Raw genomic sequence first — 56428 nt, 5'->3', positions numbered from 1 at the left:
GTCGGCCGACAGGGCGTCGACCACCGCACGCTCGTTCTCGTTGTCGAGCGCACTCGTGGCCTCGTCGATCAGCAGGACGGGGGCGGGCTTGAGCAGCGCGCGGGCGATGCCCACTCGCTGCCGTTCGCCGCCGGACAGGGCCGAGCCACCCTCTCCCGCTTCGGTCTTCAGACCATTCGGCAGGCGCGCGGTGATCTCGTCTACACGGGCCAGCCGCGTGGCCGCGGCGACGCTCCGCGCATCCGCCTCCGGGCACCCCGCGAGGACGTTCTCCTGCACCGAACCCGCCATGAGATACGGCTCCTGGAACACGACGCTCACGAGAGCCCGCCGGGCCTCGAGATCCATTGTGGCGACATCGGTCCCGTCTACCAGAATCCTGCCCGCGGTCGGCTCGTAGAGCCCTGCGATAAGCCCGAGCACGGTGCTCTTACCGGAACCCGACGCCCCGATGATCGCCGTCGCCGTTCCCGGCTCGAGGACGAGGTCGAGATCGGCGAGCACGGGATGGTCGGGGTCTCCGTAGTCGAACCCGACCCGTTGGAACTCGATCCGCGGAGCCTGAGACACCTCCGTACCCACGTCACCCGACGACAGGGTGGGGGCGTCCAGAACCGCGCCGATCCGGCGCAGAGTCAGCCGCGTGGTCTCGAGGCCGGGAGCGAGTTCGCCCAGCGCCGTGAAGGGTTCGAGGTAGCGCACCGCTACGACGATGAGCGCCACGGCCTCCGGGGCGGACAGGCCACCGTCGACGGTGAGCCACGCTGCCGTCCCCGCCAACGCGAACAACGCGATCTGGCTGGCGATGCTGAACAGAAGCTGACCCGGGATCTGCATCAGCAACAGGCGCACCGTCGCGCCGTGCTGGCGAGACAGCGCGTCCCCGACGAGGCTGCGCTCCGGTTCGACGCGCCGCGACACCCGCAGTGCGTGTTGAGTACGCGCGAACTCGACGATGCGCTCGGTGAGACGGGCATTCGCCTCGTCCGCCACATGATCGGCGCGGCGCGTCATCGCACCGGTCGCCCATAGCGCACCCAGCAACAGCGGGACACCGAGTAGCGCAACAACAGCCAGCTGCCACGCGACGAAGAACAGCGCTACGCCGATCACGATGGGCAGTAGCACCGTGCTGACCAATGGCACCACCAGATACACGACGACGCCCACGAGGTCCGGGCCGGTCGCGGCGACGGCCTGCCTCGCGGTCGCGGTGTTCTCGGCGCCGAACCAGGTCAGCCGGATCCGAGACAACCGTTCGGCGACACTGTGCTGGGCATGATCGAGCACGCCGAAACCGAGCTCGAATGCGTAACGTGAGCCGAGATAGTCCACCAGCCACCCGATCACGGTGGCGACGGTCAGCGCGACAAGCCATATCCCGGCACGCCCGTGTTCTCGCTGCACGAGCGCGGCGACGAGGGGGACGAGCGTCACGACCCCGACGGCCCGGACGACCACCGATACGACGGCGAGTGCGAAGAAGCGGCGGACGTCGGCCGAGCGCTCAGGCGGAAGCAGGGCGAATAGAGTGCGGATCATCGGTCGGCTCCTGCAGTCTCGTCGCTGACACTACGGACATCGGCCGAGCGCCACAGTTCGGCGTACCGACCACCGGCATCCAGCAGTCTGGAGTGCGTACCGGATTCGACGATCCGGCCTTCCTCGAGCACCACGATGGAATCGACGTCGACGATGGTGTGCAGCCGGTGCGCGATCACCAACACCGTGCGGTCACGCGCGAGCCGACTGAGTGACTGCTGAACCAGGTATTCGGACTCCGGGTCGGCGAAGGCGGTGGCCTCGTCGAGCACCAGGATGGGAGCGTCGGCCAGCAGGGCCCGCGCGATCGTGAGGCGTTGACGCTCACCGCCGGACAGTGCCGCATCAGGCCCGAGAACGGTGTCGTAGCCGTGCGGCATCCGCTCGATGCGTTCGTGGATGTTCGCCGCCCGCGCCGCCGCCTCGATACGCTCGCGCCCGGCGTCGGGCACCGCGAGCGCGATGTTCTCGGCGACCGTGGCGTGCACGAGTTGGGTCTGCTGCAGCACGAATCCCAGCCGCGTGTACAGCTCCTCGGCGCTCATCTCGCGCACGTCGCACCCGCCGATCCGGATAGCCCCGGAGTCGACGTCGTGGAATCGGGCGAGCAGCGCCGCCAGCGTCGACTTGCCCGAGCCCGACGGCCCGACGAGCGCAGTGACCGTCCCCGGTTCGAGGGTCAGCGACACTTCGTGCAGGACCGGCACATCGGGTCGATAGCCGAACGTCACGCGCTCGAAATCGACCCGATCGGCCGGCACGTCCCGGACCGCCGGCGACGGTGCTGTCGTCGCGAGTTCCGGCTCGTCCAGCGCGTTCTGGATGTCGCGCGCGGCGACCATCCCGCCTCGCAGACCGCTCAGCCCGTAGCCGATCCCCAGCAGTCGAGCACCGAAGGTGGTGCCCAGCAAGAGGAACGGCAACAGGTCGACAGGGTCGGTCCAGTCGAGAACCACGAACAGCGTACCGACTGCCGCGATGAGCCACAGGAACGTGGTCGGCCGGGTCGTGAGGTCCATGATCGTCTTGGCGCGTATGAAAGGGCGCTGCCAGTCGTTGAGAAACCCTATGTAGCCGTCCAGGTCGCGCCGGAACCGCGACGCCATGACGCCACCGAATACGCGGATGACCGGTTGCGCTTCGAGATATGCACCGGCTTCGCCGTTCATCCGGTCCGCCCACACCTGCGCCTGCGGAATACGCGGACCGGAGATCACCATCATGCGGGCCATCGTGAACACGTAGCCCAGCACGGGCACGAGCAGGAACAGCGCGATGCCCCAGTCGACGGTGAAGAGGTAGACCAGCACCGCGACGGGCGCTACCACGGCGGCCACCGCGTCTACGACGGCGTGGGTGACCAGATAGTGCAGCGCGAGCGGCCCGTCCTGCACCAGCCCCTTCACAGAACCCGCTGTGCGGGTGGTGAACCAGCCGAGTGGCAGCCGCGCGAGTTTTGCGAGGAGCCGCTGTCGCAGGCCGCGCGAGAAGGCTCCGTCGACCCCGTGCAGCCAGAGCTGCAGCAGCGCCTCGGCCACCGCGCTCACGCCGAGCAGAACGATAGCCAGAACGCCGACGGACCACAGCCGCGTACCGGCGGCGCCGCCCAGGAGGCGGCGACCCAGTTCCACGAGGAGGACGAACGGCGCAAGCCCCAGCAGCGTCACCAGCACCTGCAGGATCCCGGCGACGATCAGCTTCCCCTTGAGCGGCGCCAACAGTCGCCCTGCCGCGGCAGCACGCCAACGCCCCTGCACCGGTTCCGGTTCCGACGATGCAGCTGAGGGCGCGGGTGCCATGGGCGCGGCTGCCGGCTCGATGGTCTCGACGAGTGGGGCACCGTCGGCGGCCGGGTCCCGCTCTGTGCCCATGGACTTCCCCTGCGACCAGTAGGCCCGCGCGTGGATCTCCCCCTTGGGGAAGCCGAACTCCTTGAGCCGCTTACGGAGCGCCTTCAGGGTGCCCGTCTCCGGCCCGCCCCACACGGACCAGTTGGACCAGTCGCGGTTCTCCAGCGCCGAGGCCAGTGAGGACGCATCAGTACGGGCCACCCAGTGCAGCCGCATCCGCGGGTGGGGGGTCAGGGGGATGTCGCGGTCGGCAGGATCGTGCTGCTCGAGATAGACCTCCACGTCTACGTCGTCGGGAACGACCTCGAGGATCGTGCGGATCGCCGGTATCGACGCGGAGTCCCCGAGCAGGAGGTAGCCGGCCGGCCTGTCGGTGTCCGGCACCTCGAACGGAATCGAGCTCATGGACATCATCGACAGGGTGTCGCCCGGCGCCGCAGCGCGGGCCCATGTCGAGGCCGGGCCGGACGGCTCGTGCAAGACGAAATCAAGCGCGAAATCGCCGGTAGCGGGGTCGGACTCCGAGAACGTGTAACCGCGTTGGAACTCCTTCCCCTTCCCGTCTGGGAACCACCCGCGAATCCATGCGGTGGGACCTGCGACGGCGTCCTCGAAAAGGGTGTCCGAGTGGAATCGCACGCGTATGCAGTGTTCCGTCAGTGTGACGACCTCCAGGACGGTCCCGATGTGATCGCGCGCCCCGTAGGCGCGCATCACGGTTCCGCCGAATCCACGTGCGGCCATCCCGCCCCCGATCCTCGACTCGCTGTAGGCGCCACCCCTCAGGCCCGGCGCGACTTAGAGGATAGGGTAGCCTCTCTTCTCTATCCACCCCGTATGAGAGTTCGGCCACACACACGAGTCGGCCGCAGTCCCACACGGCGTTCGGTTCTGCGTAGAACCCTCGGCCGCCGGATATCGGTGGAGGACATCGCCGTCACACGTGAGCGGCACGGCCCAGCAACTCGACGCCGGTGCGGATCTGCGACTCGGTGACGTCGGCGTAGCCGAGGATCATGCCGGGTCGCGCCGCCGCACGATCGGCGAAGCAGCGTGCCAGCGGGTCGACCCGCACGCGCAGCTCCGACGCCCGGCGGATCAGGGTGTCGACGGGGTAGCCGTCGGGAAACTCCAGGCTGAGCTGTACGCCGGCGGCGGCGCCGAGCACTGTCGCCTCGGGGAGGTGGCGCGAGAGCGCCTCGAGCATCGCGCGGCGCCGCTCCGCGTAACGCTTGCGCATCTGCCGCAGGTGCCGATCGTAGGATCCGGATTCGAGGAACTCCGCGAAAGCGATCTGGTCGAGCACCGAACTCCCATTGTCGGCAACGATCTTCGCAGTCCGCACAGGCTCGACGAGATCCGTGGGCAGCACCATCCACCCGATCCGCACACCCGGCGCGAGGGTCTTGCTGACCGAACCGAGGTACGCGACCCGGTCGGGAGAGATGCCCTGTAGCGCACCGACGGGAGCCCGATCGTAGCGATAGTCGGCGTCGTAGTCGTCTTCGATCACCAACCGACCCTCGCGGGCCCATCCACTCAATTCCGCTCGGCGCGAAGCGGAGAGCACCACGCCGGTAGGCGACTGATGCGACGGCGTCACCAGCACCGCCCGCGCGCCGCTCTCGGCCAACGCGCCGACGTCCAGGCCGGAACCGTCGACCGGGACCGGCAATGGGCGGGCGCCACTGTGCTCCAGCATCAGCCGGTGCGCCCAGAATCCGGGCTCCTCCATCGCGATCGGCCCCTCGACGCAGCGCGCGAGCAGCATCAACCCCTGTGTGACACCGGAACACAGCACGATCCGCTCGGGGTCCGTGTCCAACGCCCTTGTACGAGCGAGGTATTCGGCCAACGCGATCCGCGTACGCAGCAGGCCGTGCTGCTCCACATAGCCGAGCGCGCTCGACTCCGTCACGGAGAGTCCCTGCCGCAGGGCCTTCAGCCACGCCTGGCGCGGGAAGCCCGCGAGGTCCGGAACGCCCGGCGAGAAGTCGATGTCGACGCGGCCCCGCGTGGCCCGCGGACGAGGCGCCACCGAAGCCTCGACGGAGGTCACCCGGGTCCCGGATCCCTGAGTGCTTCGTAGGAAACCTTCCGCGACCAGCTGCCCGTAGGCGTCCACGACGAGGCGGCGGGAGACGCCGAGGTCGTGGGCGAGCACGCGTGTGGACGGCATCCTGCTGCCGGCGGCGAGACGGCCGTCCCGGATCGCCTCGCGCACACCGTCGGTCAGCTGCCGGTGCAGAGGGACCCGGCTGTTGCGGTCCAACTCGACGAGCAGCTCCGGCCCCGAAGTGGTACCCGATCGCGTCATAGAATCGGAGCTTATCCTGGATCCACCGACGGCTTGCGTGGAAGCGGACCTCGTCGAGCGCGTGCGCCCGCGAAGCCCTCGCGTCCGCACCCGACGGTGCGCGATCACCGTCGTCGGCGGCGACCTCGCCAAGGATCGCATCTCGAGGTACGTGAGATTCGATGCGCCGACGGCACATACGCGTGGCTTCCGGCTGGCCGATGAGACCATGACCGATAAGTCGATGGCGCCCGGGCACCCTCGGATGCAAGAGTCTTGGTGTGCTGACCGACGAGCAGGTGGAGACGTTCGTCCGCGATGGTTTCATCGCGGTGCGCCGGGCCTTCGCGCCCGAGATCGCGAGTGCAGCAAGGAACGTCCTGTGGGACGAGCTCGAACAGATGGGCGTCGAGCGCGATGCCCCCTCGACGTGGGACCGGCCGGTGATCCGCCTTGGCGAGCACGGCGAGGCCCCCTTCCGTGCCGCGGCGACCGCCCCTGCGCTAGCGCAGGCGGCCGACCGCCTCGTCGGGCCCGAGCGATGGGTGCCGCGGGTCTCGTTGGGCACCTTCCCCGTTCGCTTCCCATCGGAGGCGGAGCCGGGCGACGACGGCTGGCACGTCGATGCGAGTTTCCCCGGAGACGAGCCGGACGACTTTCTGCGCTGGAGGGTGAATGCGCACAGCAGGGGGCGTGCTCTGCTGATGCTGTTCTTGTTCTCCGACGTCGACATCGGCGACGCACCGACCCGGATCCGGGTGGGCTCGCATCGCCGCCTCGCCGGAATGCTGCAACGATACGGAGAGGAGGGTGCTGAGATCGGCGCGCTCGGCGCGGAGTACGCCGCAACATCGGACCTCCCGGAGGCTGCCGCAACCGGCCGCGCCGGCGACGTGTACCTGTGTCACCCGTTCCTGGTTCACGCCGCACAGCCGCTGCGCCCCGGCCCCGACCGCAGGCCGCGCTTCCTCGCCCAGCCGCCCCTGCTCGGCGCTCCCGCGGATCTCGCGCCCGACGGCGACCTCACTCCCGTCGCTCGCGCCATCGTCGCGGGGTGCCTCTGATCGCAGCCCGGCCTGGTCTCCGCGATGGGTGAAACTGCTGGGAGGTAAAGGATCCCGTACGCCGCAACAGCGCGGAACCATGACCACGACCCGCCATCACTCGTAGTGTCGGATGAGCTGGCGGCGATGGCGCCAGGCAGCCGGCGTCTCAAGGGACGTCGATCACTCTTCGAGGAGATCGTTCGATGGCACCTGACAACACGGCGGACCCCGACAACGCGGCGGTCCTGAAGGACGTCGCACGGGCGTGGAACTCGCAGGATATCGATTTGCTGACTTCGCTGTTCACGAAAGACTGCCGGTACCAGGATCTCGCACTGGGCGAGACCCACCGCGGGAGGTCCGGTGTGCGGACGTTCGCGGAGGGCGTCTACGAGACCATGCCCGATTTCTCCTTGGACTTCTCGGAGATCGATGCGTCGGAGCACTTCGGCGCAACCGCCTGGACGATCACCGCTACATGGCTCGGCGACTACGAAGGAGTCGACCGCACCGGGACGGTGGTGAAGTTCGCCGGGATCTCGCGGTACCGCTTCGCCGACGGACTGGTCTCGCTCAACGTCGACTGCTGGGATTCGGTACAGATGATCCGCCAGATGCGCGTCCTGCCTTCCGCCCTCACGACCATCGGGGGAGACCGATGACGGCTGAGGCGAAGCAGATCGGCGTCGGGTACGGCGGCAGCCTCCAGCCGTCGGCGTACGGTCCTCTGGCGGCGGCGCTCGACGCACACGGCTTCGACGTGATCACCGTGTTCGGTGATCTCATGATGCAACCGCCCGCGATGGTGATGCAGACGATGTGCGCAGCGACCGACCGCATCAGGCTCGGTTCGGGCTGTTACACGCCGTGGACCCGCCACCCCGTCGAGATCGCCGGCGAGATCGCATATCTCGACAACCTGTCCAACGGACGGATCTTCATGGGAATCGCCCGAGGCGCGTGGATGGATCAGCTTCACATCGATTCCACGAGGTCGATCGCCGCGATCCGGGACACACTCGGGGTGGTGAGCGCGGTTCTCGAAGCCGAGGGCGGTGGTTACCAGGGATCGGTCTACAGCATCGACGCCGGGACCGCGCCGCACTATCCGGTCCTCCGCAGAGCCGTACCGGTGATGGTCGGGACCTGGAGCCCACGACTCGCCCACCTCGCAGGTGAGGTCGCCGACCAGGTACAAGTCGGTGGTTCGGCCAATCCGCGCATGGTCCCCGTGATGGCGGGCCTCGTGGCTCCCGGCGAAGCCGCGGCGGGCCGCGCACCCGGTTCGGTCGACATCGTTCTCACGGCGATCACGGTGGTCGACGACGACCGTGACGCCGCACGCCGGCGGGCGCGGACCGAGGTGGCACTGTCGTTCCAGGTCATCGCCGGGCTCGATCGCACTCATTCGATCGAGCCGGGTCTGCTGGACCGCATGGAGGTGCTACTGCGACAACATCACTACGAAGAGGCGGGGCGGCTGATCCCGGAGGATGTTCTGGACGACTTCGCATTCTGCGGTACACCCGGTGACCTGGTGGATCACACAGCACAGATCTATGACGCCGGCGCGCGGAGAGTCGAGTTCTGTTCACCGCTGGGGCTGACACCGCAACGCGGTGTCGAACTGCTGGGCACGAAGGTCGTGCCGGAACTCAGACGGATGGGCTACCTCGCGTAGCCACCCGCGCACATCGCGCGGCCGATACCCTCTACGCCATGACCGAGCTGACGCCCGACGACGTCCGTGCCGTCCGATTCTCGAAGCCCCCGATCGGAAAGCGAGGCTACAACGAGACGGAGGTCGACGCGTTCCTCGAACTCGTCGAAGCGACCATGCGCGACCTGCACGATCGGCTGGCCCGCTACGAGCGGGGGTAGTCCCCGGTCGCGATCCAGTACCGTCGCGCGGGACCGTGCTCGGTCGCCCGGACCTCTTCGAAGACGCCGCCTGAGCGTTCGATCGTTCTGTGGTCTCGTGCCGCAGAGCGATGCCGCCGAATACTCGCCCGTCCTCCACGATCCACCTGTAAGTGACCCGATCCGACCCGGCCGACATGCGTTGCACCCACGCGGCGAAACCTTCCTCCGACTCGACCTCGTCGCTCGGCGTGAGCCCGAAGCCGTCCTCGTGGAGACCGGGTCCCCACTCCGCATGCGCCTCGAGCCAGGCACCGTGCAGTTCCGTCGTGGGCGCGACCAGCCGAGGCATGGCGCCAACCATAGCCCCCGGCGGCCAACGGGTAGTGTGATCTGCGGCCGTGACTGGCGCTGAGCAGGAGCACCTGCGGGGAGCGGCCTTTCGGAACATCCGTGCCGCGCGCCTGGGCGATCATCGGCCCAGGAGGTTCTATGTCCCACACCCCGACGGTCATGCGAGGATCCGATCTCGCGGCCGCCCTCAACGATGAAACCCGCACGCGTGCAATCGCTCTTCCGTTCACTCCGACGCTCGCGACCGTCCTCGTCGGCGACGACCCCGGCTCTCATAGGTACGTACAGATGAAACAGCGGAGGTGCGCCGACTACGGGCTCGCCTCCCGTCACGTGCACCTACCCGCTACGACGGCCACCGCGGAACTGGTGGACCTGCTCACGGGACTCGGACGAGACCCCGGCATCCACGGGGTCCTGCTGCAACACCCGCTTCCGGCGTCGATCGATGAGCGCGTAGCGTTCGATGCGATCCCCACCGCGAAGGACGTCGACGGGACATCGTCCGCATCGTTCGCCGCCGCGGCGCTCGACGAGCCCGGTCACCGCAGTTGCACGCCGGCCGGGATCATCCGGCTCCTCGACCACGACGGCATCACGCTTGCGGGCGCGGACGTAACGGTGGTCGGACGGTCGTCGATCCTAGGGAGGCCGCTCGCCGCGATGCTCACTACGCGAGACGCCACGGTGACCGTCTGCCACTCCCGCACCCGGGACCTCACCGCGCACGCCCGGCGCGCCGAAGTCCTGATCGTGGCCGCCGGGCGTCCCGGCCTCGTCGGCGCCGACATGGTGCGCCCGGGTGCGGCGGTCGTCGACGCCGGATTCACTCCCGGTGACGTGGCCCCCGATGTAGCCGGGGTGGCGGGTGCCCTCACGCCCGTACCGGGCGGAGTCGGGCCGATGACGATCGCGATGCTGCTCGCGCAGACGGTCGACGCAGCGGAGAAGCAGAGCAGATGAGCAGATCTGTCGGATCAGGACGTCCGCGTTCGTAGTAGGGGTGAGGCTCTCATGAGAGAGCGGAGCGCACGACACGAGGAGAACGCATCATGCAGTACCTGGTTTCAGTCATCGACGACAAGACCGATCCCGGGCGAACCGACCGGCAGCCCGCCATCAGCGAATTCAACGAACGGCTGATCGCCGATGGATACTGGGTCTTCGCGGGTGGTCTCGCGGAGACCGATTCCGCCACGGTGATCGATAACCGCGGCGAGCGGCCGGTCATCACCGACGGCCCGTTCGTGGAGTCGAAGGAGTACCTCGCCGGCGTGTGGATCTGGGAGGCGCCCGACCTGGACGTCGTCCTGCGGCTCGCAGCCGAGGCGTCGGAGGCCTGCGACCGCAAGATCGAGGTGCGCCCGTTCCGATGAACGACGTCGATGGCGCGGTGACCCGGGCCCTCCGCGACGAGTGGGCTCGGGTCGTCGCAAACCTCGCCAGGCGGTTCGGCGATCTGGACATCGCTGAGGAGGCCGCCGCCGAGGCCTACGCGACCGCCGTGGAACGGTGGCGCGACGACGGCGTTCCACCGAATCCCGGTGCCTGGCTCACCACCACTGCTACACGCAAAGCGATCGACCGCATCCGTCGTGAGAGTAAGCGCGACGACAGACACAAGGAGGCGGCACGGCTCGTGTACGACGATTGCCCGCCGGACACCCTCGGCGTCGTCGATGACGATCGGCTCCGGCTGATCTTCACCTGCTGTCACCCGGCGCTGGCAATGCCCGCGCGGCTCGCACTGACGTTGCGCATGGTCGGCGGTCTGACAGTACCCGAGATCGCCAGGGCATTCCTCGTGACCGAAAGCACTATGGGACAGCGGATAACCCGCGCCAAGGCGAAGGTCAGGGCGGCGCGCATCCCCTACCGCGTACCGTCCGCCGAAGATCTCCCGGCCCGCATCGACGGTGTGCTGGTCGTCCTCTTCCTCGTCTTCAACGAGGGCTACCTGGCTACCGGGCGGGACACCACGCCGCTTCGTCGGGACCTCACCGGCGAGGCGATCCGGCTCACTCGCCTGGTTCGCGAGCTCCTGCCCGACGACGGTGAGGCGGCCGGGCTGCTCGCCCTGATGCTTCTCATCGAGGCCCGCCGCGACGCGCGCGTCTCGGCCGGGGGCGAGCTGGTCGCCCTCGATGAACAGGACCGCGGTGCGTGGGATCGTGCGCTCATCGCCGAGGGTCACGCCCTTGTGCGCGAGCGACTCGACAGCGCCGAGCCGCCCGGGCGTTATCAGGTCCTGGCGGCGATCAACGCCGTGCACACGTCCGCGCGCGATGGCCGCGACACCGACTGGTCGCAGATCGTCGCCCTCTATGACCGCCTCATCCGCCTCGACACCTCCCCCGTGGTCGCATTGAACCGGGCCGTCGCCGTGGCCGAGACCGACGGTGCCGATGCGGCTTTGACCATCGTCGACGGGCTGGCCGAGCCCCTCGCGGACTATCACGCGTACCACGCCACGCGCGCCGAGCTGTTGCGCCGTCTGGGTCGCAACGGCGAGGCCCGCGCCGCTTATGACCTCGCCATCAGGACTGCTGGCAACACCGCCGAGACCACCCACCTCACCCGGCGCCGCGACCAGCTCCGCACGGACGGGCGCGCATGACGGCACCGTCGACGAGTCCGTGATGAATACGCGTATCCGCAGTGGGAGGATCGAACGATGTCGCCTTCTTCTTCCGCCTCGACGACTGCCGCAGCCGAGGACCGACTCGCGCGTACCGCGGTCACAGTGTTCCCACTGCTCGTGCTGGCAGCGGGCGTCGCCGGGTATCTGACGCCGTCGACGTTCAAGCCGCTCGCACCTGATGTGCCGTATCTGCTGGGCGTCATCATGTTCTGCATGGGGCTCACCCTGACCCCGCCCGACTTCGCGTCGGTACTCAGGCGCCCCTGGGCCGTCGCGCTCGGCCTCCTCGCGCACTACATCATCATGCCCGGGGCGGGATGGCTCATCGCGCATGGGCTGGGCCTCTCTCCGGAACTCGCGGTCGGTGTGATCCTCGTGGGGTGTGCGCCATCGGGCACCGCCTCGAACGTCATGGCATATCTGGCGAAGGGTGACGTCGCGCTGTCGGTGGCGGTGGCCAGTGTGTCGACATTGATCGCGCCGATCGTCACGCCGCTTCTGGTGCTCCTCCTCGCAGGCTCGTATCTCCCGATCGACGCCGGTTCGATGGTGATAGATATCGTGAAAACGGTGCTGGCGCCGGTGATCCTCGGCGTCCTGGTCCGCGTGTTCTTGAGGCGCCTGGTGGCCCGAACGCTGCCCATCCTGCCGTGGGCGTCGGCCGTGGTGATCGCATTGATCGTCGCGATCGTAGTGGCGGGCAGCGCCGACAAGATAGCGGCGGCGGGCGGCATCGTGTTCCTCGCCGTGGTGCTGCACAACGGGTTCGGTCTGGGTCTCGGCTACCTGGCCGGAAGACTGGGCGGCCTCGACGACAAGGCCCGGCGTGCACTGGCTTTCGAGGTCGGTATGCAGAACTCCGGCCTTGCCGCAACTCTGGCCACGGCACACTTCTCCCCGCTGGCAGCGCTTCCTTCCGCCGTTTTCTCACTGTGGCACAACGTCTCCGGGGCCGTCGTCGCTGCCTGGCTGGCGCGACGGCCTCTCCGCGATCCGGGAAAGCCCGCAAATGCCTCCCGGTAGCTGCATACCGCTCATCGTCGTCGATGCCGCCAACGTCGTGGGGTCGACGCCCAACGGTTGGTGGCGCGACCGTCGCGGCTTCACCGAGCGGCTGCGCGATCGCCTCGCCGGACTCGCCGAGTATGGAATCGAATCCACCGGCACGCCTGTCGAAGTGGTCATGGTGGTGGAGGGACAGGCCTCCGGTGTCGAGCCGAGCGATACCGTCGCGACCGTGAGCGCCCGTGGTTCCGGCGACGATCGCATCGTCCAACTGGTCGCCGAGAACTCGGGGCGACGATGCGTGGTCGTGACCGCCGACCGCGGATTACGCAGCCGCGTGACCGCCCTGGGCGCCGAGGTGATCGGACCATCGGCGCTCCGCTAGGAGCGGCAGCCAGGTCACGGGCCGGACTCTCCGTGCGTCCGATCCGCCTCGGCGCCGAACATGCGGCGCGAGACGTCCTCCTGCGCCAGTCGGCGCAGTGCGGCGAAGAGCGCGTCACCGACGACGGTCGCCACTATCACCCCCTCGGCCAGCTCATCGACGTTGCGCGTCCGACCCACGCGTGCGACCTCCGTCTGCGCGACGGTGGCCGCCGCGTCGGCGTAGACGTCGAGCAGGTCGATCAGGTGCTCATGGCCCAGTCGGTGCAGGGTCGCGACGATGTCCGTCAGCATCGCCTGCGACGGGTTCGTATTCTTCACGGACCAACCGTGCCTATCGACTAGGGCCGCGACCTCCTCGTCGGCCCGGCCCCAGGCCTCGTCGTGCGTGCGGTCACGTTCGCTGTCACGCGCGAGTGCGTACTGGGCTTTCCCCATCGCGGAGTGTGCGGACAACCCCGGAGTGTCGATCTGTTCGAGGAGGCTCTTGGTAGCGGCCACCGACAGATTGCCGACGTCGAGCAGGGCGCGGATGAGCCGCAATCGCCGGACGTGGCTCTCGTCGTAGACCGCCTGATTGGGACTCGTGCGCCGACCTGGGAACAAGAGCCCCTCGCGCAAGTAGTACTTGATCGTCGGCACCGAGGTGTCGGTCCGCGTCGAGAGCTCGGCGATGCGCATATCTTCCTTCCGGCTTCGCATTCGGGGGCTTGCATTCCGACGGAACTGATAGTAACACTATCCGTAACAGATAGTCTCACTATCCGTATTCGACCGACAGAGAGCCCACGATGTTCGAAGCACTCGGCAGATTCACGACACGCAGACGTTGGTGGGTCCTCATCGGCACCCTCGTCTTCATGAGCTTCGCCGCGACATGGGGAACAGGAGTATTCGGATCATTCTCCAGCGGAGCAGGTTTCGATGATCCACACAGCGATTCGGCCCGGGCGGACGCCCTACTGGAAGGACCGTTGCACCGTTACGCCCCCGACGTGGTCGTCCTGTACAGCAGCCCGGACAAGACTATCGACGACCCGTCGTACGCACGCGCTGTACAACAGGCGGTGTCGTCGATCCCGGCGGGCGCGGCCGAATCGATCGCCAGCTTCTGGAGCACCCATGACCCGGCATTCGTATCAGGCGACCGGCACGCCACTTACGTGACCGTACGGATGCCCGCGCACGACGACCAGGGACGGGTCTCCCAGTTCAAGACGATCCGCGATGCCCTACGCGCAGACGGCCTGCAGACGAGGTTCGGCGGCGTCACGCCGATGACCGAGCAGGTCAACCGCCTCACCAACCGGGATATTGCAGTCGCCGAGTCGATTTCGATACCCCTGCTGCTGATCTTCCTGCTGTTCGTCTTCCGGAGCGCCGTCGCGGCGATCGTCCCGCTGGCGATCGGCGGCGTCGTTACACTCGGTTCCTTCGCTGTGCTGCGCGTCATCACATCGTTCGTAGACATCTCCACCTTCGCGATCAACGTCGTCACCATGCTGGGGCTCGGCCTGGCCATCGACTACAGCCTTCTCATGGTCACCCGATTTCGCGAGGAACTCGCCGGCGGTGCGTCGATCGACGACGCCGTTGCACGCACGACCGCCACAGCCGGCCGCACCATCGCCTATGCCGGCGTCACAGTTGCCGCCGTGATCGCATGTCTACTCGTCTACCCATCGAGATTCCTTGTATCGGTGGGATATTCCGGCGTCGTGGTGGTCCTGAGCGCAGTGATCGGATCGTTGACGGCGCTTCCGGCGATCCTGCGATTCGCAGGACACAGGATCAACGCTCTCCGTCTGCCATCACTCGGGATCCACAACCCTTCGCCGGCGACCAGACGGCGTGGCCGCGGCGGCTGGTATCGGGTCGCGACGGCCGTGATGCGCAGACCTGTCCTGGCGACCGTCGGCATCGTGATCGTTCTGCTCATGCTCGGTTCGCCCATCCTCGGCGCGAACTGGGCTCGGCCCGCCGAGTGGGTCCTTCCCGCCGGTTCCGATGCGCGCGTAGTCACCTCGACCCTCGACCATGCATTCGCGCAGAACCCCATCAAGGTCGCCACCGTCGTCGTCGACGGCCGCGGCACGCACCTCGCCCCACAGGATCTGGACGACTACGCCCGAGATGTGGCGGCCGTGCCAGGCGTGAGCGGCACCTCGATCGCGCCGGCCGACGGCGGCCCCGGCGATCTGGCAAGGGTGGTGGTGCGCTACCGGATGGACGCGATGTCGCGCGAAGCGCGAGACATGGTGCACGACGTTCGCGCAGTGCCTCCGCCGCCGGGAGCCGAGACGCTGATGACGAACATGCCCGCATCGCGCGTCGACATGGTGCACATGGTCGAATCCCGCTTGCCGGCCATGGGCGTCGCGGTGCTGGTGGTCTCGTTCGTGCTGATGTTCCTCGCCTTCGGCTCGGTGATACTGCCCCTCAAGTCCGTGCTGTTCAACCTGTTGTCCCTATCGGCCTCGTTCGGCGCGATCAAACTGATCTTCCAGGACGGCTGGCTGTCGGGGCCGCTCCATTTCCTGCCTATCGGGGCGGTCGACGTGAACTTCCCCGTCCTCATCGTTGCGATCGCCTTCGGGCTCGCGATGGACTACGAGGTCTTCCTCCTGTCCCGGATCAGAGAGCAATGGGAGCGCACCGGCAGCGTCGACGAATCCATCGCGCTAGGCGTCGACCGCACGGCGGGTGTCATAACCAGCGCAGCAATGCTTTTCGTGCTCGTGGTGTTCGGGTTCCTGTTCTCCGGCATCGTATTCATGAAGATGATCGGCGTGGGCCTCGTCATAGCGGTTGCTGTGGACGCGACCATCGTTCGGGGCCTATTGGTACCGGCGACCATGAAGCTGCTCGGCCGGCATGCCTGGTGGTCGCCTCCGGTGCTGGCTCGATGGTGGGCACGGCGGAACCGTCGGGACCGTCCGGGTGTGGCGGCATGACCAGCGGTCGGCGCGCCATCGAGGTCGGTACCTTCGCGATCGGCTCTGTCGCGGCAGCGGTCTGGGCTGTCGGAATGGTAGTGACGATGATCATCGACGGGCATTGGGTTCCGGCGATGGTGTGGGGCTGCTACGACGCGACGATCGTGGCGTCACTCGCGGGCTGCGCGCACGCGGTCGCCACGGACCGGACCAATCGTCGCAGGCGGCTACTGATCGCGCTGGCCCTATTGCTCTGCGTCGACGCATTATTGGATGTGGCGACGTCGAGCGCGGCGTACCGAACGACCGCGATCGGTATGGCTCTCGGATTGGAACTGCCTACCGCGACCGCCTGTCTCGCATTGACGAGACTCGCGTCCGCTCGGCCCTTTCGACCACGTCGGTCGGCCTTACCGTAGGCACGCAGGAGATATTCGGTGAACGATTGCGGACGATCCCGCGTAGCCGAGACAGGCTGCGATAAGGGCGAATTTGGTGAGCGCGGCGCGGCGGGCAAGCGGCGCGCAGGATCGGTGACCGTCGAGCGTGCTCAGCAGTGCCACTCCCTCGACGGCATCGCACGCGACCGCGGCCGCCACCAGTGCCTGCACCGAGGTCCCATGGCCCAGCCGACGCCGCGCACGCCCGAGCAGTAGCGCGGTGAGCGCGCCGTAGGACGCCATATACCCGAAGTCCAGCCGCAGGGACAGTCTCGCCAACCGTCTGCCGTCCTCGCCCCACTGCGCCAGGACGGTAGGTGCATCGTCGCCGGCCAGCTCGAATCCGATGATCCCCGGCCCGCCCGTGCGCTGTAGTCGCCGATCGATCTCCAACATGACCATCGAGTAGCCGCCGAAGACCACGGCCACGCTCCGCAACATGCGAATCCTCCTCAGTGTCGATCACTGCCCGAATACCCATTGGCCACTGCTCCGATACCGATCGATCGTGGCAGCCCATCTGCACGGCCAAGACTCAGTGGGGCTTCGTCCGAAGTCCCGACAGGAGAGCGAAGAGAACCGTCTCGACCTCTGCGGCGGCCTGATCGGGATCCGGCCGCGCGGCGATGATGAGAATCGCGCTGCAGTAGACGGAGATCAACAGGTCGGCGGCAGCGTCGACGGGCACGGACGTGGCTTCCCCCGTGGTCACCGCCTCTGCGAGCCCGGCCCGGATCAGTGGCAGCGACATCTCCTCATCGATCCGGTGGACCCGATCCCAGCCGAGCACGCCGATCGCCTGGCCGAGAAGGGCACGCGCCTCGGTGTCCGAGACGTAGCCGCGGAGGAACGCACGCGTCGCGAACTCGACCCGTTCCCACGCGGTGGTATCGGTCGGCATATCCGCCACAGATGCCTGCAGGATAGCTGCCTGGCTGTCGCGGAAGACATCGGCGAAGATCTGCTGCTTGTCCCGGAAGTGGTGGTAGACGGCTCCGTTACTGGATTCCGAGGCCCGCGCGATGTCGTCGATGGACGTGGCATCGAATCCCTTGGTGGCAAACAGTGTTCGCGCTGCGTCCAGCATCGCCGCACGGGTCAGAGCCTTGCTGATGTCGCGACGACGGGGCTTGACCTCATTCATGAGGGGGAGCATACTCGCCGACCATCAATCGTTTACAGAGCAAGACTCTGCAAACGACGCCGACGAGGACTCCAGCGCCCAGACCTGCTCGCCGCGGTGCTGCTACGCACGGGCACGGATTCCACTGCGGAGCAGCGAGTGTCGGCTACCCGATGATGATCGCTTTGGCCTTGCGCCAGAATCCGTCGGTCTCGGCGACCTTCGATCGCCAGCGCCGGTGGTACTCCGTGCGGGCCTCGGCTGACCGAGCCGCCCCGTGCGCCGCAGCGACACCCCCGAGCCCACCACCCGACAGCAGGCCGTACGCCGTCAGGTCCGCTTTGCGGACCTCCCCCGGCTTCGAATCCCGCGGCCGCCCGCCCCGCCGCTCCGCTCCCGACTCGTCCGACATTCTTCGACCTCCTCCGTCGACCGTCTCAGTGTGCCACCGCCCGGCCGGACAGGCTGTCCATCGGCGCCGACACGATGGTGGCTCCATCGACCGCGATAGGCCGACCAGCCGGCGCGGGTCACCCGGAGCCGGCGGCTCGATTCGTCAGCAGGTCGTAGATCGGGCGGGAACGGAGGGCGAGCGCGACCAATAGGGCGACGGCACAGGCCCCGAGCATGGGTGGCAGCTGATTCGTCGTTCCGGTGAGCTCGGTCGCGAGGATGAGGCCGGTAACGGGTGCGTGGACGCTCGCGGTGAAGAACGCGGCCATGCCGATCAGGGCGAGCGCCGCGGGATCGGGCGCGGTATGGGGTGCGACATGTGTCGCGACGAGCCCGACGATCAGGCCGATGTCGGCGCCGAGGACGAGCATCGGTGCGAACAGGCCGCCCGGCGTGGACGCGGCATAGGAGACCACACCGAAGGCGAATCTGAGCGCCAGAGCTCCGATCACAGCCCAGACTGTGCCGTGTCCGAGAAGCGCGCTCTGCGTCAGGTTGTCGCCGCTGCCGGCGAGATCGGGCGCACACCAGACGAGCACCCCTACCCCCGCGCCGATAGCAGCGGCGCGGACCTCCGTCGGCAGGCGGCTCGTGTCGGCTACGTGCAGGCCGAACATGATCCCCTTGTTGTAGAGCACGCCGAGCACGCCTGCCGCGAGGCCGACGGCGAGCACCCAGCCTGCGTTCGTCATGTGCGGATCATGAAGGTGCGGCATGTGGAAATCGGTTTCGGAGCCGGTGAACGGGTAGGCGGCCGCGAAACCGGACGCGGATGCCACCAGGGTCGCGATCGTGGTCCGCGGGTCGAACCGCTTCACGAGCTCCTCCAACACGAACACGCCTCCCGCGATCGGGGCGTTGAACGCGGTCGCCAGCCCGGCTGCGGCGCCACCCGCGGCCAGGATTCGCAGATCGGCGAGGGGACGGCGGGTCGCACCGGCGACGATTACCGCGATCGTTCCACCCATCTGCACCGAGGGGCCTTCGCGGCCGAGAGCCAATCCCGAGCCGATCGAGAGCAGGCCGCCCACGTACTTGATCGGGAGGACCCGGAACCGACCGGGCTCGGCGCGCCCGGCCACTACGGCCTCGACACGCGGGATGCCACTGCCCTCGGCATGTGGCTCCAGCCGACGGACCAGACCTGCCGCGCAGGTGGCACACAGGGTGCAGACGAGCACCATGACGATCAGCCCCCACCAGCTCCCATGCGACCATGCCGCGAGCGCATTGCGCCACGTCGCGGCGTGGTCGAGCAGGATCCGAAAGCTGGCGGCCGCCAGCCCGGTCAGTGCGCCGACAACGGCTGCGGCCAAAACGAATCCGATGAGACTCTCGGCGCCCTCACCCTCGTCGTCGACGGGACGCAGGGTCGGCATCTGCCACCCGGTGAAGACACTGCGCAGTAGCCGCCCCGCTCGATCCGATCGAATGTCCACCCTGTATCTGTACCGCGCGACAAGGTCTCACGCGCACCTGGGGCCGCACACCGTCTATGCAGAGGGCCGACGCACGTCACTGATACCGCACGAGATCAGGGCCGGACATGTACCGATTCGCATCGAACGCGTGGCGACGGCCCCCCACGACCGGCGGTCATCTCGGCCCCGGCAGCCAGGCGTAATTCGCGGTGCGGGAGCCGTACTTGGCGTAGCGGTTGATCGATTCCTTGCTCATGGCGCCGATGCGACCGGAGATGAAGATGCGCCTAGGTGTGTCGTCGCGACGGCACGCCTGTAGCAGCCCCTTACGCCGTCCTAAGCTGAGTGCCTGTCCCGCATATCCCATCGAGAATCCTTTGATACTACGGCCTTTGGTCATTCGTATCAGCGTCTTGGCCGCATGCGCGCCTTGGGGAGTGGCTGTGGCGCAGGCGAATCGTGCGCCGGGGACCGCTGCGCAGTCACCGACGACGAAGATTCGTGGGTCGGTGACGCTGCGGAGGTGTTCGTCGACCACGGCGCGGCCGTGTGTATCGACCTGCAAGCCGCTGCGCGCTGCCAGTTCCGGCACACTGGCCACGATGGCCCACAGAACGAGGTCCGAGGGGACTTCGACCCCCGACTGCAGAACAACCGCGCCACCGAACGATGTTCCGGCTGTGCGTATCTCGCGGACCACATCCTCGACTACCTGTATGTTCATCTGCTCGAGGTCGGCACGAACACGCCGTTGCGCGCCCGGCGACAACGTAGCGGCGAGTGTGGCGGCCACGATCCGGATCTGTAGGTCCGGGCGCGCCTCTGCGATCTCGGTCGCGGTCTCGATTCCCGTAGGGCCGCCACCGATAACGGTGACCACCGCGTCGGCGGGCAGGTCGAGCAACCGGGCCCGAGCCAGCTGCGCACCCTCGAAGGTGCCGACGGCGACGGCACCGGGCAGCGGTGTGACCGTGCTACCGACGGCGACGATCAGGTGGTCGAACCCGAGACTCGTGCCGTCGTCGAGGCTGACTTCGCCATCGCCGATCTTGTCGACGGAGCCCACATGCACATCGATGCCCTCACACAGCATGTCAGCCAATGGCGTTGTCGCGGATCCACTTCCGGCGATCTGCTGGTGCAGCCGTACTCGCTCGACGAATTCGGCGCGCGGGTTGACCACGATGATCTGTGCATCGTCGAGCTTCTTCGCCAGTCGGTTCGCTGCAATGGTCCCGGCATAACCGGCACCCACGACCACTACTCTCATGACCACTCCTAATACGTTGTTGACGCTCGGCTACATCGACGCCAGACACGGGGATATCCGGCGGTGGTGTCTCAGGTTCCACGTAGAACGGTTTCGGCGACGTCCTCCAGTCCTGCGCGGACGATCATCGGGTCCAGGCCGCCGACGGACGCCGAACGCAACAGCCCCAGGTAGCTGTAATAGAGGACCCGAGCCACCGCGGGCGCTCGATCGCCCAGCCCCGCAGCGCGGACGACCTGCTCGAACTCGCCCGTCAGCGCGACCGCCAAATCGCCGAACACCGCGGTGTCGTGGGTTCCGCGCGCGAGGATGGCACCGTATTCGCGGGCGAGCGCCGCGTTGGAGGAGAACAACTCCAGGAAGGGCTGCACCACGTCGCCGATGCCGCGAACCGGATCGTCCGCCGGCTCCAGACCGGCTGCCGCGCGCTTCTCGTGGACGTCGCCGATCCACCGATCGAATGCGATCAGTAGCAGCGAATCCTTATCGCCGACCGCCATCACACTCCCGACGCTCACCCCGGCGGTTTCGGCGATCCTCCGGATCGTCGTCGCTTGGAAGCCGTGCTCCGTGAACAAGCGCTGCGCGGTGTCGATGATCCGTGCCCGGGTCTGCTCGCGCTGCCTGTCGCGACTTGACTGAACCTGTTCATCGAACATGTTCAGTGACGCTAGTGGCACGCGGAGGGCCGTGTCAAGGTCGCAGGGGCGGCGAGGTCGTACCCCCGATCCCGGAAGGTGACAGCAGTCTGCAGAGCGAGGAGTCCGCCGATGCCGTACCCCCCCCCACACAACAGCGACGGGCCTTCCGATCACGTCGGGGCGAGCGGCAAGGTAGTCGAGATACGTTGCCCCGTCGGCTACGCAGCCGGGTACATCAATACCGCCACGCGGACTGTCCCGTCCGGCGGAGCGGCGATGACAGCATCGCAGGTGCCATCGGTCATCGCGATCTGAATGTCTTTGACAGGCATAGCTTCTCCCTGGTCGTTTCGTGGTCTTGGAACGTCCCGGTGGAGGGAGGAGCCCGAGCATCTGCGAGCAGAGACGAGCGCCTCCGCGCTCGTCTGACGATCACCGGCCCGACGGGTCACCGATCCGTGGGTGGCGCAGCACCGACCCGTCAGTCACGCGACGGCAGCGGATTCGCGGTGGTCGATGGGCCCTGCGGGCTCAAGGGACAAGAATGCCACCCGGTACCAGGCGTCTTAGTCGACGAACAGGTCGTCGAGGTGCTGGTCGATCGCTGCGAGTGCGGCGTCGGGGTTGACGACTCCCAGCTCGAGCAGGGGAGTCAGTCCGGTGAGCGCGAGCACCCGGTCCGTTTCGGTCGACGGTGTGCGGTCGGCTGCGATCCGCTCGTCGGCGATCGCCTGCCGGATGAGTTCCTCGATCTGCGCGCGACCTTGCAGCATCCCGTCCCGTGTGCGGGCGCGGATGGCGTCGTCGTGTAGCGCCTCGAGGACGTAGGCAGCGCTCATCCGGCTGGTGGCACGCGAGTCCTCGTGCAGGGGCAGCATCTCGACCAGCGTGAGCCGCAGGACATCGCGCGGGTGTGGATCGGCGCCGAGGCGCGCCAGTCCCCGCGTCACGCGCATCGATGTCTGTTCGGCGGCGAAGTCCATGGCGAAGGTGAGCAGTTCCCGCCGGGAGGCGAAGTAGTGCTGCAGCTGGCCGTGCGACATCCCGGCCTCCCTCGCCACCTCGCGCAGGCTCAGCCGCAGGACGCCGCGCTGATCCACCACGCGCCACAGCGCGCGCGCGATGTCCTCACGTCGCTCCCGGTGATCGACCTGTTTCGGCATCGGCACCCCTCTCCGATCTTTCCAATACAGTTGAAATAATACAACTGGCTGATAACCTCGGCCAGACGACACGCCACAGGGAGGTCACCGCTATGCGCGAACAACCGAGGGTCCGCACCCTTGAGGGGGTCGTGGAGGGTCGGCATGTCCGAGGCAATGCGGTCTTCCGCGGGATCCCCTACGCGCAGCCGCCCGTCGGCGAGCTGCGCTTCGCGGCCCCGCAGCCGGTCCCCCACTGGGACGGCGTGCGGCCCGCGAGTGACTTCGGTCCGCCGCCGCCGCAATCCGGGCCCACACAGGCGGAGGCGTCGGACGACACGAACTGGCTCACAGTCAACGTGTGCACGCCGGATCCCGACCGGCACGAGCTGCCCGTCCTGGTGTGGCTCTGCTGTGGCGGCTACATGGCGGGAACCGCAGCGGACCCGATGTTCGACCCCACCGCACTCGCGACCGAGGGCGTCGTGGTCGTCAGCGTCCAGTGCCGGATGGGCGCCGAGGGATTCGCCCTGCTGGACGGCGCACCCTCGAACCGGGGGCTGCTCGACCAGATCGCCGCGCTCGAGTGGATCCGGCGGAACATCGCCGCGTTCGGCGGCGACCCCGACGCCGTCACCATCGCCGGCACATCGGGCGGCGCAGGATCGGTCGCCGCTCTGCTCACGATCCCGCGGGCGCGTGCCCTGTTCCGGCGGGCCATCGCGCATTCGGCCCCCGGTCTCCACATCACCCCGGCGTTGGCGGCGCAGGTCACCGCCGCGCTCGCCGAACGCCTCGGTGTCGCGTCCACGGCGGCGGGGTTCACCGAGGTGCCGCCCCAGCGACTCGCCGACGAGGTCACCGCGCTCTGCGTCGACTCCCCCGCGCACCGGGAACAGTGGGGCCGCCTCGCCCGCATCGGGATCGTCGTCTGCCCGGTCATCGACGGTGACCTCCTGCGCGTGACGCCCTGGACCGCACTGGAGACGGGGCGAGCCGCGGGCGTAGACCTGCTCGTCGGGCACATGCGGGACGAGTTCCGGCTGTTCAGCGTCATGATGGGCGTCCGCGGCACCTTCACCGAGAAGGACGCGGCGACGGCATTGGAGGTGTTCGCGCCCGGCGACCCAGCCCAGTACCGCGCCGCGTATCCGGATGCGACCGCGGAGCAGATGGTGGAGACCGTCTATTCCGACGCCACCTTCCGCATGCCCTCGGTGCTGCTCGCCGAGGCGAACACCGCCGCCGGCGGCGCCTCGTACCTGTTCGAGATCCAATGGGCCACCGAGGTCTACGGCGCCTGCCACAGCATCGACGTCCCGCTCGCCTTCGGGACGCTCGACAGCCCCACGGGCATCCTGTTCTTCGGCGAGAACCCGCCACACGCGATACACGCCGTGTCCCGCGAACTGCTACAGGCGTGGATACGGTTCTGCACCACCGGCGATCCGGGCTGGCCCCGCTACGACGGGGACGGCCGGGCCACCCGGATCCTCGACACCCCGTCGACGACAGCGCCGTATCCGGAGGAGCGATCGCGCCGGCTCTGGCACGGCCGTCCGCCCGCACCGTTCGCTCCCGCATGAACGGGCTACCACCATCTCCGCCCCACACGCACTACGAGCGACGCCTCGATCGACCCCGCTGGGTCCTCTACTGGACCACGGCGATCGATTTCGGTGGGCCACTCTGTGGAATCGGACTGCCGTCGTCGACACCCCGGAAACGAGAAAAACCACGTGCTATCAGGTGGTTTCGCTGGTGGCCAGGGCCGGGATCGAACCGGCGACCTTCCGCTTTTCAGGCGGACGCTCGTACCAACTGAGCTACCTGGCCGTCCGGTGCCGGCTGTACCGTCACCGCCGAGCCGATGCTCGGATGGCGACCCTGACGGGACTCGAACCCGCGACCTCCGCCGTGACAGGGCGGCGCGCTAACCAACTGCGCCACAGGGCCATATCTAATTGTCACGTCTTCCGACGTACCCCCTACGGGATTCGAACCCGCGCTACCGCCTTGAAAGGGCGGCGTCCTAGGCCACTAAACGAAGGGGGCTCGCATCAGGCGACCGAAGCCGCTCTCCGCACCGCTTCCGCGTTCCGTTGGGAGCTGGGATAGCTTATGACACCATACTCCGAGTTCCCAAATCGCCTGTTCAGGCACCATAAATCACTGCAGCCGAGCGAGTGGGCCCCGTGGGACTCGAACCCACAACCTACGGATTAACCTGCCACCACGCCTTTCGGCGCCGCCCTGAGGCGTTCGTGGTCTGGACTGTCCCTTCACCCTGGCGCTCACACGCTGTAGGTGCCACCCGTCCAGTCTCTACACCTTCCGAGGTCTCCCCCGGCTTGGCTCGGGATCGCCATGCCGTTTCCGGCGAAGGGTTCCCCGACTTTGAGTGGTGTCATCCCGACCGTTTCCGATCGGGCGCTCCTATTGAGTTGAAGTCCGCAGCTCTGCCAATTGAGCTAGAGGCCCTAGCAGTCCGCGATACTACCGGCAAGGCAGCGGCGCCTCGCACGAACCCGGCGATCGCACTCCGTAGCCGTGGTCCTGACACTCGATAGCCGCCGCCGCGCAGGCGCCGCTCCGGTGCACGGCGTGACACGGAGTTGGTCCGATCGACCCGAGCCGTTCACCCCGTGGCCTGCGTGCGGGCGCACGGGCACGCTTGCCTGGCGGCATGCATATCGTGCAGCTGGCCAACTTCTACGGCCCGCGCTCCGGCGGGCTGCGCACGGCCGTCGATCAGCTGGGGGCGGGCTACGTAGGCCGTGGACACCGAGTGACACTGGTCGTCGCCGGTACGGGGCATGACCAGGAGACCCTCGACAGCGGCGTGCACCGCATCGTCGTCCCGGGCGGGCGCTTCTTCGCGCTCGAGGGCTACCGTGCAGCCAACGCCGTCGGCATCCGCCGTCTGCTCCCCCGCCTCGCCCCGGACAGCCTCGAGGTGTCCGATCGGCTGACCCTGCGTGGCATGGGGCCCTGGGCGAAGGCCCGTGGCATCGGGTCGATCATGATCAGCCACGAGCGACTCGACCGGATGATCGAGCTGGGTGCCCCGAAGGCTCTGGCGCGCTGGGCATCCGACGTAGCGAATCTCGGCACCGCCCGGAGCTACGACACCGTCGTCTGCACGACGGCCTTCGCGGGCGCGGAGTTCGCTCGGGTGCACGCACCGAACGTCGAGACCGTGCCCCTCGGCGTGGATCTCGACACGTTCGACCCGAGCCGTGCCGCGACCCGCGCGGACTACGCCCCGGATACGGACGTACTCCTCGTGCAGTCCTGTCGCCTCTCGATGGAGAAGCACCCCGCACGCGGAATCGAGGTCCTCCGCGCGCTACTGGACGACGGTGTCCCGGCCCACCTCGTGGTCGCCGGTGACGGCGCGATGGCAGACGAGCTGCGCCGGCAGGCGGCCGGACTGCCGGTCACCTTCACCGGCCACGTCGCCGACCGGGATTCTCTCGCAAGGCTTCTCGCGACAGCCGACGTAGCGATCTGCCCTGGGCCGCACGAGACGTTCGGCCTGTCGGCGATGGAGACGCTGGCGTCGGGAACGCCCATCGTGGTGTCCCGCAACAGTGCCCTCGTCGACGTCGTCGCGGGCGGGTGCGGCCTCCCCGCTGCCGATACCGGATCCGCGTTCGCGGCCGCTACGAGGTCGATCCTGCAGCGGGACAAGAGTTTCTACCGGACGCGGGCGCGCATCCGTGCTGAGGAGTTCACCTGGGACCGCGCCGTGGAGCGGATGCTCGAGCTGCATTCCGCGACGGCGGATCGTCGGGCGTTTCTCCGAGGAACTCCTGCCATCGCTCCCACGACTCTGGGAGCTTGGCCGGCGTCACGGGGAGGCCGGCCCCGAAGAGGTCGGCGAGCGCCCGCATCCGGTCGGGCAGCAACTGCGCCGGATTATCGCGACCGAGCGCGCTGATCGCGCCGATGACCGCCCCTACCGCTGCCCGCACCGCGAGTTCGTCGACCGGCCCCGTCACATTCTCGAGAACGGCCCGCTCGAGCGCCTCCGCTGTCTCCTCCATCTGCTGGGCCTGCGCCGCCCGCAGCGAGGGCGACGAGTACAGCAACCGCCCGCGTTCCATCTCCGTCGCACGTTCGTCGTCGTCGAGCGCCTCGAACATGTCCGCGCCGCCCTGCAGGATCTGTACGGCGATGCCGCCCTCGGGGTCGATCGGCGGGACGTCGGCTAGGAACACCGCGTCGTAGTCGTCCTCCAGGATCGTCGCCTCTTTGGACGGGAAGTACCGGAAGAACGTGGCAGGCGAGACCTCGGCCGCGCCCGCGATCTGCGCGACCGTTGTCTCGTCGTAGCCCTGCTCGCGGAAGAGTTCGTAGGCCACCTGCCGCAGCCGCAAGCGCGTCTGCCGCTTCTTACGCTCACGCAGACCGAGCGGCTTCGTTTCGCTCACCTGCTTCGTCGTTCGTTCCGCCACGCCCCGATTCTGCCGGAACCAGGGCACACATCAAGACGGATGCGAGCGCGAGTCCCACGCCGATCCACCCCGCCACCGCGAGTCCGTGCTGGTACGCCGCGATCACGCCGCCCACGGCGCCCGGATCGGCGGAACGCAGCGCCGTGACGCCGGCGATCACGTTGTCCCGGACCACCGGTTCGACACCGGGTGGCAGCGGCACCCACGCGAGGCGGCCGGTATAGGCCGCCGCCACGGCAGAGCCGAACACAGCGACGCCCAGTGCCGAGGCGATCTGCCGGATCGCTTGGATCAGCGCGGAACCCGCTCCGGCGTCCCAACCGTCCAGATCGCCGGTCGCCAGGGCCATCGCCATCGGGATCACGCCGCCCAGCCCCAGCCCCAGCAGGATCGTGACCGCCAGGTAGACGCTGTACGGACCATCCGACCATGTCGCCTGAAGCAGAAACGCGGCGGCGATCAGCAGGACCGAGCCGACCGCCACGGCGCGCCGACCGACGGCCGCCGACAGCCGTGGCCCGACCCGGGTACCCAGGATCAGCGCGCCGACCACGGGCAGGATGCGGAGACCGATGCCGAGCGCGTCCGCGTTGTACACCACCGAGAAGACCTGCGTCAGTTGGAAGGTGGCGCTCGCGAGGAGCAGCATCGTCGAGCCCGCGAGGACAGTCCCCGCCAGGAAGCCACGCTGACGCAACAGCGTCAGCCGCACCAGCGGCCGCTCGGCCGTCAGTTCGCGCCACGCGAAGGCACACAGGCCCACTACCGCGACCGCGAGAAGCAGCAGGAAACGACCCGACGCCCACCCGGTCTGGCCCGCCTGCGTGAACGCCCACACCAGTGCTCCGAAGCCGACGACCGACAGCACTACGCCGGCGATGTCGAAACCACCCGGCTGCGCACGGTTCTCCGACTCCGGGATGAGCAGCCACACGGCGACAGCCGCCACCGCGGCGATCGGCACGTTGATCAGGAACACCGATCCCCACCAGAAGTGCTGCAGCAGAACGCCGCCGAGGATCGGGCCGAGTGGCATACCCGCCGCCGACGACGCCATCCAGATCCCCATCGCCCGCTCCCGCTCGCGCGGATCGGGGAAGAGCCCCGGCAGCACGCCCATCGACAGCGGCATCGCCGCCGCCGCGCACGCGCCGAGCAGCACACGGCCGACGATGAGCATCGCCGGCGTAGCGGCGAAGGCGCATACCGCGGATGCCGCACCGAAGCCGAGCAACGAGAGCCCCAGCATGCGCACGCGACCCACCCGGTCGCCGAGCGCACCCAGCGGAATCATCAACGCGCCCAGCACCAACGGATACGAGGTGGTGATCCATTGCAGCTGGCTCGTGCTGGCGCCGAGCTCGCGTGAAAGCGAGGGTAGCGCGACCATCAGGACCATCGTGTCGAGACCGATGGTGAGCATGGCACCCGCCAGGACCGCCAGAGCGGTCCACGGCGAGCGCCCCGTGCGGGCGGTTACGGACATCGATCAACCTCCAATATGAGAGTCACTGTTATTTGAGAGTGACTCTCATATTGGTGTTTGTCAACCGCGGATCCGGATCCGGGTCAGCGCAGGCGCTCCCCCGATTCCGCATCGAAGAACAGCGCCGACTCTGGAGCCGGCGCGAGACCGATCTCCTCGCCGATCGCGACGCCCGCCCGGCGCGGCGATCGCGCCACGACCTGCGTGTCGACTCCCTCGAGCCGCGCGTACACCAGCGATTCGGCCCCGAGCTCCTCGACGAGCGCCACGGAACCGCGCGCGGCCCCGACGGTGCCCGGCGGGACCAGCGTCCACCCCTCCGGTCGAAGACCGACGGTGACCGTGTCCCCCGCACCGTCGGCGACGGACCGCGGGACGGCGACGGCGGCCCCGGCGAAGCCCGCACCGTCGGCGGAGAGCTTCGCCGGGACGAGGTTCATGCCGGGCGACCCGATGAACCCGGCGACGAAGGTGTTGACCGGGTCGTCATACAGCTGGGCCGGGGGTGCGACCTGCTGCAGCACCCCCTCCTTCAGTACGGCGACCCGGTCGCCCATGGTCATGGCCTCGACCTGATCGTGCGTCACGTAGACGGTCGTGACCCCGAGCCGACGCTGCAGTTCGGATATCTGCGACCGTGTCGAGACCCGCAGCCGCGCATCGAGATTGGACAGCGGTTCGTCCATAGCGAACACCTTCGGGTGCCGGACGATGGCGCGCCCCATCGCCACGCGCTGACGCTGGCCGCCGGAGAGCCGCCCCGGCTTGCGGTCGAGCAGGCCCTCGAGCTCGAGCATCCTCGCCGCCTCGGCGACCCGGGATGCGGTGTCCGCCTTGGACGTCCCTGCGTTGCGGAGCGCGAAGCCCATATTCTCCGCAACCGTCATGTTCGGATACAACGCGTAGTTCTGGAACACCATGGCCACGTCGCGCCGCTTGGGCGAGAGGCCCGTGACGTCCGTGCCTCCGATCAGGATCCGCCCGTCCGACACGGCCTCCAGGCCTGCGAGTGCCCGCAGGCTCGTCGACTTACCGCATCCGGACGGCCCCACCAGGACGACGAACTCACCATCGTCGATGTCGATGTCGAGCGCGTCGACGGAAGGGCGGTCAGCGCCGTCGTAGCGGACGCTGGCGCGGTCGTAGCGCACTGTGGCCATGGTGCCCCGTATCTCCTTGTAGAACAGGCCCCGGATCTCCCGGAACCCCTGTCAGCACAATCTATTTCGGCAGCTTAGGCTTGATCTGGGAGTCGATCTTGCCCTGGATCGTCTTCTGCAGAGTCGCGAGCGTGGAGGCCGGGTCGGAGCCGTTCGCGATCTGCTGCAGCGCCTGACCTATGTCACGCGCCCCGCCGGGCACGAACACGCGGGCGTTGTCCTGACTCTTGGTGAACGGCAGTTGCTTCACCGCCGTGCCGAAGTTCGGATTCTTCTCGATGAACGCCTTCATGGAGGCATCGTCGACGGCGGACTTACGGACCGGCATGTAACCGGTGCCCTGCGAGAACGCGGAGGTGTTGGCCGAGTTCGTCAGGAACGTGATGAACTTGAGCGCCGCGACCTTACGTTCGGTCGAGATGCCGGACGGGATCGCAAGGCCGGCACCGCCGGTGGGGCAGGACTTGCCCTGCGGCCCGGGCAGGAACGCCGTGCCGACCTCGAACTTGGCCTGCTGCGTGATGGTCTTGAGCGAGCCCGTCGACTCCAAGAGCGCGGCGGCGGTGCCTGCGCTGAAGTCGTTGAGCGGGTTGGTTGCGAGACGGCCCGACGACTTGGCGACCTGCTGCAGCAACTGCGCCGCCTTGACCGTGTTCGGATCGGTGAACTTCAGGTCCCAGCCGTCGGAGTACGCGCCGCCCATAGACCAGTTCCAGCCCTCGAAGTGCCATTCGAGATAGTCCGTGGCGTCCGGAAGCACGATGGCCTTCTTGCCGCCACCGATCGCTTCGGTGAGCTTCGGCTCCCACGATGCGAACTCTGCCCAGTCCTTCGGGCCGCGATCCTCCAGGCCGGCCTTCTTCCAGACGTCCCTGTTGTAGTAGAACAGCGGCGTCGAGCGCGCATAGGGGATGGCGTAGTGCTTGCCCTCGAAGAGGTAGTCCCCGAGCAACGAGTCGACGTAGTCGGACGTGTCGGTGCCGGCGGCAGCGAAGTGGTCGTCGAGAGGCTCGATCTGCTTGTTCAGCGCGAACGGGAACCAGGTGACGTCGGAGGCCACGATGATGTCCGGAAGCGACCCGCCGGTGAGCGAGGTCGTGAACTTCTGCGACAGTTCCTCGTAGTCCTTGCCGCCGTCCACCAGGTTGACCTTGATGTTCGGGTTGGCCTGTTGGAAAGCGTCGATGAGCTTCTGTTCGATCGACTTCGACGTACCGGGGTGGTTGCTCCAGAACTGCAGCGTGATCGGGCCGCCGGAGGCTCCGCCGCTCCCACCCGAGCCCGAACCGCCTCCCGAGGAACCCGTGCCGGCACACGCGGCCGCCAGGCTCGCGGTGGCCGCCGCTGCCAGGCCGAGGAACGCCCGCCTGTTGAGATCCGCCATGTGAGAAACCCCTTCTCTCGTCCCGGTCCGTCCGGGAACCCTGCCGCGCGACCGGATCGCGCGGAGTCCTCGTCGACGGCGGTCGCCGTCGCGTTCTCGTCAGCGGCTGCCGCCGCCGGGGTGCGGATCAGCCCTTGACCGCACCCGACGTCAGGCCCTTGATCATCTGACGCTGAAGCGCCAGGAAGATCACGAGCATCGGCAGGGCGGTGAGCAGCGTCGCCGCCATCACCGGCCCCCAGTTCGCGCCCTGCTCGGTGTTGTTCAGCAGCGTCAGCCCGACGGGGAGCGGCGCGACCGCCGGCCCGTCCGACATCAGGAACGGCCAGAGGTACTCGTTCCACTCGTTGACCAGCGTGATCACTCCGAATGCCACCATCGTCGGGATCGAGACCGGCAGGATCACACGCCACAGCAGCCGCAGGTGTCCCGCTCCGTCCATACGGGCGGCCTCGACGATCTCCCGCGGCAGGGACAGGAAGTGGTTGCGCATCAGGAAGGTTCCGAACGCGACGCCCGCCAGCGGGAGGATGATCCCGACGAAGGTGTTGCGGTAGTCCGCCATGAGCGCATAGTTCGAGATGACGGTGATCTGGTTGGGCACCATGAGCGCCGCGATGATCACGAAGAAGATCACCTTCTTGAACGGGAAGCGCAGGAAGACCAGGGCGTACGCACTCAGGATGCCGAGCACGAACTTGATGCCGCCCGTGATGAACGTGATGATCAGCGAGTTGCGCAGGTACCGCCAGTACGGGATCTGTCGGGTCACGTCGGAGTAGTTGGACGGGTGCCACGACGGCGGCCACCACGAAGCCGGGGAGACGAAGACGTCCGGCCGCGCCTTGAACGACGTGATGACCATGAAGTAGACGGGGACGGCGATGAGCGCGAGCGCCGCCAGCATGCCGAGGTAGCCGAGGATCCGGTAGCCCAGAGCCTTGTTCACTTGTCTCCCCTGTCCATCATCCGGACCTGTACGGCGGTCACCACGAGCAGGATCAGGAACATCACGGTGGCGACAGTGGCCCCGTAGCCCGCCCGCTGGTTGCGGAACGTCTCCCAGTAGATGTCGAACACCATCGTCGTCGTCCCACCCTCGGGTCCGCCGTCGGGGAACATGATGTTGAGGATGTCGAAGACCTGCAGGCTGCCCAGCAGCACAGTGATCGACAGGAAGAACGTGGCAGGCCGTAGCTGCGGCATCGTCACCCGCCAGAACTTCCGCCACGCAGGGGTGCCGTCGATGGCCGCGGCTTCGTCGAGATCCCTGCTCAGCCCCTGCAGCGCGGCCAGGTAGATGACGAAGGTGTAGCCGAGGTTCTTCCATATGTAGGTGAAGGTCACCATGAACAGGGCCCAACCGGGCCGCTGGTAGAAGTCGGGGCCGCCCGCGATGCCGAACCAGCTGAGCACCGATGCGACCATGCCGAACTGCGGGTTGAACACGAAGTAGAAGGCCAGGCCGATCGCGGCTCCGGACAGCACGAACGGCGCGAACACCGCCGAGCGCACCAGGTTCCGCCCGGCGAGCTTCTGGTCCAGCAACATCGCAAGCGCTAGGCCCAGCACCATGGAGACGACCACCGCGCACACGGTGAAGACCAGCGTCACGGTCAATACCCGCCAGCTGGAGTCGCTCGAGAAGAACTCGCGGTAGTTGGCCAGACCCACCCAGCGGGCCGCGTCGCGGCTGGCCAGCGACCAGTCCGTGAAGCTCAGCCGGATGTTGTCCACCAACGGCCGGTAGGTGAAGACCACCAGCAGTGCGATGTTGGGCAGCGCGAAGGCCAGGAACAGCAGGTTGTCACGCGTCTTGAGGTGCGCGGCGATCCCTCGTCGAGTACTGGGCTCGACGAACTCGGTGCTGGAACTCATCGGAAGCAGCCTCCGGTACTCGGGCGACGGTGGTGCGAACCACAGGACTCGAATCGGTAACGAATCGATGGCGGATCGACGATAACGACCGAGGCGGCCTCCGCGTGCGCAAATGCCGGGAACCTGAGGGTTGCGCCGCCGGAGAAGACCGGAAGGTGCGCGTTCGGAGAAATCGGACAGCGTACACACGTGATCAACTAAGGATCACCTAGTACGATCGCCTGGACCGGAGAATCGTGACGGAGGATACATGCGAACTTTGACCCAGCTCGAACTGCTGCAGGAGCTGTCGGGTGTCGCCGAGGAGAACGTCAACCGTCACCTCAAGATGACCAAGGACTGGAACCCCCACGACTACGTGCCGTGGGACGACGGCCAGAACTTCTCGGCTCTGGGCGGCAAGGACTACGAGCCCGGCGAGAGCCGGCTGTCCGAGGTCGCCAAGGCGGCGATGATCACCAACCTCCTCACGGAGGACAACCTCCCCAGCTACCACCGGGAGATCTCCGAGAACTTCTCGATGGACCACGCGTGGGGTCACTGGGTCGGACGCTGGACCGCGGAGGAGAACCGCCACGGCATCGTGATGCGCGACTATCTCCTGGTCACCAGGGCCGTGGACCCGGACCAGCTCGAAGAGTTCCGGATGATCCACATGGGCAACGGCGCCTCGTCGGAGGGCCACACGGGCGCCGGGCTGGGCGACCGCAGCCTGCTGCACCTCGTCGCATACGTGACGTTCCAAGAGCTCGCGACCCGCGTCTCGCACCGCAACACCGGCAAGGCGTGCAACGACCCCGTCGCCGACAAGATGCTGCAGCGCATCGCGGCCGACGAGAACCTGCACATGGTCTTCTACCGCAACATCTGCGGTGCGGCGATCGACCTCGCACCGGACCAGGCGCTACGTGCGCTGACCGACGTCCTCACCAACTTCCAGATGCCCGGACTCGGGATGCCGAACTTCCGCCGCAACGGCGTGCTGATGGCCAAGCACGGCATCTACGACCCCCGCCAGCACCGCGAGGAGGTCGTCATGCCCGTGTTGAAGAAGTGGAAGATCTTCGAACGTAACGACTTCGGCCCTGAGGGCGAGAAGTCGCGCGAGCAGCTCGCCACGTTCGTCGAGGAGCTCGACGACCAGGCGACGAGATTCGAGGTCATGCGCGATCGCGCGCTTGCCCGCGAGGCGAAGAAGCGCGAGCGCGTCGCCTCCTGAGACCGACGAGGGCGTGCGTTGCGCGCATCTCCCCAGCGCCGTGACCCGTCGGCGACACACCGTCGCTCGGGTCACAGTGCTTTGATGAACCGATCGGTGTGCCGTACCGTGGTCGAGATACGCCGTACGACGCATACATCTATGCCCGGAGGACACATTGCGGACCCGTGAACTGAACCAGCTCGAGCTGCTCCAGGAGCTGTCGGGGGTCGCCGAGAGCGAAGTCAATCGGCACCTCAAGATGACGAAGGACTGGAACCCCCACGACTACGTGCCGTGGGACGAGGGCCAGAACTTCGCAGCCCTGGGCGGCAAGGACTACGACCCCGAGGCGAGCCAGCTCGACGAGGTGGCCAAGGCCGCGATGATCACCAACCTCCTCACCGAGGACAACCTCCCGACGTACCACCGGGAGATCGCGGACAACTTCTCGATGGACCACGCGTGGGGCCACTGGGTCGGACGCTGGACCGCGGAGGAGAACCGCCACGGCATCGTGATGCGCGACTACCTGGTGGTCAGCCGCGGCGTGGACCCGGTGAAGCTCGAAGAGGCCCGGATGATCCACATGACCAATGGGTGGGATCCGCAGGGCAAGGTCGCGGCCCACACCGAAGAGCAGATGACGATGCTGCACTCGGTCGCGTATGTGACCTTCCAGGAGCTCGCGACCCGCGTCTCGCACCGCAACACCGGCAAGGCCTGCAAGGACCCGATCGCCGACAAGATGCTGCAGCGCATCGCGGCCGACGAGAACCTGCACATGATCTTCTACCGGAACATCAGTGCCGCCGGCCTGGACCTCGTCCCGGACCAGGCGGTCCGCGCGATCACCGACACGATCATGCACTTCGAGATGCCCGGCGCCGGCATGCCGGACTTCCGCCGCAACGGCGTACTCATGGCCAAGCACGGCATCTACGACCTGCGCCAGCACCGCGAGGAGGTCGTCATGCCGGTGCTCAAGAAGTGGCGGATCTTCGAGCGCAACGACTTCGGCCCCGAGGGCGAGAGGACGCGCGAGGAGCTCGCAGGCTTCCTCGACGAGCTCGACCGGCAGGCGACGCGCTTCGAGGAGATGCGCGATCGCTCGCTGGCCCGCGAGGCCAAGAAGCGAGAGATGGCTGCCGCAGGCGCCTGATCTTCGCCCCGAAGACGCCTCCCACCTCCTGATATCTTCGGATGTCGGGAGGTGGGTTCGTTATGCCGGACGATCAGGTCGCCGGCCGACACGCCCCATCGCCGGAGACCGCGTAGGAGAGACATCGTGACCACCCAGACCACAGCGCGACCGCGCGTACGGATCGGCCGGTTCGAGCTGGCCAGCCCCGTCGTGCTCGCGCCGATGGCCGGTGTCACCAACGTCGCTTTCCGGACGCTGTGCAGGGAACTCGAACTGCAGCGGTCGGGTACCGTGGCCGGCCTGTACGTATGCGAGATGGTGACGGCCCGCGCGCTCGTCGAGCGGCACCCCGTCACCATGCACATGACAACGTTCGGGCCCGACGAGGATCCGCGGTCGCTACAGCTCTACACCGTCGATCCCGAGTACACGTACGCGGCCGCCAGGATGATCGCCGACGAGGGCCTCGCCGACCACCTCGACATGAACTTCGGTTGCCCGGTGCCCAAGGTGACGCGACGCGGCGGCGGCTCTGCCCTGCCGTACAAGCGGAACCTGTTCGCGCGCATCGTCGATGCCGCAGTTCGCGGTGTCGAGGGGACGGACATCCCCGTCACCGTGAAGTTCCGGGTGGGCATCGACGATGAGCACCGCACCCACCTCGACGCCGGCCGCATCGCAGCCGAACAGGGCGCAGTCGCCGTGGCGCTGCACGCGCGCACCGCCGCGCAGCGCTACTCCGGCCAGGCGGACTGGGACGAGATCACGCGTCTCAAAGACCACATGGGCGAACGCTTCGGCGACACGATCCCAGTTCTCGGCAACGGCGACATCTTCTCGGCCGACGACGCCGCAGCGATGATGGACCGCACCGGCTGCGACGGCGTCGTCATCGGCCGCGGGTGCCTCGGCCGCCCATGGCTCTTCTCGGAGCTGTCCGCCGCCCTGAACGACACCGTGATCCCCGCTCCGCCGGACCTCGGCGAGGTCGCCGCGATCATGTACCGGCACGGCGAACTCCTCGCAGCGCATCACGGCGAAGACAAGGGCATGCGGGAGATCCGCAAGCATGTCGCCTGGTACATGCGCGGTTTCCCAGCGGGCTCCGACCTGCGGGTCGCGCTCGCCCGCGTCGAGACCCTCGCGCAGCTCCGCGCGCTCCTCGACACCCTCGACCCGTCGGTCCCGTTCCCGGCCGACGCCGAGGGGCCCCGTGGCCGGCAGGGCTCACCGGGCAAGGTCGTGCTGCCCGAGGGCTGGCTCGACGACCCTTACGACGATGCCGCCCCCGAGGCGGATTCCGGCCTTCCACAGTCGGGCGGATAACGACGCACTACCGGTACGCGCGTGCCGTTCACCTGCTGTTCATCGACCACTTCGCAACGGGCCGGGAGGGGTCCCTTCGAATCTATATACTCCCAGCATGCGTACCGAGTACATCGCACAGATGGCTTCGTTCAACGACACGCTGGGCGACATCTGCGGGCGATCCGGCGTGGCCATGGAGAAGGCCACCAACGCTCTGCTGCAGGCCGACCTCGCGATCGCCGAGGAGGTCATCACCGAGCACGACGAGATCAAGAGGCTGTCGAGGCGGGCCGAGGAACAGGCGTTCACACTGCTGGCGCTGCAGGCACCCGTCGCGGGTGACCTGCGCGTCGTGGTGTCCGGCTTCCAGATCGTCGCCGACGTCGAGCGGATGGGGGCCCTTGCGCTGCACGTCGCGAAGGTGACCCGCCGCCGGCACCCGAACAAGGCGCTCCCCGAGGAGGTCAACGGTTACTTCGCGGAGATGGGGCGGCTGGCCGTCGAGCTCGCCGACACCGCACGCGAGGTGCTGATCACACAGGACCCGCATCGGGCCGCGGAGATCGAGGACCAGGACGACGCGATGGACGACCTGCACCGCCACCTGTTCACGGTGCTGATGGACCGGGACTGGAAGCACGGTGTCGCATCGGCCGTCGACGTCACGCTGCTCGGCCGGTTCTACGAGCGGTTCGCGGATCACGCCGTCGAGATCGGCCGCCGCGTAGTCTTCCAGACGACGGGCCGCACCGAGTAGACCGGGGTTCCGGCGGCGCTCAGGCCTCGTTCGCCTGCAGTACCAGTACCCGCCCGCCCAGGTTGATCTCCGAACCCACCGCTAGAAGGGCCGGCTGCCCCGGTACGAGCGGCAACGGTGACGGGACGCCCGGTGGGCGCACCCACGTCCCGTTGGACGAGCCCACGTCTACCGCCAGGATGTTCCAGCCGTCCAAGCGGATCTCGAGGTGCGCGCGTGACAGCGCGCCGGTGCGGTCCTGCAGGGGGATCGGCGCGAGGCGCCCGACACCGTCGGCGGCGCGACTCCCACGGTTGTCGACGAACGGCACCGGATCCCGCCCGATGACGACATCGGTCTCGAGGACGTACGCGGAGCCGTCGTCGGCGATGAGCGTGCCGAGCGGCGGGCGGGGCCCGGTCTCGGTGGGCGCCGCACTGTTCACCAGCCCACCGCAGCGGGTACAGAACGTGGCCTCGGGGGCGTTCAGGTGCCCGAACGCGCACCGCCGCCCCGCCACCATGGGCCCCGACGGCGGCCGCTCCGCCACGGCCTCGAGGTCCATGTCCGTGGGGGCGGACAGGCGGTCGGGCCTCGACTGCGCGGGGTCCGCCGGCGAGGCCTCGTGGTGCGCCTGCTCGGGACGCGCGGCCGCGGCCTGTGCGGCATCAGGATCCAGTGCGGGCACGGGGTCGACGTGCGGGATCACCGGGAACGGCTGGGACTTCGGGCCGGCCTGCGGCCCGGTCGTGCGGGGTACCTTGACGGGCGGCACCCACAGCACCGCGCCCGACGCGGGCACTGCGCCGTCACGCAGCACCAGCGAGCCGGGGCGGCTCGCTGGTGCCGGCGGCTGCGGGTGCCCCACGGTGACCGTGACCACGTTGCCGTCGCCGAGTGTCGCTACGCGTTCGAGGAAGGCGCCATCGGGACTGGTCAGGACGTGCTGCGGGGTCGTGTCCGACGGCGACTCGAAGATCGCGATCGTCGCGCCCCCCGCGCCGCCCAGCACGGCGCGAACCTCGTTGCCGAAGATCTGCACGGCCGCGAAGGACAGTCCCGGCGCTGCGGACTGCTGGACGACCTCGACCCAGTCTCCGTCCCCCGCCGCCAATGCGCCGATGAGCGCCGGCACCGCGGCGGGTGCGTCGAGCGCGGGCGCGTCCATCGCGAGCACGATATCGCGCACACGCGCGACCACCCGGTCACCGGGAAGAACGGTGGTACGGCGATCGATCACCGTTCCACCCTACGGGTCCGCGTCCCGCGCGTCTGATAAGGCCGCCGGTGTGGCGGACGCACCCGCGGGTGCGTCCGTAACGTGTCGCTGGCAGCGGCGGGAGGCCCATATATCGCCCGGCGTCGCCGGAGCACGCCGGGGGTGGCAGCCTCTTCCTCGTCGCGATCGCCGGCGTAGTCACCGTCTGCGCGGGTGTAGCCGAGGCCCTGGCCGCGCCGCGGCGTGTCCTGCGCGCGGTACTCGCACCCATTGCCGCAGGGATTCTGGTCTGGTATTTCACGATCGGATCGCCATGGCAGGGCGCGATCCCCACGATCCTCGGCGTGCTGATCGCGATGGGAATCCACGACGGATGGCGGGCGCTGGACGGTATACGGGTCAGCACGGCGACCTCGGCGATCGCCTGGCGGGTGTTCGTCGTGATCGCTTGCGCACGAGACCTACCCGCATCCGACCCGTGGTCCGGCCCCGGGCGTTCCACAGCATTGGTGGAATCCGGGTCGCCCGCGTGGTCGGATGCGGCCAGCACATCGGCGCTGATCGCGCTGCTCGCCGCAGTCGTCACGCTCACGTGGACGGCAGCACGGGATCAGGACACCGCCCGCACCGCGGTGACGGCCACTGCCGGGACACTGGTGGGCGCGGCGCTGATCCTGTGGGCGACGGGCGGTGTCGGCGTGGCCGAACCACTGGGCACTGTCGTCGTCCTGGCCGGCGTGGCCGTCCGGCAGCTCATGGCATGGCGGCTCGCCACCCGTGAGCTCGGGGCTCAGCCGAAGCGGCCGGAGATGTAGTCCTCGGTGGCCGGCTGGTCGGGATTGGAGAACATCTTCTCCGTCGGGTTGATCTCGACGAGCTTGCCCGGCTTACCCGCGGCCTCGAGGTTGAAGAAGGCAGTGGTATCGGAGACGCGCGCCGCCTGCTGCATGTTGTGCGTGACGATGACGATCGTGTACTTCTTCTTGAGCTCGCCGATCAGATCCTCGATCGCGAGGGTCGAGATCGGGTCGAGCGCGGAGCACGGCTCGTCCATGAGCAGCACATCGGGGCTCACGGCGATGGCGCGCGCGATGCATAGGCGCTGCTGCTGACCGCCGGACAGCCCGCCGCCCGGCTTCGAGAGCCGGTCCTTGACCTCACCCCACAGGTTGGCGCCGCGCAGCGACGTCTCGGCGACCTCGTCGAGCTTGCTCTTGGAGCGGATGCCCTGCAGCTTGAGGCCGGCCACGACGTTGTCGCGGATGGACATCGTAGGGAACGGATTGGGGCGCTGGAACACCATGCCGATGGTTTTGCGCACGCCCACCGGGTCGACCCCGGACCCGTAGACGTCCTCCCCGTCGAGCGTGATGTGGCCCTCGACGCGTGCGCCGGGTGTGACCTCGTGCATGCGGTTGATGGACCGCAGCACTGTCGACTTGCCGCAACCGGACGGGCCGATGAACGCCGTCACACTGTTGGGCGGCACGGTGAGCGATACGTCGGCAACGGCGTGGAACGCACCGTAGTAGATGTTGAGGTCTTTGAGATCGAGACGCTTGGCCATGATTCCTACTTCGTCTTGGGAGCGAGCAGCTTCGACACGAGGGCGGCGAGCGCGCTTGCGATCGCGACCAGGATGACCAGCGTCAGGGCGGCGCCCCACACGCGGTACTGCCCGACCTCACCCGGGTTGCTGCTGAACTGCTGGTAGATGAACAGCGGCAGCGACGACATGTTGCCGTCGAAGATGTTCTGGTTGATCTTGTCGCTGACGCCGACCAGCAGCAGCACCGGCGCGGTCTCGCCGACCACGCGGGCGATCGCCAGGAACACGCCGGACACCATGCCGGACGCGGCCGTCGGGATCACGATCCGCAGGATCGTCTTCCACTTCGGCACCCCGAGTGCGAACGACGCCTCGCGCAGGTCGTGCGGGACCAGCTTGAGCATCTCCTCGGTGGATCGCACGACCACGGGGACCATGAGCAGGATCAGAGCGAGGCTCACGGCGAACGCGCTCTGCGGGAGGCCCAGCGTGGTGATCCAGACGCCGTAGATGAACAGCGTGGCCACGATCGACGGGATACCCGCCAGGACGTCGACCATGAACGTGGTGACGCGGCCGAGCGCCCCGCCCTGCCCGTACTCGACCAGGTAGATACCTACCAGGATGCCGATCGGGACGCTGATGATCGCGGCGATGAGCGCCTGCGCCAGTGAGCCGAATATCGCGTGGTAGACGCCGCCGTCGTACGACGACGGTGCGACGCGGTACATCGAGTTGGTCCACCACTCGGGCTTGATGATGGCGCGGATGCCCTTGCTCACCACCATGTAGAGCAGCGAGACGAGCGGCGCGATCGCGAGCAGGAAACACAGACCGAATCCCACGGCCGCGATGTCGTTGGTGAGACGGCGCCGCAGCGACGTCTTGTGGAAGGTCGTACCGGGCTTGGCGGCCGCGGTCAGATCGGTGGCGGTCATCCGTTCACCCGTCCCCCGCCGATCCAGCGTGCGACGGCGTTCACCAGGAAGGTGAGCACGAAGAGCACGAGACCCGCGGCGATGTAGGCGCCGCGGGAGTCCGGGTTGGAGAACTCGGTCGCGGCGGAGGCGATCTTGGAGGCGAAGGTGTATCCACTGTCGAACAGCGACCACGCCGAGTTCCGGGTGGCGGCATTGAGGATCACCAGGACGGCGATCGTCTCACCGAGGGCTCGACCGAGCGCCAGCATCGAGCCCGCGACGATGCCCGACCGACCGTAAGGCAGGACCGTCAGGCGGATGACCTCCCACTTGGTGGCTCCCAGCGCGAGCGCCGCCTCCTGATGGGCTACCGGCGTCTGGCGCAGGGCCTCACGGCTGATGGAGGTGATGATCGGCAGGATCATGATCGCGAGCACCACGCCGGCCGTGAACACGGTGCTGCCGAGGCTGAGCTCGACGTTGCCGCTCTTGAACAGGAAGAACCAGCCCAGCGTGCGGTTCAGCCACTCCTGGAAGGGGACCAGCCAGGGGGCGAGCACGAAGATGCCCCACAGGCCGAAGATGATCGAGGGCACCGCCGCCAGCAGGTCGACGACCGAGCCCAGCGCGCGGGAGAGGCGCGGCGGCGCGTACTGCACCAGGAACGTCGCGATACCGACCGCGACCGGCACCGCGAGGATCAGCGCCATCACCGATGACATGACGGTGATCTTCAGCAACTCGAGAATGCCGAAGCGCATGTCTGTCGGATCGGTGGTCTTCCATTCCGAGCTGATCAGGAAGTTGGCATGGTCCTTGGCGATGGACGGTACGGCCTGCACCACCAGGGTCGTGAAGATCAGGGCGATCACCACGATCAGGAAGATGCCGGAGGCGCGCGTCAGCCACGCGAAGGAGGTCTCCTTCCACCCGCCGCCGTCGCCCTGCGGCAGCCCGGGTGCCGCCTCCCGCCCTCCCGGCGCCACCGCGTGCGCGGCGGCGTCCGGGGGCTCGATCGAGTCTTCCGTCGCCATCCGTCCCCGTTGTTCGGCCATGCCCGTCCCTACGCCTTCGCCTGGATTCTGTCAGCTCTCCCGCGCGGGCGTGCTACTGGATCGAGTCGATCGAGGACTGGAGCGTGTTGCGGAAGGACTCGGGGATCGGCGCGTAGCCCTCGCCCGACAGCTGGCTCTGGACGGACTCACTGGACGCGATCTTCAGGAACGTCTTGATGCCCTTGGCGACGTCGGCGTCCTGGTACTTGCTGCACACGACCTCGTAGGTCGCGAGCACGATCGGGTAGGCGCCGGCGGTGGTCGGCTTGTAGAACGCGGTGGTGTCGAGCGTGAGGTCCTTGTCGCCCGGCTTCTTGAACTTGGCCGCGGCGATCGTCTTCGCAACGCTGTCGTTGTTCAGGGCGACGGCATCGGGTCCGGCCGAGGTGATCACGTTCGCGGTCTTCAGCCCCTGCGCCTTGGCGAAGCTCCACTCGGCGTAGGTGATGGCACCCTCGGCCTTCTTGACGGTGGCGGCGACCTGCGGATTGCCGTTGGCGCCCTGGCCGGCACCGCCGACGAAGGTCTTGCCCGCACCCTTGGTCCAGTCCTGCGGCGCCGCGGACGAGAGGTACTTCTGGAAGTTGTCGGTGGTGCCCGACTCGTCCGAACGGAAGACGACGGTGATCGGCAGGTCCGGCAGGCTGGTGCCCTTGTTCTCGGCGGCGATCTCAGGCGCATTCCACTTGGTGATCTTGCCGGTGAAGATCTTGGCGATGGTCGCGGCGCTCAGGTTGACCTGGACGTCGCCGGGGAGGCGATACGCGACGGCGATGGGACCGAAGACCAGCGGCAGGTCCAGCGCGGGCGAGGCGCACTTCTTCTCCGCTGCGGCGTGCTGAGCGTCGGTGAGCGGCGAGTCGGAGCCGCCGAAGTTGGTGACGCCACCCGTGAAGTCGGTGATGCCCTGGCCGGATCCGTTACCCGTGTAGTCGACGTTCGCCCCGTCGCAGTCCTGCGCGAAGGCGTTCTTGAACACCGTCATCGCGTTGGCCTGCGCAGTCGAACCGCTCGCCTTGAGGTTGAGCTTGCCCTCGCACGAGACGTTGCTGCCGCCCGAAGCGGACGCACCACCGGACGTGCCCGAGGATGCGTTGTTGTCGCTGCCGCACGCGGTCAACGCGACGGTCAGGGCGGCTGCGGCGGCGATCGACGCTGCAAGTGGTCCACGCTTGAAGTTCACCGGGTTCCTCCGTGAGTTGGGTTCGAGCCCTCTGGGTTCGGGACGAAACTAGGTAGGGCGAGTGACCTGCCACCCCCGACAAGGTGAACGCAGAGTTAACACTGCACGTCAGACGGTATTGATGAGGATGACTAACCGGCTAATGCGCTACCGAAACACCCCTGATTCGAGAAAGCGGCGCAGCCTCTCGGCGTACGGCTGCGGGTCGATTCCGCTGGTCGCAAGCCATTCGGACGAATAGTACTTATCGAGGTAACGGTCGCCGGGATCACAGATCAGCGACACGACGCTCCCGGTCCTACCGTCGGCCACCATCTCGCCGACGATCCGCAGAGCCGCCCACAGTCCCGTGCCGGTCGACGCTCCCGCCCGTTTCCCGATCAGCCCCGCCAGGGCGTGCACCGCGGCGATCGCGGCGCCGTCGGGAACCCGCATCATGCGGTCGACGGCGGTCGGCACGAAGCTCGGCTCGACCCGCTGCCGCCCGATGCCCTCGATGCGAGAGCCCACGCCCGTCGTCACGGCACAGTCCGCATCGCGCCAGCCCGGGAAGAATGCGGAGTTGTCCGGGTCGGCGACGCAGATGCCGGTCGCGCGGCGCGTGTAGTGCACGTAGCGCGCGAGAGTGGCCGACGTGCCGCCCGTGCCCGCAGTCGCGACGATCCACGACGGCTCGGGATAGCGCTCCTGAGCCAGCTGGGAGAAGATCGACTCGGCGATGTTGTTGTTGCCACGCCAGTCCGTCGCCCGCTCGGCGTAGGTGAACTGGTCCATGTAGTGGCCACCGGTCTCGGCGGCAAGCCGTTCCGCGACCTCGTACACGGCGCTCGGGTTGTCGACGAAATGACATGTGCCGCCATAGGATTCGATCAATCGAACCTTCTCGGAGCTGGTCGACGCAGACATCACCGCGACGAACGGCACTCCGATCAGCCGCGCGAAATACGCCTCGGACACGGCCGTCGATCCGCTGGACGCCTCTATGACGGGCGTCCCGCGCCGGATCCAGCCGTTGCACAGCGCGTACAGGAACAGCGACCGCGCCAGGCGGTGCTTGAGCGAGCCGGTGATATGCGTCGACTCGTCCTTGAGATAGAGATCGACACCCCATTCCTCGGGCAGTGGGACCGAGATCAGGTGCGTGTCCGCGGATCGGTTGGCGTCCGCGTGCACGCGTCCGACCGCGTCCGCGAGCCAGGCCCGGTACTCGGGGTCGTACCGGTCGATGTCGTCCCTGTCGTCGATTCCCGCGGCGCCACTCACCGTCTCCTCCCGTACGCGACGTCGCGACGGTAGTCGCTGAAGCCGAGGCGACGGTAGGTGCGCAGGGCGGCCGTGTTGTCGCCCTCGACGTACAGCTCGACCTCGTTCAGCCCACGCTCCGCGAGGTATTCGAGCCCGACGGCGGTCAGCAACCGCCCGAGCCCCTTCCCCTGCCCCTCGGGTGCGACACCGACGATGTACACCTCGCCCAGCGCGGGCTCGCCATCCTCCGCGGGATGGACCTTGGTCCAGTGGAAGCCGAGCACACGGCCCTCTCGCCCCGGACCGCCTTCCGGCCGCGGCGCTTCCACGGCGAGGAAGAGGCCCTTGGGATCGAACCAGTCGGAGCCGGTCCGTTCAGCGATCTGGTCCTGTGTCCATCCGCCCTGTTCGGGGTGCCAGGCGAAAGCGGCGTTGTTGACGGCGAGGATCGCTGCATCGTCGGCGGGCCCGGCATAGGTGCGCACGGCGACGCCGGGCCCGGGCTCGGGCACCGGAGCCAGACCGTCCAGTGGGCGGCGCAGCTGGAGGAGTTCGCGCGCGACGGTCAACCCGAGCGCCGCGGCGACAGCCCGTGCGGCCGGTAGGTCGCCGTGTGCCCACACCGTCGCACCGTCGCCGACCGCGTCGAGCGCTGCGGCCACGAGCGCGCGGCCCAGGCCGCGCCCGCGCGCTGCGGGTTCGACGAAGGCCTCCACCGCGGCCGGCCCGCCGCCGGGCGCGGTCACGATCCCGGCGTACCCGCCGGCGGCGAGGATGTGGATTCCCGCACCGCCTGTGGCCATGAGGAACTGCTCGGAGAGTGGCTCGACCCCGTCTGCCCGAGCGGCAGCGGCGGCCTGCTCCACGACGCTGGCCGCGCGGCCGCCGAGCGCCCCCCGAACGACCTCGATCCCATCACCCACGGCGCCGTCACCCATGGCAGCCACGCTACTGCTCGTCCGGCTCCTCGTCTTCGGCGGCGTCCGACGTGTCCTTGCCGCGGCTCGCAGGCCGGACCGCCTTGTATCCGACGTTTCGCACGGTGCCGATCAGCGACTCGTGTTCGGACCCGAGCTTCGCTCGCAGGCGCCGCACATGGACGTCGACTGTGCGTGTGCCCCCGAAGAAGTCGTAGCCCCACACCTCCTGCAGCAGTTGCGCGCGTGTGAACACGCGGCCGGCGTTCTGGGCGAGGTACTTGAGCAGCTCGAACTCCTTGTACGTGAGGTCGAGCGGGCGGCCGCGCAGCCGCGCGGTGTACGTGCCCTCGTCGATCGTGAGCTCGCCGAGCACGATCTTGTCGACGGCCTCGTCGGGCTCCGCGCCACCGCGCCGCGCGGCCACGAGCCGCAGCCGGGCATCGAGCTCCGCGGGGCCGATACCGGGAAGCAGGAAGTCGTCGAGCCCCCAGTCGGCGTTGGCGGCTACGAGCCCACCCTCCGTGAGGACGGCGACTACGGGGACGGAGTCCGCGGTGGTGCGCAGGAGGCGGCAGAGGCCCCGCGCAGCGACCAGATCGACCCGCGCATCGACGAGCGCAGCGTCGGCCGCCCCTACCTCGAGCAGGGACGATACGTCCGCCGGAACGACCCGCACGCTGTGCGCGAGCAGCGCCAGCGACGGCACGACGGCCTCCGCGTCGGGTTCCGGGGTGAGTAGCAGCAGGTCCACCGACCACCCCTTCTCTGCTCTTCTATGCCGTGCACGGTCGGATGACAGAATAGCCGGATGCCTGAGGCCTCCACCCGACAGCGTCGGACCGTGACACCCCGCAGGCGGGGCCCGCTGCGCTGGGGACTCGCCGCGCTGGCCCTGATCGTGGCCGCCGGGCTGCTCGTCGACTTCGGGTATGCCGCCGCCGCGGAGTACCGCCTGTCGCGCACGATCCGGTCCGCCGCGGGGTTCACCGCGGACCCCGAGGTGACCATCGCCGGCTTCCCTTTCATGACCGCGGCACGCGACGGCCGCTACCGGCGCGTGAACATCACCGAGCCGGCCGTCCCCCTCCCGAAGGGCCATTCCGCGAAGCTCGAGGCCGATCTCGACGACGTCCGCCTGCCCTCCGGGACGACGATGGTGGATGCGTCGACCCCCATGCGGATCGGCTCCGTCGAGGCGCGCGTACGCCTGGACCAGAAGAACATCGGGCGCTACCTCGGCATCGTCGATCTCACGGTGCACACGCCCGTACCCGGACGAGTCGCGGGTGCGGGCAGTCCCGCGGACGGCCTGGTCAAGTCGTCGACCGGTGTGGTCCTCACCGGGACCGTGCCGCTCCCGGAACCCGGCGATGCGGATCGGAAGGTGTCGGTGTCGGTCGCCTCGGACATGTCGACACACGATGGAGGCGTCGCGATCACGGCGACGCGGATCTACACCGGCCCCGAGGAGCATGCGACGCCCCGGCTGCGGCCGGGCGACGAGCCGCGGGTCCTCGCGGCGTTCACCAAGGTGCTGCCCGCAATCGCCCTGCCCTTCGGTCTGGCGCCGACGGGTGCGCGCGGCGAGAACGCGGACATCGTGCTGTTCGCGTCGGCACACGACGTGACCAAGACTCCCGGCGACTTCTATCGGGTGGGGGTGTGACGACGGCAGCCGCGCCGGGTATCCTGACCGCATGCGCAACCGCTGTGAGCTGATGCTCACCCGACGCCGCGCGGTGGATCTGTGCCGCGTGGCCGGTTGTTGCTGTCTGGGCTGACCTGCCCCGGCTCGCGCCGTCTCGTCGGCCGGCCACCTCGAATGGCGCAACTCCCGCGGTCCGCGCTGCCGCACATCCCCCGGGCAGGCCCCCGGCCTCTCGGTCTCATCACGTCCACTTGGGTAATGACGAAAGGGAAGCGATATGGCTCGCTCCGACGTCCTGGTCTCCGCAGACTGGGCTGAGCAGAACCTCGACACCGACAAGGTCGTGTTCGTCGAGGTCGACGAGGACACCAGCGCCTACGACACCGGACACATCCCCGGCGCCGTGAAACTGGACTGGAAGCAGGATCTGCAGGATCACGTTCGGCGCGACTTCGTCGACGTCGAGCAGTTCGGCAAGCTGCTGTCCGAGCGCGGCATCGGACAGGACGACACCGTGGTCCTCTACGGCGGCAACAACAACTGGTTCGCGGCCTACGCCTACTGGTACTTCAAGCTGTACGGCCACCAGGACGTGAAGCTGCTCGACGGTGGCCGCAAGAAGTGGGAGCTCGACGCCCGCCCGCTGTCCACCGACGCCGTGTCGCGGCCGGCGACCACGTACACCGCGAAGGCCGCCGACAACTCGATCCGTGCGTTCCGCGACGAGGTCGTCGACGCGATCAACGCCAAGAACCTGGTCGATGTGCGCAGCCCCGACGAGTTCTCGGGCAAGATCCTCGCCCCGGCGCACCTCCCGCAGGAGCAGAGCCAGCGCCCCGGCCACATCCCGGGCGCGATCAACGTGCCGTGGAGCAAGGCCGCCAACGAGGACGGCACCTTCAAGTCCGACGATGACCTCGCCGCGCTGTACAAGGAGGCGGGCCTCGACGGCGAGAAGGAGACCATCGCGTACTGCCGCATCGGCGAGCGCTCGAGCCACACCTGGTTCGTGCTGCAGGAGCTGCTGGGCCACAAGAACGTCAAGAACTACGACGGCAGCTGGACCGAGTACGGTTCGCTGGTCGGAGTCCCGATCGAGCTGGGAGCGTAATCAGAGATATGTGTGGAGCACCTAAGCAGGGACAGAACCTGCCCGCCGGGGTCGACGTCGAGAAGGAGACGGTCCTGACGGGCCAGGTCCTGGACGCCACCGGTAACCCCGTCGCAGGCGCCTTCGTGCGCCTGCTCGACGGCACCGGCGAGTTCACCGCCGAGGTCGTGGCTTCCGGGACCGGAGACTTCCGGTTCTTTGCCGCGCCGGGTACGTGGACCCTGCGGGCCCTGTCGCCGGCCGGCAACGGCGATGTCACCGTGTCTCCCGACGCCAACGGCGTCTACGACAAGGACATCACGGTCAGCAAGTAGACCCCGCTGCCGACGAGGGCGCGTGTCCGCTGGACGCGCGCCCTCGTCGCGTATACGACCGGAGACCGTGCCGCGTATACGACCGGAGCCCTGCCGCGTACGCGGCCGCACCCGCGACACATCCGAGAGTTAGGATGGCGGCCATGGTCCTTGCATTCGAGATCCTCCTGGTGATCGCCTCGATCGCGATCCTCGGCTTCGCGGTATTCGTCATCTGGCGCCTCCTCCACGACGGCCAGTAGCCCCTTGGCCTCCGAAGACGCGACCCCAGACCCCAGCGCGCTGGACCGCGCGGCCGACCGCGCTGCCTCGACCTCGACGCGCAACATCTCCAGCCTCCCGGGCCTCCCGTTGCCCGACGAGACGGCCAATCTCCGTCAGGGGCCCGACCTGCACCCCGGCCTGCTGGGCCTGCTGCCGCTCGTGGGCGTGTGGCGCGGCGAGGGGGAAGGCAACGCCGACGGCAGCGACTACCGCTTCGGACAGCAGGTCGTTGTCAGCCACGACGGCCAGAACTTCCTCTCGTGGGAGTCCCGCTCCTGGCGGCTCGGCGCCGAGGGCGAGTACATCGAACCCGATCTCCGCGAATCCGGTTTCTGGCGGATCGGCGAGGACGACTCGATCGAGTTCCTGGTAGCGCACGCGTCCGGCATCGTCGAGCTGTACTACGGATCCCCGGTGTCCCAGACCGCGTGGGAGCTCGCGACCGACGTCGTGATCCGCACCCAGACCGGCCCCGAGGCGGGCGGCGCGAAACGCCTTTACGGCCTCGTCGAAGAGGGTGCGGCGCTCGCCTACGTGGAGGAACGCATCGGCGCCGACGGTGACCTCGTCCCCCGGCTGAGTGCCAAGCTGGACCGCTACGCGGGCTAGCCGAATGAGCGGCCATCCCGTCTACCTCCACGTCGGCCTCCCCAAGACCGGCACCACCCACCTGCAGGACCGGATGTGGGTGAACCGGGACAGCGCCCTCGCCGCCGGGTTGTTCTACCCGGGTGACCTGATCTCCTCGCACTTCCACGCAGCCGTGCTCCTGCAGCCCGAGCGCTACCTCGATTGGGTCGACCCTGTGCACTCGGGCGTGTGGGACGCGATGGTGACGCAGATGCGGGCGTGGGACGGGCCGTCGCTGATCTCGCACGAGTTGTACGCGAGCGCCACGCACGAGCAGGCGGCGCGCGTGCGCCGCGACCTCGCTTTCGCCGAGTTGCACATCGTCGTCACCGCCCGCGACCTGGGCCGCCAGATCCCTTCGACGTGGCAGGAGAACGTCAAGAACCAGCACACGACGTCGTTCGACGAGTTCCTGGCCGCCGTCGACGTGCCGCGGCCCGACTTTCGCGATCCGTTCTGGGAGTTCCAGGATCTGCCGCGCATCCTCGATACGTGGGCCGATGGCGTGCCTGCCGAGCAGGTGCACGTCGTCACCGTTCCCGGCCCCGACGGCCCGCGAGGCGAGCTGTGGGCGCGATACCTGTCGGTGTTCGGCCTGGCGCCGGCCGATCTACCCGCCGAGATCCCCTCGACCAATGCCGGTCTGTCGATGGGACAGGTGGAGCTGCTGCGGCGACTCAACATCCGGCTGCAGCCCGATGACGTGCAGTGGTCCCGCTACGAGCGGGCGGTCAAGGAGTTCCTCGTCGGGCGCGTGCTGTTCGCCGGCGACCCCCGCGGCGGCCCGGTGCTGCCGAAGACGGCCCTGCCGTGGGCCACGGCGTGCGCCGAGAAGCACATCCAGTTCATCGCGGAACGTGGGTTCGACGTGGTCGGCGACCTCGACGACCTCCTCCCGCGCGAGCCGCGCACACCCAGCCCGGTACCCGACGATGCCGCGCTGCTGGAGATCACGCTCGACGCCCTCGCCGGTGTCATGCTTTCGATGCCGCTCCCCGAGCCCCCACGCACCGCGTTCGATCGCGCCAAACCCGCACTGCGCGCGGTCTATCGGCGGTCCGGCCCACTGCGCCGCCTCATCGATCGCTTCCGCTGATGCCGGCGTCGAGGGCCGCCAGGACCAGATCGGCCATGTGGTCCGGGTCGCCGTCGGAGGGGTGCAGCACGATCTCGGCGTCGTGCGGGATCTCGTACGGATCGTCGACTCCGGTGAGGCCGTGCAGCTCGCCCGAGCGGGCGCGGGCATACAGCCCCTTTGGATCTCGCGCCTCGCAGCGCTCGAGCGGGGTGTCGACGAAGACCTCGACGAAGCGCAGCCCCGCGTCCTCGTGCACGGCCCGCGCGTGCGCCCGGTCGACCGTGTAAGGACTGATCAGCGCGGCGACGGCGACGACACCCGCATCCGCGAAGAGCCGGGCGACCTCCGCGACACGCCGGACGTTCTCCGTGCGCGACTCCTTGTCGAAGCCGAGGTCGCTGCACAGGCCCGTGCGCAGGACGTCACCGTCGAGCAGGTAGGCCGAGCGTCCGTGCGCGACGAGCCGCTCGTACACCGCTGCGGCGACCGTGGACTTGCCTGCGCCGGAGAGGCCTGTGAACCACACGGTGGCGCCGAGCGTGTTCGTCGTGGAAGGCATCCGAGCAAGTATGCCCGCTTCCCCGAGCCACGCAAAAGTGGACGCGCGACCCCAATCCGACACTTGCCGCGAACCTGGGAAACCGCTGTATCCGTGCGCTGCGCAAACACCAGTACGCCGCAGGGAGCTGTGAATTCGGGCGCGCCTAACCGCTGTGCCGGATACGGAGAACCCCCGATCGCGTGGACCTCACGCGATCGGGGGTTCCCGTCATTCCAGGTGGGCGACCGCCGTCAGGCGGCGGCCACCTCCTCAGTCCTGAAATTCACCATTTCTCGGACCACCTCCTTTCCATATCTGCGCAGCCGACGCTACGCCCGGCGTCGACGGTGCTGCAACGGATTTAACGCACAAGAGCCCACCTCATCACTCCACTCCCGAGTAACGACATCGGTCACCGCCGCGCGGACGGATGGGGCGGACACCTCTACTCGGAAGGCACGGTCTCCGCAGGCGGCCCGTACGCGGCGGCGACGTCCTGCGACGTGAATCCACGTGTGTAGGTCGGGAATTGGGGCCAACCGTCCGGCGCGTCCTGCCACGACTCCTGACGCCCGTACGGCAGCACGTCGAGCAGCGCGAACGTGTAGCCGAGCTGTTCGCAACCGCGGCCGTCCGTGTGCCAGGTGCGGTAGACGGTGTCGCCGTCCCGTAGGAACACGTTGACGGCGAAGCCGGCGCCGGCCGGAGCCCCCATGTCCGCCCCGAAGGGGCTGTCCGCGGTCGAGTACCAGTCCAGCTGATTGCCCACCTTCTCCCGGTACGCCAACGCGTCGCCGATCGCGCCGCAGGTGACGACGACGAAGCGCGCGTCCCATACGTCCAGGAAATCCGGCCGACGGAACTGCGCCGTGAATCCGGTGCAGCCGGGGCACTGCCACTCCGCACCGCCTGACCACATGTGGTTGTAGACGATCAGCTGACTACGCCCCGCGAACACATCGACAAGCCGCACGGGCCCGTCCGCGCCGATGAGCGTGTATTCGGGCAGGCGGACGGCGGGGAGCCGCCGGCGCTGTGCAGCGATCGCATCCAACTCCCTGGTGGCGGCCTTCTCGCGGACCCGGAGCTCGGCGAGTTCTCGCTCCCAGGCCGGCTGATCGACGATGCGGGGAATTGCGGCCACCTCGGCCACCTCCTAATGTAGACACGTTGCACATCAACTGATGTGTACAGCGTAGACATTGCCCTGAGGAGCGTCAATAGATGGCTTACCACCACGGCGACCTGCCGGCCGCTCTGATTGCGGCGGGCCTCGAGGTCACCCGCAAAGGCGGGCCCCAGGCCCTGACCCTCCGGGAGCTGACGCGCCGGGCAGGCGTTACCCCGAACGCCGCGTATCGCCATTTCCCCGATCGGAAATCGCTGGTCGCGGCGGTATCGGGCGCGATCCAGCAACGGATGGCGGAGAGCATGACGGCGCTCTTCTCGGAGGATCATCAGCCCGTGGAGCGGTTGCGTGCAGTCGGCATGGGCTACATCCGGTTCGCGTTGTCTGAGCCCGGCTGGTTCTCCGTGGCCTTCTTCGGTGCCGGAATCCCCAAGCAGCCTTCGCTCGACGAGGCGCTGCCCTATGTCGCCCTCACGACGGTGCTCGACGACATGGTCCAGTCCGGCGACCTCGCCCCCGAGCGCCGCCCCGAGGCGCCCTGGGCGTGCTGGTCCGCTGTACACGGCTTCGCCGAGCTCGCCCTGCACGGCCCGCTCCAGGATGCCGACGAGGAGGCCGTCGAGCGTGCCGCGCAGGCCACGGTCGACGCCGCTATCGAAGGCATCCGCGCCAGAGCGTGACAGACGGGCGTCACAGCATGACCACCGGCAGACCGGGCGGCGCACTGTGCCCCGCGATCACGACGGTGCGGCCGGTGAACATGCCCGCGGGGTCGGCGATATCGGCCAGGAGCGCGTCCGCGTCGGCGCGGTCGAGGTGTTCGGTCGGCTCGTCGAGCAGCACGACGGGTGCCGGCGACAGCAGGGCCCGCGCCAGCAGCAGGCGCCGGCGCTGACCGCCCGACAGGGACGCGGAGCCGTCGGGCAGCAGGGTCGCGATGCCGTCGGGCAGGCCCGCGAGCCACGCCGCCAGCCCCACCCGGGCGAGCGCCGCCGCGATCTGCTCATCGGTTGCGGAACCCGCTGCCACACGGCAGTTCTCGGCGACCGACGTGGCGAATACATGCGCGTCCTCCCGGAACAGCGCCACGGCCGCGGTGGGGTCCGCGTACTCGGACGCAGGGCGCCCGTCGACGGTGACCTCCCCACCCCGAGCGTCCAGTCCGGCCAGCGCGAGCAACAGCGTCGTCTTGCCCGCTCCGCTCGCGCCGCCGACGAACAGCCTTCCGCACCATGGGACCTCGATATCCCTCGGGTCCCGCACCAGATAGAGGTCCGGCTCGGACGGGGCCGGCAGATCGCCCCGCGGTCGCGCCTCGGGCGAGTGCAGCAGCGGCGCGAGGCGCGACGCGGCCTCTGTCGAACGCAGCAACTGCCGCGCAGCGTCCGCGAGCGGCGCGACGGTCTCGAAAGCGGAGAGCGGCAAGAGGATCAGCACTCCGATGGTGGTCACATCGGCGTGACGAGACAGCGGCACCGCCAACAGCAGGGCCGCCACCGCGGCGATCCCGACGGCGAGTGGCGTCGCGGCGTCCGCGACGGCCGTTGTGCGTGCGGCACGGTCGATAGCGGCCCGGCGCCGGTCCTCGGCCTCCACTGCCGCGCGGCGCACACCGTCGAGGCGGCCCGCGACCGCGAGTTCCGCGGCGTGGTCCAGCACCGCCCCGGCGTGATCCGCGAACGCGATCCGCTCTGCCGACTCCGCCGCGGCTCTGGCACCCGCCGCCCGCGCGGTGAGCCACGGCGCCGCCACGCCCGCGAGCGCCAGGCACGCGGCCAACACGACCGCGCCGGGCAGATGCACGAGTCCCAGCCACACGACGGCTGCGGCACCGGTCGCCACGGCGACGGCGGCCGGCAGCAGCGCGCGCACCAGCACGTCACCGACCTCGTCGACGTCACTCCCCGTGCGCTGCAACAGATCCCCGTCGCGCATCCGCAGAGCGACCGCAGGTTCCGCCGCGGCGAGCCGCGAGTACAGGGCCGTGCGCAGCTCCGTCAGGCCGTCGAGGGCGAGGCGATGACTCGCGAGCCGCTCGACGTACCGCATACCGCCGCGTGTGATACCCAGGGCACGCACCGCGGTCACCGCCACCGCGAGAGCCAGCACCGGCGGCATGGTCCACGCTTCGGTGATCAGCCAAGCGGACAGTCCCGCGAGAGCGAGAGCCGCAGCCGCCGTGGCGATCCCGGCGAGCGCCGCGATAATCACCGCGCGCGGCGACAGACGCATTGCCCGCAGGCAGGCGAGGAGGTCACGCATGGGCCACCGCCCGCACGTCGACGGCGGCATCTGCTGCGGCGATCACCGAGGCGTGGTGTGCGACTACGACCACGGTGTCACCGGACGCCGCCCGGCGCCGCAGCTCGTCCAGTACCCGTGTCTCCAATTCCCGGTCCAGGTGGGCTGTCGGCTCGTCGAGTAGCAACACCCGCGGCGCGGGCTGCGCCGCCGAGCGGGCCAGCGTGCGGGCGAGCGCGAGCCGTTGACGCTGGCCCGCGGAGATCCCGGTGCCGTCCGCACCGATCACCCGATCCCACTCGAGGTCGAATCCGACGGCGGCGCAAGCCCATACCGATTCAGGCGCGTCCACGGGTGGCGCGCCCAGGAACGTGAAGTTCTCGGCAAGCGTGCCAGACACCAGCACCGGGTGCTGTGGGCACCATGCAACACGATCCCAGTCGACGACATCGGACCGCCCTGCGGTCGGCTCGCGCAGGCCGAGCAGCACCTGCAGCAGCGTCGACTTGCCGGCGCCGTTCGGACCGGAGACCACGGTGAGCACGCCCGACGGAAACTCCGCCGTGAGGCGATGCGGTGCATCACCGTCGCGTCCCGCAACCGACAGGTCGCGAACTCGCAGTGTCCCCATCGCAACCAGGTCCGGGCTCGAATCGCACAGGTCCGCGGCAGCATCCAGCAGCGCGAACACGCGACCGGACGCGGAGACCCCCTGCTCGGCAGCGTGGAACTGCGCACCGACGGTGCGCAGCGGCAGGTACACCTCGGGTGCCAGGATGAGCGCGAACACGCCCGCGGCCAGGCCCATCTCTGCGTAGACCAACCGCAGGCCGATACCGACGGCCACGAGTGCGACGCACAGCGTGGCGAGCAGCTCGAGCACCATCGACGACAGGAATGCGATGCGCAGCGAGGCCATGGTCTCACGCGCCGAGCGCTCGCCGAGCTCCCGCACCCGCGCCTCGGGGCCGCGCTCTCGCCCCAGAGCACGCAGCGTCGGGAGTCCCGCCACGAGGTCGAGCAGCTGCCTGGACAGACCTGTCATCGCGTCGAGGCGGCGCCGGGTTCGGTCCCGCGTGAGCAAACCCACCAGGATCATGAAGACCGGCAGCAGCGGAAGCGTACCCACTACGATTCCGGCGGAGAGCGGGTCGGCGACCGCGATAGCGACGATCAGCATCGGCACCGCCGTGCATGAGAGGGCCAGCGCTGGAACGTACCCCGTGAGGTACGGCGGTAAGTCGTCGAGCCCGCGGGTCACCACGGTGCGCAGTCCCTCCGGGCCCTCCCGGCCGCACACGGCGAGACGGCCGGCGGCATCCAGGCTGGCCGACCGCAGCTGGGACACCACGCGCTCAGCGCAGCGATGCTCGATCCTGATGCGCGCGTATGCGACCGCCGCCCGCGCCGCGCACGCGGCGCCGGCCAACGCCAGAAGCGGCCCCTGTGCGGCCAGCGTGCGCTCCGCCGGCTCGGCGGCGATCCGTGCGAGCATTGTTGCGGCACAGGCGGCGAATACTATCGTGCACGCCGTTCCCACGAGCCCCGCCGCAGTCACCACACCGAGCAACACGCGGCCGGACCGCGCGTACCGCCACAGCCGCGGGTCGACGGGCCCCCGAGTCGTCACTTCGGCGGCGTCGGCGACAGGCCGATCGACGGCGGGATGTGCGACGCCGAGATCCGTTTGCGGAACACCCAGTACGTCCACGCCTGGTATCCGATCACCACGGGCAGGATGAACACTGTGCACCAGCTCATCACGGTGAGCGTGTAGTGCGTGGAGGATGCGTTCGCGATGGTCAGCGCGTGCGCGGGATCGGTCGCGTTCATGACGTTCGGGAACAACGAGCCGAAGAGCAGCACGGCTACGCCGATCACGGTCACCGACGTCGCGGCGAACGCGAGTAGCTCGCGCCGCGCTTCCCCGGCGAACGCGGAACCGAACACCAACGCGCACACCAGCGTCAGGGCGAGCGCGGCGACCGCGACGACCGCCCACGTCCAGCCCTTGCCGTGGGCGAGCTGGGTCCACAGCGCGAACCCCCCGACGACGACGGTGACCGGCCCCGCGATCCGCCGTGCGAGCCGCGCAGCGTCGATCCGTACCTCCCCGTCGGACTTGAGGGTGACGAAGATCGTGCCGTGCAACAGGAACAGCAGGCACAGGGCCGCACCACCCAGCAGCGCATACGGGCCGAGCAGCCCCCACAGGTCGGTCGT

The 56428-nt window shown here is 68.4% G+C and carries 52 protein-coding genes, 3 tRNA genes, 3 pseudogenes and 1 riboswitch (2 of these 59 cut by a window edge); of the genes and pseudogenes, 25 read left to right on the top strand and 33 right to left on the bottom strand.

Annotated elements, in window-relative coordinates:
• The 3 genes from P0W64_RS05875 to P0W64_RS05865 form a co-directional block, all read right to left on the bottom strand.
• On the bottom strand, positions 1–1542 hold the 5' portion of the coding sequence (locus P0W64_RS05875; protein WP_275479133.1) for an ATP-binding cassette domain-containing protein. It extends 195 nt beyond the left edge of the window; the window shows 1542 of its 1737 coding nt (coding positions 1–1542); the start codon lies at positions 1540–1542; the stop codon falls past the left edge of the window.
• Positions 1539–4136, bottom strand: a complete 2598-nt coding sequence (locus P0W64_RS05870; RefSeq protein ID WP_275479132.1) for an ATP-binding cassette domain-containing protein — start codon at positions 4134–4136, stop codon at positions 1539–1541. Before P0W64_RS05870 ends, P0W64_RS05875 begins: the two co-directional genes overlap by 4 nt.
• A gap of 193 nt (positions 4137–4329) precedes the next feature.
• On the bottom strand, positions 4330–5709 hold the full coding sequence (locus tag P0W64_RS05865; RefSeq protein ID WP_275479131.1) for a PLP-dependent aminotransferase family protein: 1380 nt from the start codon (positions 5707–5709) through the stop codon (positions 4330–4332).
• A gap of 260 nt (positions 5710–5969) precedes the next feature.
• Between P0W64_RS05865 and P0W64_RS05860 the strand changes: the two genes are divergently transcribed.
• The 9 genes from P0W64_RS05860 (at position 5970) to P0W64_RS05820 (ending at position 12979) form a co-directional block, all read left to right on the top strand.
• Complete coding sequence (locus P0W64_RS05860) at positions 5970–6752, top strand: phytanoyl-CoA dioxygenase family protein (protein WP_275479130.1); 783 nt, start codon at positions 5970–5972, stop codon at positions 6750–6752.
• A gap of 185 nt (positions 6753–6937) precedes the next feature.
• Positions 6938–7396 (top strand): ester cyclase, encoded by a 459-nt coding sequence (locus P0W64_RS05855; protein ID WP_275479129.1) that lies wholly within the window; start codon positions 6938–6940, stop codon positions 7394–7396.
• Complete coding sequence (locus tag P0W64_RS05850) at positions 7393–8415, top strand: LLM class flavin-dependent oxidoreductase (RefSeq protein WP_275479128.1); 1023 nt, start codon at positions 7393–7395, stop codon at positions 8413–8415. Before P0W64_RS05855 ends, P0W64_RS05850 begins: the two co-directional genes overlap by 4 nt.
• A 38-nt stretch (positions 8416–8453) precedes the next feature.
• A complete protein-coding gene (locus tag P0W64_RS05845) occupies positions 8454–8615 on the top strand; it encodes a DivIVA domain-containing protein (RefSeq protein ID WP_275479127.1) in 162 nt (53 codons plus the stop codon).
• Positions 8616–8985: 370 nt separating this feature from the next.
• Positions 8986–9071: riboswitch (ZMP/ZTP riboswitch) on the top strand.
• Positions 9072–9086: 15 nt separating this feature from the next.
• Positions 9087–9911 (top strand): bifunctional 5,10-methylenetetrahydrofolate dehydrogenase/5,10-methenyltetrahydrofolate cyclohydrolase, encoded by an 825-nt coding sequence (locus P0W64_RS05840; RefSeq protein ID WP_275479126.1) that lies wholly within the window; start codon positions 9087–9089, stop codon positions 9909–9911.
• Positions 9912–10000: 89 nt separating this feature from the next.
• Positions 10001–10324, top strand: a complete 324-nt coding sequence (locus P0W64_RS05835; RefSeq protein ID WP_275479125.1) for a YciI family protein — start codon at positions 10001–10003, stop codon at positions 10322–10324.
• Positions 10321–11565, top strand: a complete 1245-nt coding sequence (locus P0W64_RS05830; protein WP_275479124.1) for a DUF6596 domain-containing protein — start codon at positions 10321–10323, stop codon at positions 11563–11565. The genes P0W64_RS05835 and P0W64_RS05830 overlap by 4 nt, the downstream gene beginning before the upstream one ends.
• Before the next feature lie 57 nt (positions 11566–11622).
• Positions 11623–12612 (top strand): bile acid:sodium symporter family protein, encoded by a 990-nt coding sequence (locus P0W64_RS05825; RefSeq protein ID WP_275479123.1) that lies wholly within the window; start codon positions 11623–11625, stop codon positions 12610–12612.
• Complete coding sequence (locus tag P0W64_RS05820; protein WP_275479122.1) at positions 12599–12979, top strand: hypothetical protein; 381 nt, start codon at positions 12599–12601, stop codon at positions 12977–12979. Before P0W64_RS05825 ends, P0W64_RS05820 begins: the two co-directional genes overlap by 14 nt.
• 14 nt (positions 12980–12993) lie before the next feature.
• Here P0W64_RS05820 and P0W64_RS05815 read toward each other — a convergent pair whose 3' ends face one another.
• A complete protein-coding gene (locus P0W64_RS05815) occupies positions 12994–13659 on the bottom strand; it encodes a MerR family transcriptional regulator (protein ID WP_275479121.1) in 666 nt (221 codons plus the stop codon).
• 110 nt (positions 13660–13769) lie between these two features.
• On the opposite strand from P0W64_RS05815, the gene P0W64_RS05810 reads away from it, so the two are divergent.
• Both P0W64_RS05810 and P0W64_RS05805 read left to right on the top strand, forming a co-directional pair.
• Entirely contained in the window at positions 13770–15932 is a 2163-nt protein-coding gene (locus P0W64_RS05810; RefSeq protein ID WP_275479120.1) for an MMPL family transporter, read from the top strand.
• On the top strand, positions 15929–16333 hold the full coding sequence (locus P0W64_RS05805; protein WP_275479119.1) for a hypothetical protein: 405 nt from the start codon (positions 15929–15931) through the stop codon (positions 16331–16333). The genes P0W64_RS05810 and P0W64_RS05805 overlap by 4 nt, the downstream gene beginning before the upstream one ends.
• On the opposite strand, the gene P0W64_RS05800 is transcribed toward P0W64_RS05805, so the two are convergent.
• The 6 genes from P0W64_RS05800 to P0W64_RS05775 all read right to left on the bottom strand — a co-directional run bounded on the left by P0W64_RS05800 (position 16325) and on the right by P0W64_RS05775 (position 21280).
• Positions 16325–16795, bottom strand: a complete 471-nt coding sequence (locus tag P0W64_RS05800) for a hypothetical protein (protein ID WP_275479118.1) — start codon at positions 16793–16795, stop codon at positions 16325–16327. The genes P0W64_RS05805 and P0W64_RS05800 overlap by 9 nt on opposite strands.
• Positions 16796–16889: 94 nt before the next feature.
• The gene (locus tag P0W64_RS05795) at positions 16890–17498 is read right to left on the bottom strand and encodes a TetR/AcrR family transcriptional regulator (RefSeq protein WP_275479117.1); all 609 of its coding nucleotides are present in this window, start codon (positions 17496–17498) and stop codon (positions 16890–16892) included.
• 145 nt (positions 17499–17643) lie between these two features.
• The gene (locus P0W64_RS05790) at positions 17644–17889 is read right to left on the bottom strand and encodes a hypothetical protein (RefSeq protein WP_275479116.1); all 246 of its coding nucleotides are present in this window, start codon (positions 17887–17889) and stop codon (positions 17644–17646) included.
• Positions 17890–18007: 118 nt separating this feature from the next.
• Positions 18008–19369 (bottom strand): ClC family H(+)/Cl(-) exchange transporter, encoded by a 1362-nt coding sequence (locus P0W64_RS05785; protein ID WP_275479115.1) that lies wholly within the window; start codon positions 19367–19369, stop codon positions 18008–18010.
• 157 nt (positions 19370–19526) lie between these two features.
• Entirely contained in the window at positions 19527–20621 is a 1095-nt protein-coding gene (locus tag P0W64_RS05780; RefSeq protein ID WP_275479114.1) for an FAD-dependent oxidoreductase, read from the bottom strand.
• Positions 20622–20692: 71 nt separating this feature from the next.
• Positions 20693–21280 carry a TetR/AcrR family transcriptional regulator gene (locus P0W64_RS05775; RefSeq protein ID WP_275479113.1) on the bottom strand — a complete coding sequence of 196 codons (588 nt, stop codon included), beginning with the start codon at positions 21278–21280 and terminating at the stop codon, positions 20693–20695.
• A 111-nt stretch (positions 21281–21391) separates the two neighbouring features.
• Here P0W64_RS05775 and P0W64_RS05770 point away from each other — a divergent pair, with 111 nt between their 5' ends.
• Positions 21392–21577 (top strand): hypothetical protein, encoded by a 186-nt coding sequence (locus tag P0W64_RS05770; protein ID WP_275479112.1) that lies wholly within the window; start codon positions 21392–21394, stop codon positions 21575–21577.
• A gap of 251 nt (positions 21578–21828) precedes the next feature.
• Here P0W64_RS05770 and P0W64_RS05765 read toward each other — a convergent pair whose 3' ends face one another.
• Complete coding sequence (locus P0W64_RS05765; protein ID WP_275479111.1) at positions 21829–22425, bottom strand: TetR/AcrR family transcriptional regulator; 597 nt, start codon at positions 22423–22425, stop codon at positions 21829–21831.
• Positions 22426–22517: 92 nt separating this feature from the next.
• Here P0W64_RS05765 and P0W64_RS05760 point away from each other — a divergent pair, with 92 nt between their 5' ends.
• The gene (locus tag P0W64_RS05760) at positions 22518–23990 is read left to right on the top strand and encodes a carboxylesterase family protein (RefSeq protein WP_275479110.1); all 1473 of its coding nucleotides are present in this window, start codon (positions 22518–22520) and stop codon (positions 23988–23990) included.
• 173 nt (positions 23991–24163) lie between these two features.
• On the opposite strand, the gene P0W64_RS05755 is transcribed toward P0W64_RS05760, so the two are convergent.
• From P0W64_RS05755 to P0W64_RS05745, 3 genes are all read right to left on the bottom strand, one after another.
• A tRNA-Phe gene (locus tag P0W64_RS05755) sits at positions 24164–24240 on the bottom strand.
• 43 nt (positions 24241–24283) lie between these two features.
• Positions 24284–24360 (bottom strand) — tRNA-Asp (locus P0W64_RS05750).
• 26 nt (positions 24361–24386) lie between these two features.
• Positions 24387–24459, bottom strand: a tRNA-Glu gene (locus P0W64_RS05745).
• 631 nt (positions 24460–25090) lie between these two features.
• On the opposite strand from P0W64_RS05745, the gene P0W64_RS05740 reads away from it, so the two are divergent.
• Complete coding sequence (locus P0W64_RS05740) at positions 25091–26347, top strand: glycosyltransferase (protein WP_275479109.1); 1257 nt, start codon at positions 25091–25093, stop codon at positions 26345–26347.
• Here P0W64_RS05740 and P0W64_RS05735 read toward each other — a convergent pair.
• From P0W64_RS05735 to P0W64_RS05710, 6 genes and pseudogenes are all read right to left on the bottom strand, one after another.
• Positions 26340–26771 (bottom strand): annotated as a pseudogene (locus P0W64_RS05735) (TetR family transcriptional regulator); the annotation flags it as partial. The gene P0W64_RS05740 and the pseudogene P0W64_RS05735 overlap by 8 nt on opposite strands.
• Positions 26772–26808: 37 nt before the next feature.
• Positions 26809–28350, bottom strand: coding sequence for an MFS transporter (locus P0W64_RS05730; RefSeq protein WP_275479108.1), 1542 nt, complete (start codon positions 28348–28350; stop codon positions 26809–26811).
• Between the two features lie 83 nt (positions 28351–28433).
• Complete coding sequence (gene ugpC, locus P0W64_RS05725; RefSeq protein WP_275479107.1) at positions 28434–29510, bottom strand: sn-glycerol-3-phosphate ABC transporter ATP-binding protein UgpC; 1077 nt, start codon at positions 29508–29510, stop codon at positions 28434–28436.
• Positions 29511–29571: 61 nt separating this feature from the next.
• Complete coding sequence (locus P0W64_RS05720) at positions 29572–30894, bottom strand: ABC transporter substrate-binding protein (RefSeq protein WP_275479106.1); 1323 nt, start codon at positions 30892–30894, stop codon at positions 29572–29574.
• Positions 30895–31021: 127 nt separating this feature from the next.
• On the bottom strand, positions 31022–31801 hold the full coding sequence (locus P0W64_RS05715) for a carbohydrate ABC transporter permease (protein ID WP_275479207.1): 780 nt from the start codon (positions 31799–31801) through the stop codon (positions 31022–31024).
• Positions 31802–31839: 38 nt separating this feature from the next.
• The gene (locus P0W64_RS05710) at positions 31840–32772 is read right to left on the bottom strand and encodes a sugar ABC transporter permease (RefSeq protein WP_275479105.1); all 933 of its coding nucleotides are present in this window, start codon (positions 32770–32772) and stop codon (positions 31840–31842) included.
• 250 nt (positions 32773–33022) lie between these two features.
• On the opposite strand from P0W64_RS05710, the gene P0W64_RS05705 reads away from it, so the two are divergent.
• From P0W64_RS05705 to phoU, 4 genes are all read left to right on the top strand, one after another.
• A complete protein-coding gene (locus P0W64_RS05705; RefSeq protein ID WP_275479104.1) occupies positions 33023–33991 on the top strand; it encodes an acyl-ACP desaturase in 969 nt (322 codons plus the stop codon).
• Between the two features lie 157 nt (positions 33992–34148).
• Entirely contained in the window at positions 34149–35132 is a 984-nt protein-coding gene (locus tag P0W64_RS05700) for an acyl-ACP desaturase (protein ID WP_275479103.1), read from the top strand.
• A 126-nt stretch (positions 35133–35258) separates the two neighbouring features.
• Positions 35259–36440, top strand: coding sequence for a tRNA dihydrouridine synthase DusB (gene dusB / locus P0W64_RS05695; RefSeq protein ID WP_275479102.1), 1182 nt, complete (start codon positions 35259–35261; stop codon positions 36438–36440).
• Positions 36441–36537: 97 nt separating this feature from the next.
• Positions 36538–37179 carry a phosphate signaling complex protein PhoU gene (gene phoU / locus P0W64_RS05690; RefSeq protein ID WP_275479101.1) on the top strand — a complete coding sequence of 214 codons (642 nt, stop codon included), beginning with the start codon at positions 36538–36540 and terminating at the stop codon, positions 37177–37179.
• A gap of 19 nt (positions 37180–37198) precedes the next feature.
• On the opposite strand, the gene P0W64_RS05685 is transcribed toward phoU, so the two are convergent.
• Entirely contained in the window at positions 37199–38398 is a 1200-nt protein-coding gene (locus P0W64_RS05685) for an FHA domain-containing protein (RefSeq protein ID WP_275479100.1), read from the bottom strand.
• Between the two features lie 323 nt (positions 38399–38721).
• On the opposite strand from P0W64_RS05685, the gene P0W64_RS05680 reads away from it, so the two are divergent.
• The gene (locus P0W64_RS05680) at positions 38722–39192 is read left to right on the top strand and encodes a hypothetical protein (protein WP_275479099.1); all 471 of its coding nucleotides are present in this window, start codon (positions 38722–38724) and stop codon (positions 39190–39192) included.
• Here P0W64_RS05680 and pstB read toward each other — a convergent pair.
• The 7 genes from pstB to P0W64_RS05645 all read right to left on the bottom strand — a co-directional run bounded on the left by pstB (position 39168) and on the right by P0W64_RS05645 (position 46000).
• Positions 39168–39944: a phosphate ABC transporter ATP-binding protein PstB gene (gene pstB, locus P0W64_RS05675; RefSeq protein ID WP_275479098.1), complete on the bottom strand. Its 777-nt coding sequence runs from the start codon at positions 39942–39944 to the stop codon at positions 39168–39170. The genes P0W64_RS05680 and pstB overlap by 25 nt on opposite strands.
• A 5-nt stretch (positions 39945–39949) precedes the next feature.
• On the bottom strand, positions 39950–40864 hold the full coding sequence (gene pstA / locus P0W64_RS05670; protein ID WP_275479097.1) for a phosphate ABC transporter permease PstA: 915 nt from the start codon (positions 40862–40864) through the stop codon (positions 39950–39952).
• Positions 40861–41880, bottom strand: coding sequence for a phosphate ABC transporter permease subunit PstC (gene pstC / locus P0W64_RS05665; RefSeq protein ID WP_275479206.1), 1020 nt, complete (start codon positions 41878–41880; stop codon positions 40861–40863). Before pstC ends, pstA begins: the two co-directional genes overlap by 4 nt.
• Positions 41881–41953: 73 nt before the next feature.
• Positions 41954–43084 (bottom strand): phosphate ABC transporter substrate-binding protein PstS, encoded by a 1131-nt coding sequence (gene pstS / locus P0W64_RS05660; RefSeq protein WP_275479096.1) that lies wholly within the window; start codon positions 43082–43084, stop codon positions 41954–41956.
• A 147-nt stretch (positions 43085–43231) separates the two neighbouring features.
• Positions 43232–44311: a PLP-dependent cysteine synthase family protein gene (locus P0W64_RS05655; protein WP_275479205.1), complete on the bottom strand. Its 1080-nt coding sequence runs from the start codon at positions 44309–44311 to the stop codon at positions 43232–43234.
• Between the two features lie 32 nt (positions 44312–44343).
• On the bottom strand, positions 44344–45267 hold the full coding sequence (mshD, locus tag P0W64_RS05650) for a mycothiol synthase (RefSeq protein WP_275479095.1): 924 nt from the start codon (positions 45265–45267) through the stop codon (positions 44344–44346).
• A gap of 10 nt (positions 45268–45277) precedes the next feature.
• Entirely contained in the window at positions 45278–46000 is a 723-nt protein-coding gene (locus P0W64_RS05645; protein ID WP_275479094.1) for a response regulator transcription factor, read from the bottom strand.
• Positions 46001–46090: 90 nt separating this feature from the next.
• On the opposite strand from P0W64_RS05645, the gene P0W64_RS05640 reads away from it, so the two are divergent.
• The 5 genes and pseudogenes from P0W64_RS05640 to P0W64_RS05620 all read left to right on the top strand — a co-directional run bounded on the left by P0W64_RS05640 (position 46091) and on the right by P0W64_RS05620 (position 50312).
• Positions 46091–46915: an LmeA family phospholipid-binding protein gene (locus P0W64_RS05640; protein ID WP_275479093.1), complete on the top strand. Its 825-nt coding sequence runs from the start codon at positions 46091–46093 to the stop codon at positions 46913–46915.
• Between the two features lie 259 nt (positions 46916–47174).
• Positions 47175–48008: a sulfurtransferase gene (locus P0W64_RS05635; RefSeq protein WP_275479092.1), complete on the top strand. Its 834-nt coding sequence runs from the start codon at positions 47175–47177 to the stop codon at positions 48006–48008.
• Between the two features lie 8 nt (positions 48009–48016).
• Positions 48017–48322 (top strand): DUF1416 domain-containing protein, encoded by a 306-nt coding sequence (locus P0W64_RS05630; protein WP_275479091.1) that lies wholly within the window; start codon positions 48017–48019, stop codon positions 48320–48322.
• A 279-nt stretch (positions 48323–48601) separates the two neighbouring features.
• Positions 48602–49195 (top strand): annotated as a pseudogene (locus P0W64_RS05625) (FABP family protein); the annotation flags it as partial.
• A gap of 4 nt (positions 49196–49199) precedes the next feature.
• Complete coding sequence (locus P0W64_RS05620) at positions 49200–50312, top strand: sulfotransferase family protein (RefSeq protein ID WP_275479089.1); 1113 nt, start codon at positions 49200–49202, stop codon at positions 50310–50312.
• Here the strand turns inward: P0W64_RS05620 and cysC are convergent.
• Positions 50293–50835: pseudogene (gene cysC, locus P0W64_RS05615) on the bottom strand (adenylyl-sulfate kinase); the annotation flags it as partial. The gene P0W64_RS05620 and the pseudogene cysC overlap by 20 nt on opposite strands.
• 445 nt (positions 50836–51280) lie before the next feature.
• The gene (locus P0W64_RS05610) at positions 51281–51979 is read right to left on the bottom strand and encodes a DUF899 family protein (protein ID WP_275479088.1); all 699 of its coding nucleotides are present in this window, start codon (positions 51977–51979) and stop codon (positions 51281–51283) included.
• An 80-nt stretch (positions 51980–52059) separates the two neighbouring features.
• On the opposite strand from P0W64_RS05610, the gene P0W64_RS05605 reads away from it, so the two are divergent.
• Positions 52060–52644 (top strand): TetR/AcrR family transcriptional regulator, encoded by a 585-nt coding sequence (locus P0W64_RS05605; protein ID WP_275479087.1) that lies wholly within the window; start codon positions 52060–52062, stop codon positions 52642–52644.
• 10 nt (positions 52645–52654) lie between these two features.
• On the opposite strand, the gene cydC is transcribed toward P0W64_RS05605, so the two are convergent.
• The 3 genes in view from cydC to cydB are tightly spaced (each overlapping or abutting the next) and all read right to left on the bottom strand, a layout consistent with a single transcriptional unit that may run on beyond the window.
• The gene (gene cydC / locus P0W64_RS05600; protein WP_275479086.1) at positions 52655–54226 is read right to left on the bottom strand and encodes a thiol reductant ABC exporter subunit CydC; all 1572 of its coding nucleotides are present in this window, start codon (positions 54224–54226) and stop codon (positions 52655–52657) included.
• Positions 54219–55835 (bottom strand): thiol reductant ABC exporter subunit CydD, encoded by a 1617-nt coding sequence (cydD, locus tag P0W64_RS05595; RefSeq protein ID WP_275479204.1) that lies wholly within the window; start codon positions 55833–55835, stop codon positions 54219–54221. The genes cydC and cydD overlap by 8 nt, the downstream gene beginning before the upstream one ends.
• Positions 55832–56428, bottom strand: the 3' portion of a protein-coding gene (cydB, locus tag P0W64_RS05590; protein ID WP_275479085.1) for a cytochrome d ubiquinol oxidase subunit II. The gene runs 450 nt beyond the window's last position; only the last 597 of its 1047 coding nucleotides appear in the window; its start codon lies beyond the right edge, outside the window; the stop codon is at positions 55832–55834. The genes cydD and cydB overlap by 4 nt, the downstream gene beginning before the upstream one ends.

Origin of the sequence: Tsukamurella sp. 8F, from assembly GCF_029167375.1 — a bacterium.
Taxonomy (GTDB): Bacteria; Actinomycetota; Actinomycetes; order Mycobacteriales; family Mycobacteriaceae; genus Tsukamurella.
This window is presented reverse-complemented; position numbering and strand designations above follow the sequence as displayed.

What these genes read in the sequence shown, in the direction of transcription:
- P0W64_RS05870 (WP_275479132.1), bottom strand. Translation starts at nt 4,136, where the DNA reads ATGGCCGCACGTGGATTCGGCGGAACCGTGATGCGCGCCTACGGGGCG.
- P0W64_RS05865 (WP_275479131.1), bottom strand. Translation starts at nt 5,709, where the DNA reads ATGACGCGATCGGGTACCACTTCGGGGCCGGAGCTGCTCGTCGAGTTG.
- P0W64_RS05855 (WP_275479129.1), top strand. Translation starts at nt 6,938, where the DNA reads ATGGCACCTGACAACACGGCGGACCCCGACAACGCGGCGGTCCTGAAG.
- P0W64_RS05850 (WP_275479128.1), top strand. Translation starts at nt 7,393, where the DNA reads ATGACGGCTGAGGCGAAGCAGATCGGCGTCGGGTACGGCGGCAGCCTC.
- P0W64_RS05845 (WP_275479127.1), top strand. Translation starts at nt 8,454, where the DNA reads ATGACCGAGCTGACGCCCGACGACGTCCGTGCCGTCCGATTCTCGAAG.
- P0W64_RS05840 (WP_275479126.1), top strand. Translation starts at nt 9,087, where the DNA reads ATGTCCCACACCCCGACGGTCATGCGAGGATCCGATCTCGCGGCCGCC.
- P0W64_RS05835 (WP_275479125.1), top strand. Translation starts at nt 10,001, where the DNA reads ATGCAGTACCTGGTTTCAGTCATCGACGACAAGACCGATCCCGGGCGA.
- P0W64_RS05830 (WP_275479124.1), top strand. Translation starts at nt 10,321, where the DNA reads ATGAACGACGTCGATGGCGCGGTGACCCGGGCCCTCCGCGACGAGTGG.
- P0W64_RS05825 (WP_275479123.1), top strand. Translation starts at nt 11,623, where the DNA reads ATGTCGCCTTCTTCTTCCGCCTCGACGACTGCCGCAGCCGAGGACCGA.
- P0W64_RS05820 (WP_275479122.1), top strand. Translation starts at nt 12,599, where the DNA reads ATGCCTCCCGGTAGCTGCATACCGCTCATCGTCGTCGATGCCGCCAAC.
- P0W64_RS05815 (WP_275479121.1), bottom strand. Translation starts at nt 13,659, where the DNA reads ATGCGCATCGCCGAGCTCTCGACGCGGACCGACACCTCGGTGCCGACG.
- P0W64_RS05810 (WP_275479120.1), top strand. Translation starts at nt 13,770, where the DNA reads ATGTTCGAAGCACTCGGCAGATTCACGACACGCAGACGTTGGTGGGTC.
- P0W64_RS05805 (WP_275479119.1), top strand. Translation starts at nt 15,929, where the DNA reads ATGACCAGCGGTCGGCGCGCCATCGAGGTCGGTACCTTCGCGATCGGC.
- P0W64_RS05800 (WP_275479118.1), bottom strand. Translation starts at nt 16,795, where the DNA reads ATGTTGCGGAGCGTGGCCGTGGTCTTCGGCGGCTACTCGATGGTCATG.
- P0W64_RS05795 (WP_275479117.1), bottom strand. Translation starts at nt 17,498, where the DNA reads ATGAATGAGGTCAAGCCCCGTCGTCGCGACATCAGCAAGGCTCTGACC.
- P0W64_RS05790 (WP_275479116.1), bottom strand. Translation starts at nt 17,889, where the DNA reads ATGTCGGACGAGTCGGGAGCGGAGCGGCGGGGCGGGCGGCCGCGGGAT.
- P0W64_RS05780 (WP_275479114.1), bottom strand. Translation starts at nt 20,621, where the DNA reads ATGAGAGTAGTGGTCGTGGGTGCCGGTTATGCCGGGACCATTGCAGCG.
- P0W64_RS05775 (WP_275479113.1), bottom strand. Translation starts at nt 21,280, where the DNA reads ATGTTCGATGAACAGGTTCAGTCAAGTCGCGACAGGCAGCGCGAGCAG.
- P0W64_RS05770 (WP_275479112.1), top strand. Translation starts at nt 21,392, where the DNA reads ATGCCGTACCCCCCCCCACACAACAGCGACGGGCCTTCCGATCACGTC.
- P0W64_RS05765 (WP_275479111.1), bottom strand. Translation starts at nt 22,425, where the DNA reads ATGCCGAAACAGGTCGATCACCGGGAGCGACGTGAGGACATCGCGCGC.
- P0W64_RS05760 (WP_275479110.1), top strand. Translation starts at nt 22,518, where the DNA reads ATGCGCGAACAACCGAGGGTCCGCACCCTTGAGGGGGTCGTGGAGGGT.
- P0W64_RS05740 (WP_275479109.1), top strand. Translation starts at nt 25,091, where the DNA reads ATGCATATCGTGCAGCTGGCCAACTTCTACGGCCCGCGCTCCGGCGGG.
- P0W64_RS05730 (WP_275479108.1), bottom strand. Translation starts at nt 28,350, where the DNA reads ATGTCCGTAACCGCCCGCACGGGGCGCTCGCCGTGGACCGCTCTGGCG.
- ugpC (WP_275479107.1), bottom strand. Translation starts at nt 29,510, where the DNA reads ATGGCCACAGTGCGCTACGACCGCGCCAGCGTCCGCTACGACGGCGCT.
- P0W64_RS05720 (WP_275479106.1), bottom strand. Translation starts at nt 30,894, where the DNA reads ATGGCGGATCTCAACAGGCGGGCGTTCCTCGGCCTGGCAGCGGCGGCC.
- P0W64_RS05715 (WP_275479207.1), bottom strand. Translation starts at nt 31,801, where the DNA reads ATGCTGGCGGCGCTCGCGCTCATCGCCGTCCCCGTCTACTTCATGGTC.
- P0W64_RS05710 (WP_275479105.1), bottom strand. Translation starts at nt 32,772, where the DNA reads ATGAGTTCCAGCACCGAGTTCGTCGAGCCCAGTACTCGACGAGGGATC.
- P0W64_RS05705 (WP_275479104.1), top strand. Translation starts at nt 33,023, where the DNA reads ATGCGAACTTTGACCCAGCTCGAACTGCTGCAGGAGCTGTCGGGTGTC.
- phoU (WP_275479101.1), top strand. Translation starts at nt 36,538, where the DNA reads ATGCGTACCGAGTACATCGCACAGATGGCTTCGTTCAACGACACGCTG.
- pstB (WP_275479098.1), bottom strand. Translation starts at nt 39,944, where the DNA reads ATGGCCAAGCGTCTCGATCTCAAAGACCTCAACATCTACTACGGTGCG.
- pstA (WP_275479097.1), bottom strand. Translation starts at nt 40,864, where the DNA reads ATGACCGCCACCGATCTGACCGCGGCCGCCAAGCCCGGTACGACCTTC.
- pstC (WP_275479206.1), bottom strand. Translation starts at nt 41,880, where the DNA reads ATGGCGACGGAAGACTCGATCGAGCCCCCGGACGCCGCCGCGCACGCG.
- mshD (WP_275479095.1), bottom strand. Translation starts at nt 45,267, where the DNA reads ATGGGTGACGGCGCCGTGGGTGATGGGATCGAGGTCGTTCGGGGGGCG.
- P0W64_RS05635 (WP_275479092.1), top strand. Translation starts at nt 47,175, where the DNA reads ATGGCTCGCTCCGACGTCCTGGTCTCCGCAGACTGGGCTGAGCAGAAC.
- P0W64_RS05630 (WP_275479091.1), top strand. Translation starts at nt 48,017, where the DNA reads ATGTGTGGAGCACCTAAGCAGGGACAGAACCTGCCCGCCGGGGTCGAC.
- P0W64_RS05620 (WP_275479089.1), top strand. Translation starts at nt 49,200, where the DNA reads ATGAGCGGCCATCCCGTCTACCTCCACGTCGGCCTCCCCAAGACCGGC.
- P0W64_RS05605 (WP_275479087.1), top strand. Translation starts at nt 52,060, where the DNA reads ATGGCTTACCACCACGGCGACCTGCCGGCCGCTCTGATTGCGGCGGGC.
- cydC (WP_275479086.1), bottom strand. Translation starts at nt 54,226, where the DNA reads ATGCGTGACCTCCTCGCCTGCCTGCGGGCAATGCGTCTGTCGCCGCGC.